We start from the raw sequence: 55866 nt of genomic DNA, 5'->3' as shown, positions 1-55866 counted from the left end.
GCAAAGAGCTGACCCAGCAGCAAAATCCGGCTCTCGACCCACTCCCGCCGGTGGGCATAGCTCTGCCCACTCTGGGCATCGAGACCACACAGATATGCTCGCCTGACACAGCGCGCGACACAGTGGTAGTAAGGCGTATCCGCCAGGCTCACCTGGCTACGACGAGGCAGAGGCATCACACACCTCCCGCTTCAACAAACATTCATCAACTGTAGAGCCGGACTCCCAATAACCCCAAACAATGATGGGTGTCCATGTTAATTCATGTTAATTGTTAATTCATGTTAATTTACCCTTCGCTAATCGACCATACGAGCATCATCAGGACTGATGGAAATAATGAACTCATTAATACTTTTAATAGAAATATTTTTTGCACAAGTGCCTTTAACATGTTTTTCTAACCACCGATCACGATTTTTTGACCATTCATAAATAAATTTCAACTTCAATCTTTCACTAACAAATCTTATTACAATAATGCAATCACTAATTATTATCTTACCTTCACTCAAAAAAACCGTTTTACCAACACTTCTACCAACCCTATCAATTAAAATATCTCCAGTAATTGCGTATTTGAAACCAACCAACTCTCTCTCTATATGAGGATAAATGACGGTTGAAAAATCTTTTATTTCAGAAAAGGTATGATGAAACTGAAAATTGGAATCTCTACATTGCTTACTAGATGTTGAGCCTCTAAAAATGGTAACTCCATCTATTTTTTTTGATTTATCTTCTTTGTATAATGAAGATATATTAAATGTACCTGAATATTGTTCATTACAGCTATTGTACTTTACATAAAATGCTGTTTTATATTCATAGTGAGGTTTTGTTTTTCTAATGTAAAGAATATATGTTTTCGCTTCCGTTTTTTTAAAAACACCATGCTCTAATTCAACTACGCCCTCAAGTTTAAAAGAAGTAAAAAGCTGCTCTCGAAATCCAGATAGCGATGCTGACGAGACGATTAAATCAGGAACAATAATAGCCAGCAATGCATTATCTTTTAATAAGGATATGTTTTTTAAAATAAATAAAACCTCAAGCCTTATTTTCTTACCTTTATAAAAGAATTTCTTAAAATCATCACCTAATATATCTAACGCCCGCTGATCAAGGGCGCCATTTGAAAATGGAGGATTGCACACAGCAAGATCAAAGGATGCATTCTTGACAGAAATGTTTGGATCTAAAGCATCACCACAGATATGTATATCTTCTGGATATTTAACTTCTAATTTTTTTATATTTAAAGGATCTAAATCTACACTTGTAAAAGATACATTCTGACTTTTATCTTTGATTGGTGCAATTAATGCACCCTCACCAGCACTCAACTCTATGCAGCTTCTAACGTCACTCAAATCAAGCATTGATGCTAATAACTTGCTGGTGTCGCCTGATGTGTAATACTGATTTAAATCAACCACGTTCTGTGATAACCTAATGATAATAATAACGTATATTACAACCTAACCGATTAAAGGTAAAGAGATTAATACGATGCATGAACAACTAGAAAGGGATTTGGCATTCTTTGATAGTAGTGAATATGAGGAACGAGCAGACTATTTAAGCGAAGAAGAACTGACAGATTGGACAGCAAACAGTGAGCATTTCGTTAGAGTCCAGAAGAAGCTTATTCAGGTTGGCGCAAAGCTGATAACCGGCCCGCGAGGAACAGGTAAAACACATCAAATGAGATGTGCCTTCAACTATTGCTTAGGAAACAAAAGCTTTCCTTTACCTATATATGTTACTTTCAACCATTATTTGAGGCTTGAATCTTACCTTCATAACAAATCAAATGCCTTGGATATTTTCCATGCTTGGGTATTGTGTAAAATTTCTTATGCCGTAATGCAAGAATATCAAGTAGAATTTGATGCTAAATGCTTAAACATTACGAAAATAAATGAATTCCTTAAAGATGTAGAAAGAAATAGATACGATGAAAGATATAGTGAGATAATAACAACAATAAACATTTCCCTAACACAGGATATTATTTATAGAGCAATTGATAAAACGGGTAGAAAAAGATCAATCCTTTTGCTTGATGATGCAGCATTGACCTTAACACACGACTATATGGTTGAGTTTTTTGACATATTCAGAAGCATAAAGAGCATAAAAATCTCACCTAAAGCTTCTGTATACCCAGGGACAACACAGTATGGACCAAGATTTCATATTGGCCAAGATGCAGAACAGGTGTCAATATGGATGAACGTTCAAGATAGAGATTATACGACCTTCATGCAATCGATTATCGACAGTCGATTTAGCAATAGAATTGATATCGATGACGATATAAATAAGTTATTAATGTTCGCTTCTTTTGGCATCCCGAGATCTTACATTTCATTAATTAGAACGTACATTGAGTCTGAAAAAAACACCACTCAACAAAAAATAAACTATGTTATTCAAGAAAAATGTGAAAATATTATAACTGAATACAATTCAATATCAGAAAAGATAAAGCAGTATGGTAGCTTTATTAAGATTGGCAACGTTTTTCTAGAAAAAATTATAACTCAAATCAAAGAGTACAATTACAAAAACTTTGATGAGAAAGGAATTGAATACAAGAAGACCATCACTGTTGGAATAGAAGATATTGATGAGAAAGCAGAAAGGATGATAAAGTTTTTAATAGAGGCTGGACTTCTGTTTGAAATGCCCACTGTATCTCACGGAACAGACCGAAAGCTCAGACGATTTGTTCCACATCTAGCATTACTAATTAATGAAAAAGCCTTAATAAAAAGTAGAGGTTTTAATGTTAGGAAGCTAGTTGAAACGTTAGAGTCACCATCTGAAAAACACCCATTAAGACGAAAGTTTAATAAAATACTAACCCCGGATATCATATCAAAAATTAAGCTTGATCTTCCCGAATGTAGTAATTGTGGTGCATCACGAATAGCTGATGGGCAAAAATTTTGTCATATATGTGGAAAGGAACTAATCGATAGCTCAATCTTTAAAGAATGTATGACTAAAAAACTATCTGAGTTACCTTTTACAGCCTTTCAACATCGAGTAATAAAAATTTCGAAATTTAAGACGATTGAAGATGTCCTGATCTCAGATAATGCTATTGAGGAGCTTAGGAAAGTAAAGCGTGTAGGCCCTAAATATGCCGAGAAGATTGTAAACAAAATCAACTCATGGACAAACGAGTTCTTATACTAATGGCTAAGAATAAATTTAAATATCCAATCTCAGGTTCAAGAAGCACTACGACTTTACGGTCTCATGAGTTATTTGATACTTCATATGAGGAGCCACAAAGATCTCCCATCGATATCTATCAATCCAGTATTTTAAGTTACAAAAAATTGATGGGCTGCTTTACTCTAGACAACACATCTGGGATATATATTTCATTAGCTGAATCTAGGAATTCAGAATGGGATAGACTAGCAAATTTATTGATTCTTGGTTTCATTTCATCGGTCGAAAGTTATGTAAGATGTCTTATCAGAAAACTACTATTACTTGATAGCGCATCAAGAAAAAAAAGTTACAATAGAGAGCTAACATATGGCGCAGCTATGCATCATAATAAAGAGTTGATGCCAGAAGCATTAATGGAGGGATGTTCATTCCATTCAGCATACAATATTAAAGAAACTATAAAAAATATGACTGGCGTTAATTTATTAAATTTAAACCAAGATCCAGAATTAGACACCGCATTTAAGGATTTTGATTTTATTGCTGAATTGCGCCACTGTGTTGTACATCGCTCTGGATTATTTGGTTCAAATAATGCGCTATCATTAGGCCTTGAAGAATATAAATATTTTTTGGAAAAACCAATAAAGCTGGATGTATTGGTAATACAGCAAGCGGCGAATGCATGTGACACTCTAGTTAAAGAAATAAATGATAAAATGTTCAGCGAAATACTATCTAGAACAGTAAGCGAATATTCATGGAGCGGGGATTTACGAAGTGACAGAAAGTATTTTGATAAGTATTTTTATTTATTTTCACCAGCATCTGAAATTAACTCAAGAACTGATTGCTATAATAAATTTAGAGATGCTTGCAATTTAAAATATAGAAATAAATAGACTGTTAAAAATATAAAACGATTCAATCAAAAATGTTCTCTCAATAAAACCGCAGCCCAAGGGCTGCGGTTTTTTATTGGCTCAACCTGTTGGCACCAGACACCAACAAGGCCAACCGGCCTTAGGCGCGGCGCCAGCTGGTCTGGCCGGCGCTGTCTTCCAGCACGATACCCATCTCGGTCAGACGGTTGCGCGCCGCGTCGGCGGCGGCCCAGTTCTTGTCGACACGGGCCTGATTACGCTCGGCGATCAGGCGCTCGATCTCGGCCACCTCGTCACCGGCGTCATCCCCCTTGAGGAAGGCGTCGGCGTCTTGCTGCAAGATGCCGAGCACGGCGCCGAGCTCACGCAGGCGGGCGCCCAGGGCGGCGGCGACGGCCATGTCTTCACCCTTCTGGCGGTTGATGTCGCGCACCAGATCGAACAGCACAGAGTAGGCCTCCGGGGTGTTGAAGTCGTCGTCCATGGCCGCCTTGAAGCGGGCCACGGCCTCTTCACCACCGGCCGGGGCCACCTGCGGCAGGCCGCGCAGGGCGGTGTAGATGCGCTCGAGCGCCGCGCGCGATTGCTTGAGGTTCTCTTCCGAGTAGTTGAGCTGGCTGCGGTAGTGACCCGACATCAGGAAGTAGCGCACGGTTTCGGCGTCATAGTGGGCCAAGACGTCGCGGATGGTAAAGAAGTTGCCCAGAGACTTGGACATCTTCTCTTTATCCACCATCACCATGCCGCTGTGCATCCAGGTGTTGACATACTCGCCGCCGTGGGCGCAGCAGGACTGGGCAATCTCGTTCTCGTGGTGCGGGAACTGCAGATCCGAGCCGCCGCCGTGGATGTCGAAGTGGTTGCCCAGGTGCTTGGAGTTCATGGCCGAGCACTCGATGTGCCAGCCGGGACGACCCGGACCCCAGGGGCTGTCCCAGGTCGGCTCGCCGGGCTTGGACATCTTCCACAGCACGAAGTCCAGGGGGTTGCGCTTGGCATCGACCACATCGACCCGGGCGCCGGCTTGCAGTTGCTCGAGATCCTGACCCGAGAGGCGACCGTAGTCGGCGTAGGAGTCGACGATGAACATCACATCGCCGTTGTCGGCCACGTAGGCGTGACCGCGATCCAGCAGCAGCTGCACCATGGCGATGATCTCGCCGATGTGGGCGGTGGCGCGCGGCTCGATGTCCGGGCGCAGCATGCCGAGGGCGTCGAAGTCGGCGTGCATGTCGCCGATGAGGCGCTCGGTCAGATCGTCACAGGTGACGCCGGTCTCGGCGGCGCGCTTGATGATCTTGTCGTCCACGTCGGTGATGTTGCGGGCATAGGTGAGCTCGAAGCCTGCGTAACGCAGATAGCGGGCCACCACGTCGAAGGCGACGAAGGTGCGGCCGTGGCCGATGTGACAGTGATCATAGATGGTGACGCCACACACATACATGCCCACCTTGCCCGGGTGGATGGGTTTGAATTCTTCTTTTTGACGAGTGAGTGTGTTGTAGATCTTCAACATCGCGATCGCTGTCCTTCGAGGGAAATGGTCCGACATTCTAACCCCATCGGGGGGATAAAACGAGCCATCTCCCCGCCCCTGCGGCGCCCCGTTGCCCACGCCTTAATCAGTCGACGGTTCAAGCCTTTGCCCGTGGCCTGCCATGGGCTAGAATTGCCGGCACTCGATAACCCATCCCATCAATTCAAAAGGACGCCGTAATGGTCACTTTGCACACCAATTTCGGGGACATCACCCTGACCCTGTTCGCCGACAAGGCCCCGGAGACCGTCGCCAACTTCCTGCAATACTGCCGTGACGGCCACTACGAAGGCACCGTATTCCACCGTGTCATCGACGGCTTCATGATCCAGGGCGGCGGCTATGCCCCGGGCTTCGAAGAGAAAGATACCCGCGCCCCTATCAAGAACGAGGCGGACAACGGCATCTCCAACAAGGTCGGCACCGTTGCCATGGCGCGCACCATGGATCCGCACTCTGCCACCGCCCAGTTCTTCATCAACGTCAACCACAACGACTTCCTGGACTTCAAGTCTGCCACCACCCAGGGCTATGGCTACTGCGTGTTTGGCGAGGTGAGCGAAGGGATGGATGTGGTCAACAAGATCAAGGGCGTCAAGACCGGCAACTACGGCCGCATTCACCAGGACGTACCGGTTGAAGAAGTGCTGATCACCAAGGTGACCGTGAGCGAGTAATGATCGCCACACCCCTCAAGACCGCGGCCTCGGCCGCGGTTTTTCCCTCCGATGCCAACTGGCGTCGCATCGACTACCTCGCACTCGGCAATGCGCGCCAGCAGAGCGCCTTTCGCACCCTCACCCGCTCTGGCTTCTGGCCTGCCCTGCAAGGGTGCGGCGAGTGCGCCTTTATCAGCACGGTGGCCATTGGCCTCGACAGACCCGGCTCGGATCTCGATCTGTTGAGTGGCGCCGATCCCGAGACCCTGGCCCGCGTTCTCGCCCCCTTTGGCCCCCTGACCCTAACACCCCACGCCAGTGGCGCCAGCTTGCTGCACCTCGAGCTGGACGATGGTGAGGGGCACAGCTGGCCCATCGAAGTGTTCGCCACAGCGCAGCCCCTGCCCGAGTGCAATGGCTGGCGCCACCTGGTCATCATGGGACGCCTGCTGCACCTGCTGGGTGAGCCGTTCGCCGCGCAGATCCTGGCGGCCCGCCAGCAAGCCGGGCTCAAGGGTGAGGCCGCCATGGCCCACGCCCTGGGACTCGACGGCGATCCCTATCAGGCCATGCTGACCCTTGAACCTTACTCCGACCCGGCCCTGCTCGCCCTCTGGACCCCATGACGACCCTCTTTATCAGCGATATCCATCTGACGGCCGAGCGCCCCGACATGACCGCCGCCCTGCTTGCCTTCTTGCAAGGGGAGGCCAGGCAGGCCGATGCCCTCTATGTGCTGGGGGATCTGTTCGAATTCTGGATTGGGGACGACGATCCCAACCCGCTTCATCAGGCGCTGGCCGATGCCTTTGCCGCCCTGCCCCGCGCCGGCGTGCCCCTCTATTTTGTGCACGGCAACCGCGACTTTCTGTTAGGCCAGGCCTATGCCCGCCGCGCCGGCATGACCCTGCTTGGCGACCCGACCCTCATCAATCTCTACGGCGAGCGCACCCTGGTGATGCACGGGGACAGCCTGTGCACCCTGGATGCGGCCTATCAACGCTTTCGCCGCATCACCGGCTGGCCCTGGCTGCGCTGGTTGTTCCTGCGCCTGCCGCTGGCCCGGCGCCAGCGCATCGCCAAGAAGCTGCGCGGCAACAGCCAAAAAGAGAGCGCCTACAAGAGCCAGGCCATCATGGATGTGACCCAGGACGCCGTCGAGGCGCTGATGCGCGAGCAGGGCGCGACCCTGCTTATCCACGGCCACACTCACAGGCCCGCCATCCACGACTTTACTCTGGATGGGCAGGCGGTGCGGCGCATCGTGCTGGGGGACTGGTTTGAGCAGGGCTCTGTGCTGGTGTGCCGGCCCGGCGAGGCGCACCTGGAGCGCCGTCCTCTGCCGGGGATCACCTGAGCCAGCGCCGCCGTTAGCGCGCGATAAGGGCCTTGAGCAGGAGCAGCAGCTCCTCTTCGTCGCGCGGCTCACGGGGCAGCTCGAGGCGAGGTGAGGCCCCGCCCATCAGCATATAAACCCGGGTGGTGCAGTGGTCATAGTGGTACCACTTGCCGTCGATGCAGAGATCGGTATAGCAGCGCGGATCGCGTTCGAGTTCCATCTCACTTCTCCCTTTACAATTTGGCAACATCCTCTTCGACCCTAGTGCAGCCTCTGCTGCACCGGTTTGATCCAGATCAAGACCATTCCGAATGGGCCAGCTTTATCCCCGTATGAGTCTACACCTCCCCCTCCCTTCCTCACAAACCTGAGGCGGATCACAAGGCGCCCTCGCCGAGTGCAACAGAGCCCTCACCTGGGAGTACTATCCTCACTAAAATGAGAAGCCTGCCCAAGCAGGCACGAGGAGTCGTCATGAAATGGATTTTTACACCGGCCATCCGACTGGGTAACCGGCTCTCCTTCAAATACAAGTTCCTGCTCTGGTCTTGTCTGATGCTGCTGCCGCTCGCCTACGGCATGATCAATCTGCTCGGCCGGCTGCAGGCCGAGAGCGAGCTGGCCCGCACCGAGCTCTCGGCGGTGGCACGACTCGCCCCCCTGCCCGACATAGAGTCGGCCCTGCTCACCCATCGCAATCTCAATAGCCAGCGCTTCTATGACAAGCCTCCGGTGAGCGGCGATGCGCTCAGCGCCTCGGCCCGCGCCGTGGACGAGGGGCTGGCCCGTTTTGGGGAGCCGGGCAACGGCGCCTTCTCCTCCCTGCAAAAAGGGTGGCAAGCGCTCAAGGAGAGCCTGGCCAACATAGAGCCGCTGCAAAGCGACCTGCGCCACGATCGTCTGTTGGCCGATCTGCGTCGCCTCTACAAGGGCGTGGCCGCAGCAGGCAGCCTTACCCAGGATCCGTCTCTTGGCACCTACTACATGGTGATCTTGAGTACCGATCGCCTGCCCCAGCTGCGCGATCTGCTGGGACAGGTACGCGATCGAGGTGGCGCCATCGCCGACTTTGGCCTGTTCCAGGCCGAAGGCTATGGCAGCCTGCGCTTTCGACTCGATCTGATCCAGGCCACCACTCGCGAGCTCGAAGAGGATCTCGCCCTGCTCTATCAGATGCAGCCTGCCTACCGGGATGCACTGGGTGCCCAGACCGATGCCCTGCTCGGTCAGGTGCACACGGCCCTCGATACCTTCGAGAGCAAGATGATGAAAGATCAACTAATCCAGCTCACCGCCCCTGAGGTGCTCGCCATCGGGGATGGCCTCGACCAGCAGATAGCGGCACTGGAGCAGGCGGTGCGCGAGCGGCTGGCAGAGGATCTGACCCAGCGCCTGGCGGCCAACCAGCGCCTCTTCTGGTGGACCGTCGCCCCCCTGGTGCTGGTGCTGCTGCTCTATCTCTATCTGATGACCGGCGCCTACCTCTCCCTGCGCGAGACGGTCGGCCGGGTACGCGGGGTGGCGGCCCGGGTCAACGCCCAGGATCTCAGCCAGCAGATCCCCGTGGTGGGCAGCGACGAGCTGGCGGCCATCAGCCGCGACTATAACGTCACCCTGGAGACCCTGCGTGCCCTGATGGCCCAGGTGCGCGAGAGCGGCCTGGCGGTGGAGCAGAGCGCCAATGCCATCGAGGAGCAGACCCGCCACTCCCAGCAGGTGATCGCCGCCCAGCAGGGTGAGACCCACCAGGTGGCCACCGCCATCAAGGAGCTGGCGGCCACCTCCTGCGAGATGGCCAACAACGCCCAGCAGGCGGCCCGCATGACCGAAGAGACCCAGCAGGTGGTGGGCCAGGGTGAGAAGATGCTGGGGCGCACCATGGTGAGCATCGAGCAGATCGACAAGGAGGTGGGTCAGGCTGCGGCCACCATCAACGAGCTCGACAACCGCTGCGAACAGATAGGCAGCGTGATCGGGGTGATCCGCGGCATCGCCGATCAGACCAACCTGCTGGCTCTTAACGCCGCCATCGAGGCGGCCCGGGCCGGGGAGCAGGGGCGAGGCTTTGCGGTGGTGGCCGACGAGGTGCGCTCCCTGGCTAACCGCACCCAGGCCTCGACCGTGGAGATCCAGCAGATGATCGAGCAGTTGCAACAGGGGGCCCGCGCCTCTGTCGAGACCATGACGTCGGTCAGCGATCAGGCCGGCAGCGGCGTGGCCCTCACCCGTGAGGTACAGCAAGCCTTCTTGGCCATTACCGGCAAGGTGGACCAGATGGTGGAGAGCAACACCGTCATCGCCAGCGCCATCGAGGAGCAAGGCGCCGTGGTCGGTGAGCTGGAGCGCAACGTGGTGCGCATCTCGGACGGCAGCAACGAGGCCCTGAGTGTGGCCAATGCGGCCCGGGACGGCGCCCGCCACATCCATCATCAGAGCGGCGAACTCAAGGCCATGGTGGAGCGTTTCATCCTCTAGGGCAGGCCATTGTTGGCATATGACAGATTTCCCTGCCAAGAGGGGGCGGTTTCTGCTAAGATCCGCCCCCTTTCATCGACACAGCGCCGGTCAGCCGGCGCCACCACGGGGAGCATCACCATGACCATCGAATCCACTCTGCTTGAGCGCGCCAACGGACAGTGCGAGCTGTGTTGTGCCCAGGAAGGACTGAACCAGTACGCCATTCCCCACTCCCCGGCCCAGGATGCGGATCACAGCCTGGTGCTGTGTGCCACCTGTGAGGGTCAGATCAGTGCCCCCGATACCCTGGAGGTGAACCACTGGCGCTGCCTGGGAGACTCCATGTGGAGCCAGGTACCGGCGGTGCAGGTGATGGCCTGGCGCCAACTTAAGACCCTGGCCGAGCGCGGCGAGGTGTGGGCACGTGACAACCTCGACATGCTCTATCTGGACGACGAGACCCGCGCCTGGGCCGAAGCCGGCCAGCACGAGGCCGACGAGGATCAGGTGCCGACCGTCGACTCCAACGGCACTCGCCTGCAGGAGGGCGACTCGGTCACCCTGATCAAGGATCTCGACGTCAAGGGCGCCGGCTTCACCGCCAAGCGCGGCACCCTGGTCAAGAACATCCACCTCACCCACAACCCCCTGCACATCGAGGGCAAGGTCAACGGCATCCAGATCGTGCTGGTTGCCGCCTACCTGAAGAAGGCGTAATGCCGGGGCGGCTTCGCCGCCCATCTCTGTGCTCCCTTCTATACTTCTAGTCAGGCGCATCGCAGCGGATATTGATGTCCGCTGCGATGCACTTTGTCTTCTTTCAGGGAGGAGAGCAGATGAACCCTTCACTTTCTTTGGCACTGCTACTGGCGATCACCAGTGCAGCCGCCCAGGCCGCCCCCGAGCCACGGGTGCTGGCCGGACTCAAGGCCGGTGTGCCCCATGTGGCCGACGAACTGTTGGTGCAATATCAGACCGGCACCTCAAACAACCGCAAGATGAGCCTGCTCAAGGGGATGGGAGCCAGTCGCCTGGAGACGGTGCGCGCCGCCTCTCTTGGTCAGGGCGAGCTGCAACGGATACGTATCGGTTCGGGGCAGAGCCTGCAAAGCACCCTGACCCGGCTCGCCGCCGATCCCGGGGTCGAGTTTGTCGAGCCCAACTGGATTTATCAGCACAATGATGCCTCAAACGATACCTACTACAAGGGAGGCAATCTGTGGGGCATGTACGGGCCAGCTACCTCTCCGGCCAATCCCTGGGGCAGTCGCGCCGGCGAGGCATGGAATGCAGGCAAGCATGACTGTGGTGATGTAGTGGTCGGGATCATCGACGAGGGATACATGTACACCCACGAGGATCTCGCCGCCAATGCCTACACCAACCCCGGTGAAGTCGCCGGCAATCGCATCGATGACGATGGTAACGGCTATGTGGACGACGTCTATGGCTGGGACTTCGACGGCAACAACAACAGCGTCTTCGATGGCACCAGCGACGATCATGGCACCCACGTGGCCGGCACCATCGGGGGCGTCGGAGGCAATGGCAAGGGCGTCGCCGGGGTGTGCTGGAACGTGCACCTGATGAACGCCAAGTTCCTCGGCAAACGCGGTGGTACCACGGCCAATGCCATCAAGGCGGTCGATTATTTCACCGATCTCAAGATGCGCCACAATCTCAACCTCATCGCCACCAGCAACAGCTGGGGGGGCGGTGGCTACTCCAAGGGGCTACAGGACGCCATCGAGCGGGCCAATAGTGCCGGCATCCTCTTTATTGCCGCCGCCGGCAACAGCACGGTGGACTGCGACAGCGGCTCAAGCTGCTACCCGGCAGAATATCCGAACGACAACCTGATTGCCGTCGCCTCCATCACCAACACCGGCGCCATGAGCTCGTTTTCCAACTTCGGCGCCACCACCATCGACATCTGCGCACCGGGCTCAAGCATCGTCTCCACCGTGCCCAAAAGCGCCAAGCGCCAGGTGGTGTCCGGATATGCCAGTTACAGTGGCACTTCCATGGCCACTCCCCACGTGAGTGGCGCCGCCGCCCTCTACAAGGCACTTCATCCGGGGGCCACTCATCTCGAGGTGAAGGCGGCCCTGCTCGGTAGTGCCACCTGGACCGCCGCCTGTGATGGCAAGGTGAGCAGTCATGGTCGCCTCAACGTCAGCGGCTTCTGACTCGACCCCCGTAACAGAGAGGGCCCCGCACTGCGGGGCCCTCTTTATCAGGTGATGATGCTCATCAGGCCGGATGATTCTCGGCCAGATAGAGCCAGGTGTTGACGACGGTGTCGGGGTTGAGAGAGAGCGAATCTATCCCCTCCTCGAGCAGCCAGGCGGCGAAGTCGGCGTGATCAGAGGGACCCTGACCGCAGATCCCCACGTATTTTCCGCTGCGTCGGGCCGCCTGGATCGCCATGGAGAGCAGCGCCTTGACAGCATCGTTACGCTCGTCGAACAGCTCGGCGATGATCCCCGAATCCCGATCCAGCCCCAGGGTGAGCTGGGTCATGTCGTTCGAGCCGATGGAGAAGCCATCCACGTGCTGAAGGAACTGATCCGCCAGCAGGGCATTGCTCGGGATCTCGCACATCATGATCACCTTGAGACCCCGCTCACCCCGGCGCAGACCGTTCTCGGCCAGGATCTCGTTGACCCTCACTATCTCGCCCACGGTGCGCACGAAGGGGATCATCACCTCGACGTTGGTCAACCCCATCACATCGCGTACCCGCTTGATGGCCTCGCACTCGAGGGCGAAACAGGGACGGAAGCTCTCATCGATGTAGCGCGACGCCCCGCGGAAACCGATCATGGGGTTCTCCTCGTGGGGTTCATACTCGCGCCCCCCCACCAGGTTGGCGTATTCGTTGGACTTGAAATCCGACATCCGCACTATGACCCGCTCCGGCCAGAAGGCGGCGGCCAGGGTGGCAATCCCCTCGGCCAGCTTGGCCACGTAGAACTCGCGCGGGCTCTCGTAGCCGGCCATCATGGGGCGTATGGTCCCCTGCAGCTCGGGGCTCAGGGTATCAAACTCGAGCAGCGCCTTGGGATGTACCCCTATCATCCGGTTGATGATGAACTCCAGACGCGCCAGCCCTACCCCCGCATGGGGCAACTGGGCAAAGTCGAAGGCCCTGTCAGGGTTGCCCACGTTCATCATGATCTTGACCGGCAGTCGCGGCATGTTGCCCACCTGGGTCACCGCCACCTCGAAGTCGAGCTCTCCCTCGTAGATGAAGCCGGTATCCCCTTCGGCGCAAGAGACGGTCACCCGCTGGCCATCCTGAATGCGGGAGGTGGCATCACCACACCCGACCACGGCAGGGATGCCGAGCTCACGGGCGATGATGGCGGCGTGGCAGGTACGCCCACCCCGGTTGGTGACGATGGCCGAGGCCCGCTTCATGATGGGCTCCCAGTCCGGATCGGTCATGTCGGTGACCAGCACGTCCCCGGGTTTGACCTGATCCATGTCGCGAATAGAGCTCACCACCTTGGCCGGACCACGGCCTATCTTGTGACCGATGGCACGCCCTTCGGCGATGACACTGCCCGACTGTTTGAGGGCGAAACGCTCCAGGGTGTTGGCCTCCTGGCGGCTGCGCACCGTCTCGGGACGCGCCTGCACGATGTAAAGCCGGCCATCCACCCCATCCTTGGCCCACTCGATGTCCATGGGACGACCGTAGTGGCGCTCGATGATGAGGGCCTGGCGGGCCAACTCCATCACCTCTTCGTCACTGATGCAGAAGCGGCCGCGCTCCTGCTCATCGGTGTCGAGGGTCTGCACCTGACGACCGTGCCCCTCGTCGGCAGAATAGGTCATCTTGATAAGCTTGGAGCCCAGGGTCTTGCGCACCACGGCGGGACGCCCCCCCTTGAGGGTCGGCTTGTGGACGTAAAACTCATCAGGGTTGACGGCGCCCTGCACCACCATCTCGCCCAGGCCATAGGAGCCGGTGATAAAGACCACGTCCTGGAAACCGGACTCGGTATCCAGGGTAAACATGACGCCGGAGGAGGAGAGATCCGAGCGCACCATGCGCTGCACCCCGGCCGAGAGGGCGACCCCCTTGTGGTCATAGCCCTGATGCACCCGGTAGGAGATGGCCCTGTCGTTAAACAGTGACGCGAAGACATGCTTGATGGCGGTGAGCACCGCATCGATACCGCGCACGTTGAGGAAGGTCTCCTGCTGACCGGCGAACGAGGCATCGGGCATATCCTCGGCAGTGGCCGAAGAGCGCACCGCAAAAGAGGCCTCTCCCGCCGCCAGCTTGAGGTAGGCTTCGCGGATCGCCTGCTCCAGGGCCGGCTGCAGCGGCGCAGCCACCACCCAGTCGCGGATCTGCTGCCCGGCCCTGGCCAGGGCGGCCACATCGTCCACATCCAGGCTGTCGAGCAGCTCATGGATCCTGTGGTTCAGACCGCTCTCCTCGAGAAACTGGTTAAACGCAAACGCCGTGGTGGCAAAGCCCCCGGGCACCGAGACACCCGCCTCCGAGAGGTTGCTGATCATCTCCCCAAGAGATGCGTTCTTGCCGCCGACCCGGTCCACGTCCTGCATACCGAGCTGCTCGTACCAGAGTACGTACTGTTGCACTTGCATGTCTCCACGTTGGAGGGCGAAGAGGAACTTCCCGCCCTGTGAGTTGTTATTGCTGCCAACCACCACAAGAAAACGTTTTCTTGCCCGTTTCAAAAAAATCCCCGTGACGAGGGGATGGTGCTGGCGCAACACTATTTTACAATGGCGCACATGAAATTAACGCTACCGGTTTGCAGCCGGCATCACAAGTTGAACGTGGCAGAGCGGTTGACAATTTGCTTTGGTATCCCACGAAACTTTATTCGTCTCTCATAGAAAGGAGCCTCACCTTGCGCACCGTCTTCTACGTTTCCGACGGCACCGCCATCACGGCCGAAGTCTTCGGCCATGCCGTTTTGAGCCAGTTTCCCCTCCCCTTCGAGCAGGTGACCATCCCCTTCGTCGAGACCCGGGAGAAGGCCCGCCAGGTGCGCCAGCGGATCGACGACTGCTTCGTGCACTCCGGTGTGCGCCCCTTGCTGTTTCACACCATCGTCGACCCCGAGGTGCGCGAAGAGGTGCTGCGTGCCAACGCCAACGCCCACGACTTTCTCAACACCTTTGTCGCCCCTTTGGAGAGCGAGCTCGGGATCAAGGCCCAGCCCAGAGTCCATCGCACCCACGGGGTGGAGAACCGCAAGCACTACGACGATCGCATCGAAGCGGTCAACTTCGCCCTGGCCAACGACGATGGCATCTCCACCCGGGAGTATGACGAGGCCGACATCATCCTCATCGGAGTCTCTCGCTGCGGCAAGACTCCCACCAGCCTCTACCTGGCCCTGCAATTCGGGATCCGGGCCGCCAACTACCCCTTTATCGAGCAGGACATGGGGATGCTCGAGCTGCCCACCGCCCTCAAGGCCAATCGCCACAAGCTCTTCGGTCTGACCATCGACCCCGAGCGGCTCCATGAGATCCGCAACCAGCGTCGGGCCAACAGCCGCTATGCCTCGCTGGATCAATGCCGGCAAGAGCTCTCCCGGGTCGAGCGGCTGTTTCGCCAGGAGGCGATTCACTACCTCGACACCACTTCCCACTCGGTCGAAGAGATCAGCGCCAAGATCCTCGAGACCACGGGGCTGCGTCGTCAACTCTTCTGACACACGGGGGGTGACGCACTCCCCGACCCTGTCAAGCCCGCCAAAGCCAACTGTTCATAACTCACACAAACCACTCCGACCCGCCTGTTTTTCCATCACAACCCACCACCTGGCACCCAAAAAAACACCATTTCATAGCAAAAATGGATGCAAAACCGGCTGCATATCATTATTCTCCAGACTGCACCACCCATCATAAAAATTGCCACACGGCGCAGCGTAACGAAATAAATACGGATTTCGTCACCCTTTCGGAACAAGTGGCAAGCCAACGACGTACACAGATGTAAGGACAGAGTATGGATCTTCAACCACAGGGCCCAGAGCTCAAGCGCGGCCTGAAAAACCGCCATATCCAGCTGATCGCGCTGGGCGGGGCCATCGGCACCGGCCTCTTTCTCGGCATCGCCGACACCATCAAGATGGCAGGGCCGGCCGTGCTGCTGGGCTATGCCATCGGCGGCTTTATCGCCTTTCTCATCATGCGCCAGCTCGGCGAGATGGTGGTGGAAGAGCCGGTTGCCGGCTCCTTTAGCCACTTTGCCTACAAATACTGGGGGGATTTCGCCGGGTTTGCCTCCGGCTGGAACTACTGGGTGCTCTATGTGCTGGTAAGCATGGCCGAGTTGACCGCCGTCGGCATCTATGTGCAGTACTGGTGGCCCGAGATCCCGACCTGGATGTCGGCCGCCTTCTTCTTCGTGCTTATCAACGCCATCAACCTCACCAACGTCAAGGCGTTTGGCGAGATGGAGTTCTGGTTTGCCATCATCAAGGTGGTCGCCATCCTCGGCATGATCGGCTTCGGTGGCTGGATGCTGCTCTCCGGTAGTGGCGGGCCGGACGCCTCGGTGCGCAATCTGTGGGATCAGGGTGGCTTCTTCCCCAACGGCGTCAGCGGTCTGGTGATGGCCATGGCCTTCATCATGTTCTCGTTTGGCGGTCTGGAGCTGGTCGGGATCACTGCCGCCGAGGCCGACAACCCGGAGAAGAGCATTCCCAAGGCCACCAACCAGGTGATCTATCGCATCCTCATCTTCTACATCGGCGCCCTGACCGTGCTGCTCTCCCTCTACCCCTGGGGCAAGGTGAGCGAAGGGGGCAGCCCGTTCGTGATGATCTTCCACGCCCTCGACAGCAACCTGGTGGCCAACGTGCTCAACCTGGTGGTACTGACCGCCGCCCTCTCCGTCTATAACAGCTGCGTCTACTGCAACAGCCGCATGCTCTTTGGCCTGGCCCGCCAGGGGAATGGCCCCAGGGCCCTGCTCAAGACCAACAGGAGCGGCGTCCCGCTGGTGGCCATCAGTGTCTCGGCCGCAGCCACCCTGTTGTGTGTGCTCATCAACTACCTGATGCCGGGTCAGGCCTTTGGTCTGCTGATGGCACTGGTGGTCTCGGCACTGGTGATCAACTGGGCCATGATCAGCCTGGCTCACCTGAAGTTTCGCAAGCAGAAGGCCGCCGAGGGCGTCACCACCCGCTTCCAGGCCCTCTGGTACCCGCTGGGTAACTACCTCTGCCTCGCCTTTATGGCCGGCATCCTGATCATCATGTACCTGACCGACGGTACCCGCATCTCGGTCGAGCTGATCCCTGCCTGGCTGGTGGTACTGGCCGTCGGCTATCAGCTTAAGCGGCGAGGCGCTCGCCATACCCAGGCCGCTCGCGCCTGACACCAAACCGGCCAAATGGCCGGTTTTTTTATGCTCGGGAATAAAAAAACCCGGCCAGGCCGGGTTAAAAGGAGGTCGCTATCGTCAGGAATGGGTACGCAGCACACGATAGGGTTTGAAGAAGAAGAGATAGCGCAGGGCCACATAGCTCACGATGACGAAGGCCACCACCAGCTCGATAACGGCCAGGGAGTGCACCTGGGTCACATAGGCCTCGGCCACCCCCTGGCTTCCCATCAGCTTGGCCAGCTTGAACAAGGCGGTGGCGCCGATCACCATGGGGAAGGTAAAGGCGGCGTACCCCGGGCTGAAGGGCAGGCGCAGCAGGCGAAAGAAGGCCAGCCAGATGATGCCGGTCATCAGCACCGCGATACCAAAGAGCAGGGCGACCAGCACCGGGGACGGCGCATCATAGACGGTCAGGTAACCGGCCAGGGAGAGGCTGGCCGGGGCCGCCAGAATGGCGATGGTCGGCTTGGCGGCGTCGGGCACCTCATGGCTGAAGATGAGACGATAGAGCATCAGGGGCAACATGACCGCATAACAGGCCATACCAAAGCCCTGCAGGGCCTGGGCCAGGGGCAGCATGCGACCATCCGGGCAAGCCACCGCCGCCACTATGATGCCGACCGGGGGGACAAACCAGCTCGGCACCATGTGGTGAAGCTCAAACTCACGGGCACGATGCCAGCAGAACGTGGCCAAAAACAGCAGGTGCAGCACCACGGCGAAGAGCCACAGTCCCTCCCCCAACCCGGGCGCATAAGGCTCGAGCGCCTTGGAGACCACCATGGTCGCCATGGCGTAGGTGGGGGCAACACTGCCCACCACGGGGTGAGCCAGATCCTGCCTGAGCAGACGGGGATGAAGGATAAACTTGACCGTGAGGATGAGCAGCAGCACGGCACCGATGGCGGCACCTCCCAACTGGGCCCACCCCTGGAGCCCCCCTATATTCTCACAACTCCAGCCCAGGCTGGCGATGCCCAGAGCCAACCCGGCCATGGGAGTCGGGGCGGCGGCCAGTTTTTTACGGGTACGCGCTATCATCTGCAACACCTCTTCAATCGAGCAGATCCGCGGAGGATCTTGGAATGGTGCTAGCATAAACCCCGTCTGGTGTTTACGATATCTAAATGGCTTAAACATATCTTTTAGAAAAACTAAATGAATATCACCCTCAGACAGCTGCGCAGCTTCTGCGCCGTGGCCCGTCACGGCAACCTGGGAGCCGCCGCCGAGGCGCTCTTTCTCAGTCGCGGCGCCATCTCCCAGGCCCTGCAAGAGCTTGAACGCCAGCTCGGTACTCCCCTGTTTGATCGGGTCCATCCCAGGTTGCAGCTCAACAGCGAGGGGCGCCTGCTGCATCCCCTGGCCGAGGATCTGCTGGCTCGTCTGCACGACATTGAGGGGCTCTTTGGTCAGGATGGGGCCGAGGCGGGCCTGCTGCGCCTCGGGGCGAGCCAAACTATCGGCAACTATCTGCTGCCGAACCTGCTCGCCCCCCTGCACAGTGAGACGGGACGGCTCGAGGTGGTGATCACCAATACCCACAACCTCTGCCAACAGCTGGCCAACTTCGAGCTGGATCTGGCCCTCATCGAGGGGGAGTGTGTGCACGATGAGCTGGTCACCGAACCCTGGCTGGAGGATGAGATGGTGATCATAGCCCCGCCGGATCACCCCTTGGCTGGCCGACAGGAGCTTGAGCTCGCCGAGCTGAGTGACGAGCGCTGGGTATTGAGAGAGAGCCACTCGGGGAGCCGGGAGCGCTTTGATCAACAGATCCGCCCCCATCTGGTTCGCCCGGTTCAGGGGCTTGAGCTCAATACCCTGGAGGCGGTCATGCTCTCGGTGGAGCGTGGGCTCGGGCTCTCGTTTATCTCCGAGCTGGCAGCCCGGGATCGCCTGCAGAGCGGACGACTGGTCAGGCTCTCTGTCTCGAGGCGCTTTCCCCGCCGCCTCAAGCTGGTGTGGCACCGCCAGAAGTACCTGTCGCGCGCCATGCAGCGTTTCATCACCTTCTGCCAGGCCCAGCGGGAGCAAACCCCGCCATCGGCAAACGACGACACCCTAGGCAAGGGGTGACAGAGCCGCTAAGATCGCGCCAACATCACGGTTAGCGGAGTTCCCATGCCCTCACTCTCACGCCGCCTCCTGGCCCCCACCCTCGCCCTGTTGCTGGGAGCTTGTGCCTCGCTCACCACGACCAGCATCAGCGAGCAGCAGATCAACGACTACCTGGCCAGCAAGGCCGGTTTCGAAAAGAGCCTGGGGATCCCGGGCATCATGTCGGCGCAGATCCGCCTTGGGGATCTCAAGAGCCACATCGGGCGCAGCGCCCCGGACAAGATCGATCTCGACGGCATGGGGGATCTCACCATCACCACGCCGGCCGGACGCCAGGCCATGTCGGTGCGCCTCTCCCTGCGGGCACGTCCCGACTACCAACCCGCACAGGGGGCCATCTACCTTCAGGATCTGGAGTTGAGATCCATCACCACTGAGCCGGCCGATGTGGGCGCCGCCCTCACCCCGCTGCTCCCCATGATCAGCCTCTCCTTGAGCCAGTTCCTCGAGCAGACGCCCGTCTATCGCCTCAACGAGCGCCACGAGAAGGAGGCCCTGGCCAAGGATCACGTGAGCGGGCTCAACGTGCTGCCGGGCCGACTCGAGATCCCGTTCAGCCTGCTCTAGGGAACAGGCACAAAAAGAAGGGGGAGCCAAGGCTCCCCCTCTCTGTTGATGGCGTCATCACTGCACGCTCAGCTCCGGCTCCAGGGTGGGCTGCTCCTCACCGAGGCGCTCCAGCATGTCCCGGGTCACCAGCACTATGCCCTGCTCGGAGCGGTAGAAACGGCGAGCATCCTCGTCGGCATTCTCGCCAACCACCAGCCCCTCGGGCAGCTTGCACCCCTTGTCGACGACCACCCGACGCAGGCGACAACCGGCCCCCACCTCGACACCGGGGAAGATCACCGCCTGATCCAGAGTACAGAAGGAGTGGACGCGCACATTGGTAAAGAGCACAGAGCTCATCACGAAGGAGCCGCTCACTATGGTGCCACCGGCAAACAGGGAGTTGATGGTCATCCCGTGCTGACCGTTACGATCCTGTACAAACTTGGCCGGCGGAGTCATCAGCTGGCTGGTCCAGATGGGCCAGTTTTGATCGTACACATCCAGCTCGGGCACCACGGAGGCGAGATCCATGTTGGCCTCCCAGAACGACTCCACCGTCCCCACATCACGCCAGTAGGGGCGCTTGTCCGGGCAGCAGCCGACGCAAGACATGCTGAAGGGGTGGGCATAGGCGACCCCTTCACCGACCACCCGGGGGATCACGTTCATGCCAAAGTCGTGGTGGGAGCTCTCGTCACGAATGTCCTCTTCGAGCAGCTGATAGAGGAACTCGGCCTCGAAGATGTAGATCCCCATGGAGGCAAGGGCCGTATCGGGCTTGCCCGGCATGGGCGGCGGGTTGGTGGGCTTCTCCACGAAGGCGCTGATCTTGCGCGACTCGTCCACCGCCATCACCCCAAAGGCGGAGGCCTCCTCCCTGGGCACCTCGATGCAGGCCACGGTCACCTTGGCGCCGAGGCGCACATGATCGAGCAGCATGCTGGCGTAGTCCATCTTGTAGACGTGATCCCCGGCCAGCACCACTATGTACTTGGGCCCATGGTCGCGAATGATGTCCAGATTCTGATAGACGGCATCGGCCGTGCCCCGATACCAGTGCACCTCATCCACCCGCTGCTGGGCCGGCAGCAGATCGATAAACTCGTTCATCTGATAGCGCAGAAAGGACCAGCCGGACTGAAGGTGTCGCAGCAGGCTGTGGGACTTGTATTGGGTCACCACGCCGATGCGGCGGATCCCCGAGTTGACACAGTTGGAGAGCACAAAATCGATGATGCGGAACTTGCCGCCGAAGTGAACCGCCGGCTTGGCGCGATTGTCGGTCAACTGCTTGAGGCGGCTTCCCCTCCCCCCAGCAAGGACCAGTGCCATGGTCTGATTCAGTAACTGTCTGGCCTTTGCCGTGTTAACAGGCTCTAACAACATCCAATGTACCCCTTTGTAGCTATTACAGATCCATATTGCCCACTTTACCGGGGCATGAAAGTGTTTTCACTCACATTTATTACCATTTAATGGATGTGGATGATATTTTTATCACTTTAATTTATGGACTCTAACAAGCCCCGTTCAGGGTGTCATTCGTTTCCAGACGTTTTTCCTTTCCCTTTTAGCCTGAGCAAGCCACGGATCACCTCGTTGAGCAGGCGATAACGCTCCAGCTCCCCCTGATCGTAACGGGTGGCAAGCATGGCGGGGTTACTCCTGTGCTTGAGATAACGATTGAGCTGCAAGCGGTTAAAACCGGCCACCTTGTAGAGGTTATTGAGCAAACTGGTGCACTCCTCGTCATCCAGGCCCGCCTCCTGCAAATAGTGGGGAGTATCGGGAGTGAGTGGGCGACTCTTGAGGGAAGCCAACTTGCCCTGCTCACGCAGATACTCCAGCCACTGCTCCACATGCAATGGCTTGCTGCCGGCCAGCAAATTGAAATACCCCACCGCATCACAGCGGCAACCGCTGAGCAGCGTCAGGGCCAGGGTGTCGTCGTTGCACTCCAGGGTGACAGGACCACTTTGAACCCAGTCGAGTGCCTGTACCCGGATCCGGGCGTGGGCACCCTGCTCGTCCGTCACGTCAAACAGGAACATGGTTTGGCTCCACAGCACAAAATCACCATGATGGGCGAGCCCGGCGTCCCTGTAAAGGCAAGTGCCCCAATGGTGACCATAGAGAAGGGGAGGCAATGCCTCCCCTTCTCTCGACCGTCAGGATCAGACCTTCTCGGGTCGCCGTGCCAGCTCCTGACGCAGCGCCCGTGTCGCAGCCACCATCACCTTCAATGCCGCCTGCGTCTCCTCCCAACCCCGGGTCTTGAGGCCACAGTCCGGATTGACCCAGAGCCGCTCGACCGGGATCTTGCGAGCCGCCTTGCGCAGCAGACCCTCAATCCACTCCTGACTCGGCACGTTGGGCGAGTGAATGTCATAGACACCCGGCCCAATTTCGTTGGGGTAGTTGAAGCGCTCGAACGCCTCCAGCAGCTGCATCTGGCTGCGGCTGGTCTCGATGGTGATGACATCTGCATCGAGCGCCGCCACCGCCTCGATGATGAGGTTGAAGTCGCTATAGCACATGTGGGTGTGGATCTGGGTGCTGTCCGCCACCGGGCTGGCGCTCAGGCGGAAACTGCGCACCGCCCAGTCGAGATAGGCCTGGTGATCCCCGGCGCGCAGGGGCAGCCCCTCGCGAATGGCAGGCTCGTCGATCTGGATGATCTTGATACCGGCCGCTTCCAGATCCGCCACCTCGTCGCGAATGGCCAGGGCGATCTGCAGGGCAGACTGCTCGCGGCTCACGTCTTCGCGGGGGAAGGACCAGCAGAGGATGGTCACGGGCCCGGTCAACATCCCCTTGACCGGCTTGTCGGTCAGGCTCTGGGCAAAGCGGGCCCACTCCAGCGTCATGGGGGTCGGACGGTCGATATCCCCGGTGATCACCGGCGGCTTGACGCAGCGCGAGCCGTAGCTCTGCACCCAGCCGAAACGGGTGATGGCAAAGCCGTCCAGCAGTTCACCGAAGTACTCGACCATGTCGTTACGTTCGGCCTCCCCGTGTACCAGCACATCCAGCCCGATCGTCTCCTGGCGCAGGATGGCATCCTTGATCTGGGCGCAGATCCCCGCCTGGTAGGTGGCGTCGTCGACACGACCGGCACGCCACTCCTGGCGCAGGGCACGGATTTCGCCGGTCTGCGGGAAGGAGCCGATGGTGGTGGTGGGCAGCAGGGGCAGACGCAAGATCTCCCGCTGACGCCGGGCGCGCACCGGGTAGGCGCCGGTGCGGTGGAATGCCTGCTCGGTCAGGGCCGCCAGACGCGACTGCACGGCGCTCTTGTGCACCTTGCCATCGCCGGCCCTATCGATGATGGGCTGGCTGTAGGCGGCCACCCGCGACGGCTCGCCACCATCGAGGTAATCGGCCAGCAGCCCCAGCTCGTAGCACTTCTGCTGGGCAAAGGCGAACCAGCTTTTCACCTGGGGGGCCAGCTCATGCTCCAGGGTGAGATCCACCGGACTGTGCAGCAGGGAGCAGGAGGAGCCGACCCACAGGCGCTCGCCGAGGCGCGCCTTGAGCCCCTTGAGGCGCTCACCCACTGCCAGCAGGTTGGCCCGCCACACGTTGCGGCCGTTGATGACCCCGGCCGAGACAACCCAGTGGGCAGGCAGCTTGGGGATGAGGCTCTCGGCCTGCTCGGGGGCCGCCACCAGATCCAGGTGCAGACCGTCGACCTTCAGGCTGGTGATGAGATCGCGCTGGTGCGCCACCGAGCCAAAGTAGGTGGTCAGCAATAGCTTGCAGGGACCGGCCAGGCGCTCATAGGCCTTGAGGTAAGCCAGTCGCCACTCCTCGGGCAGATCCAGGGTCAGGGCCGGCTCGTCAACCTGTACCCACTCCACTCCCAGGGACGAGAGCCTCCCCAGGATCTCCTGATAGACGACAAGCAGCCGGTCGAGCAGCTCGAGACGGGAGAAGCCGCTCTCTTTCTCCTTGCCGAGCCAGAGGTAGGTGACGGGGCCGAGCAGAACCGCCTTGATGGGAAGGCCCAATGCCTTGGCCTCCTCGACCTCGTCAAACAGTTGGGACCAGCCGAGGCGAAAGCGCTGATCCTGATGAAATTCGGGCACCAGGTAGTGATAGTTGGTGTTGAACCACTTGGTCATCTCGGCCGCAGCTGCGGGCTGACCGGTGGGGGCTCGGCCCCGGGCGACCCGGAACAGGGTATCGAGGGTGGTCTCGCCGTCCCGGTGGCGCGCCGGCACCGCATCCACCAGCAGGCTGGTGCCGAGCACCTGATCGTACCAGGCGAAGTCGCCCACCGGCAGCAGGCTCACGCCAGCCTGACGCTGGGCCTGCCAGTGGCGCTCACGCAGGCTCTTGCCCACCGCCAGCAGTTCGGCCTGCGGGATCTCGCCGCGCCAGTAGGCCTCGAGGGCAAATTTCAGTTCGCGCTTGGCGCCGATGCGGGGGAATCCCAGGGTGTGTGCTTGAGTCATCGCCTTCTCTCTCATCGTTGATCCGAATATGGCTGGATTCGACCAATTTAGCCGTCCAGATGTTTACACATCCAGAATGACGAGATAAGGTGAGCCTGACTATTGAATACTCTTCAAGTGGCTCTCAAGGATCTCTCAAGCAGGAGCAAGGATGGAGATTAAACACTTAAGGACGGTGGCCGCCCTGGCCGAGCAGGGCTCCCTCGCCGCCGCCGCCGCCGCATTGAACCTGACCCAGTCAGCCCTCTCTCACCAGCTCAAGGAGCTGGAGGGCCGCCTGGGCCTCGAGCTCTACCTGCGAAAGAGCCGGCCACTTGCCTTCACCCCGGCCGGCGAGCTGGTGCTTGGCCTGGCCCGCAGCGTCCTGCCCCAGATAGGGCAGGCCGAAAAACAGCTCGCTGCCCTGCAAAGCGGTCAACAGGGTCGCCTGCACCTGGCCCTGGACTGCCACAGCTGCATCCATTGGCTGCTGCCCCTGCTGCCCGCCTTTCGCCAGCGCTGGGGCGGCGTCGAGCTGGAAGTGGAGTCACTGCCCGGCTTCGATGCGGTGGCCGCCCTGCTCGGCGGACGGCTCGATCTCTTGCTCACCTCGGATGTGCAGACCCGGGGCGATCTCCACTTCGAGCCCCTGTTTGACTTCTCCCTCACCCTGGTGATGGCGCCGGATCATCCGTTGGCGAGCAAGGAGTGGATTGCACCGACCGATCTCGCCGGCGAGGTGCTGCTCACCTATCCGGTAGAGCGCGCCCGGATGGACATCTTCGGCCGCTTCTTGCTCCCCGCAGGGGTCGAGCCGGGCCGCTGCAAGGTGGTCGACAACACCTCTGTGATGTTGCAGATGGCGGCGGCCGGACTCGGCCTTGCCGCCCTGCCCGACTGGGCCAGCAGCGAATTCGTGCGCCAGGGGCTGCTGCTGGCCCGCCCCCTCGGTGATGGGATTAGGCGCCACATGTATGGTGCGGTGCGGGTTGCAGAGCGCCATCAGGGCCCATTACAAGGGCTCTTCGCCCTGATCCGGGAGCGGCACGCCCAGGCAACGATAACGCTTCCCGCTCGCTAGCCTTCAAGCGGAAACACCATAGAAACAATCAAACTCAGAGTTACTCACCAAACCCATACAATTCAGTTGAATATCCTGTTGCCGATATCTATTGTGGAGCCCTCAACCAAGGGAGGGTGAACGAGATGGATATTGTGGTGCTGGGAGGAGGCGTGATCGGTGTCAGTACGGCCTGGTATCTGGCAAAGGCAGGCCACAGGGTGACCCTGCTCGAGCGACGCAGCGAAGTGGCAATGGAGACCAGTCACGCCAATGCAGGACAGATCTCCCCCGGCTATGCGGCCCCCTGGGCGGCCCCCGGCATCCCCTTCAAGGCCGCCAAGTGGATGCTCGAGCGCCACGCGCCGCTGGCCATCCGCCCCACCTCGGACCCTTTCCAGCTGCGCTGGATGCTCAAGATGCTGGCCAATTGCAACGAGGCCTCCTACGCCCGCAACAAGGGGCGCATGGTGCGCCTGGCCGAGTTCAGCCGCGACTGCATGATCCGTCTGCGCCATGAGACCGGCATCGACTACGAAGGGCGCCAACTCGGCACCCTGCAACTGTTTCGAAGCCGCGCCCAGATCGAGGCGAGCAAGCGGGACATGGAGGTACTCGCCGCCGCTGGCGTGCCGTTCGAGGCGCTCGACGCCACCGGCTGCGAGACCGCCGAGCCGGCGCTGGCCCGGGTGCGCGGCGTTATCAAGGGGGGCTTGCGCCTGCCCGGCGACGAGACCGGTGACTGCCTGCGTTTCACCCGCGCCCTGGCCGGGGAGGCGCAAAGACTCGGCGTCACCTTCGTCTTCGATTGCGCCGTCGACAGCCTGATCCAAATCGCCGGCAAGGTGGTCGGGGTTCGCGCCGGCGAGCAGCGCTGGCGTGCCGACGCCGTGGTGTGCGCCTTTGGCAGCTACAGCACCGGCTTCTTGCGCCAGTACGATCTCGACTTGCCCGTCTACCCGGTCAAGGGCTACTCCCTCACCCTGCCTATCACGGATGCCGGCGGAGCCCCCCGGAGCACTGTGCTCGACGAGACCTACAAGGTGGCGCTCACCCGTTTCGACCAGCGTATTCGGGTCGGCGGTATGGCCGAGCTGGCGGGTTTCGATCTGCGGCTTAACCCGAGACGACGGGAGACCCTCGCCATGGTGGTGGGCGATCTCTTTCCGCAGGGGGGCGATCTCGCCCGCGCCGAATTCTGGACCGGGCTGCGCCCCATGACCCCGGATGGCACGCCCCTGGTGGGCCCGAGCCCCATTCCGGGACTGTGGCTCAACACAGGCCACGGCACCCTGGGCTGGACCATGGCGGCGGGATCGGCACAACTGCTCTGTGACTGGATAAGTGGGGAGCGCCCCCCCATCGACACGGAAGGACTCACACTGGCTCGCTACGCCGCCTGAGCCTTGAGATAGCAAAAACGCGCCAAAGGGCGCGTTTTTCTTGTTCAGGTCCGCGCCGCGGCTCTGGCCCGCACCGCCCCCATCACCATGGGCAACAAGGAGATGCCGATGATGCCGAAGATGAGCAGGGTGAAGTTGTGGCGCACCACCGGCAGGTTGCCAAAGAAGTGGCCGGCGTAGACGAAGCTCGCCACCCACAGCAATCCCCCCACCAGGTTAAAGGCGAGGAAACGCGGATAGGTCATGGCCCCCATGCCCGCCACGAAGGGGGCAAAGGTGCGCACGATCGGCAGGAAACGGGTGATGATGATGGTCTTTCCCCCGTGACGGGCGTAGAAGGCGTGGGTCTTGTCCAGATAGTCGCGACGGAAGATCTTCGAATCCGGGCGCCGAAACAGCTGCTCACCGAAGAAGTGACCAATGGTGTAGTTGACCACGTTGCCCAGTACGGCGGCGGCCACCAGCACCCCGGCCAGCACGTTGACATCGAGGGCGCTACCCACGGTCAGGGCGCCGGCGGCGAAGAGCAGGGAGTCGCCGGGCAGGAAGGGGGTCACCACCAGGCCGGTCTCGCAGAAGATGATGAGAAAGAGGATGGCGTAAACCCAGACGCCATAGTTGTCAAACAACTCCTTCAGGTGCACATCGACGTGCAGGATGAAGTCAATCAGAAACAGGAGCAGATCCATAACGTGGCTCTCGAAGAAAAAACGGCGATGAGTCTACTCCTGCACCACAGCCCCTGCAAACGGGACGGCTCCCCTCCGTCAACATCACCTGTCATATCTGACAGGTGATCCCTCCTCCCGGGTTAGGCATCGTATGAGACTAATTCTCGGAGGAGACGTGTCATGTTCCGCTTCGAAGTGTTCAACCAGGATGGACAGAGCTGGGCCCACGACATCAACGCACTGCGCCATCAGGTCATGGCACGGGAGGGCGAGGTGATGGTGCGTTATATCAACCTGCTGGGCCAGTCCTGTACCCTCTTTCTGCTGGTCGAGGGCGGGCGAGTCTATCAGCGCTTCAAGCATGGCCAGCCGGAGCTCGACTGGCACTGGCTGGCCCGCGCCATGCACGATGAACTGCGCCCCATCCATCGCCATATGATGCAACATATCTGACACAGCCCCTCAGTGCCCACCACTTCTCTGCCGGCAGCAAGGGGGGATCGCCCCTGCGGTCAGGCCAAATGCAGTGCCACCCAGATGGCCAACGGAATCACCAGCACCGAGAGGGCATTGCCCCCCAATACGATGCTCGCCACCTTGTGTGGCTGACAGTCGTATTGTTCGCACAGCATGTAGTTAAGCACGGCCGGCGGCAGGGCCACCGTCACCAGCAGCAGTGGCAACCACTCGCTCTTGAGGGGCAACAGCCACCATACCAGGCACAAAGAGAGGGCCCCCGCCAGCAGGTAGAGGAGGTTTATCCCAAGCGCCATGCCCAAGTCCTCCCACTCCCCGTCCAGCAGCCGGATCCCGAGGGCAAACAGCATCAGGGGTACCGAGATCTGTCCAAGCAGGGAAGCCGAGGTCACCACGAACGCCGGCAACGTGACGCCGAGGTTGGCGCACAGCAGCCCCGCCGCCGCCGCCCACAACATGGGACTGCGCAGCCAGAGCCAGCGCGCACCCTTGTCACGGCCACCGAGGATAGCCAGCCCCACCGAGAAGTGAAGCAGGTTGGAGAGCACGAAGAGGATGACGATGGCGCCGAGCTGGCGCTCCCCGAAGGCGAGCAGCATCAGCGGAATGCCGAGGTTGCCTGTGTTGCGAAACATGGCGGGCAGCACCCGGGCCGGGCGCGACAGCCCCCGGATCGGGCACAGGGCCAGCATGAGCCCGGGCAGCAAGATCACCAGGGCGCCGGCGAGCAGCAGAGGCAGATGTTCACCCAGGGCCAGGGGATATTTCACCAGGGCCGAGAAGACCAGTGCCGGGGTGAAGAGTTCGATATTGGCCCGGTTGACGAAAGCCAGCTCCGCCCCCGGCCGGCGACTGCCGTAGAGGGCGCCCAGCGCCACCACGGCAAACACGGGCACCACGATATCGAGCAGGGCGGACAACATATCAGGCGTTGCTGTGCTGGCTCATCAGGGGGATGGGATCCAGTGTCACCTCGGCGGATCCGTTGCTCATCCACAGCTGCCCTTCGCTGACGGTGCAGGTGAGCTGCATGGTGCGCTCGGCCAGGGCCGCCAGAGCCTGGGTCTGGCTGTCGGCCAGCTCGATCACCGTCAGGTTATCGTGCTGGGACAACTTGCCCTGGTTTTGCTTCCACCAGACGCTGACGCCCCGTCCGCCGTAGGCATAGAGGATCACCTCGCGGGAGCGGTTGCACGCCTTCTTGAGGCGGCGCTCGTCGGGCAACCCCAGCTCGACCCACAGCTCGATCTCGTCGCTGTAGTTCTTGATCCAGAGCTCGGGCTCGTCGTCGGCACACAGCCCCTTGGTAAATTCGAGTCGCTCGGCCGCGTGCCAGGCAAAGGCGGCGAGACGGATCATCATCCGCTCGTCGGTCTCTGAGGGGTGACGGGCCAGGGTGAGAGAGAAATCCTGATAGAGGCCCCTGTCCATGTCGGAGAGGGAGAGATGGGCCTTGAATACGGTTGCCTTGAGGGCCATAGCGCACCTTGTCTGTTGATACGCCGGGCAGTGTACTCCATTGCGGCGGCGGTGACGATGCACCGCCGGCAAATAGCACCCTTTAGCGCTTGGCGGGCTCCACCCCGAAGGTGTTGAGCAGCCAGCAGCTGACCACGGCAACGGCCACGAAGCCGCTGAGGAAGATGAAGGGCATCACGCTGTAGCCCAGCACGGTCCAGATGGTATGTTCCAATGCGCTCATGTTCGACACTCCTTGAAGAATTACCCCGTTATTTGACCCTAGCCCTCCTTCTCCTGCCATGCCACCAAAGGAGTAAACACCATGTCATTTTGAGCTGGATCAAAGGGATGAGACGAAAAAAGCGGCCCGAAGGCCGCCGACTCAATAGGCAGTTGAGAAATCAGTAGAAACGCAGGCCTTCGGCCGCCATCGCCTGAAGGCGCGCGCTCGGGGCGAAACGATCCCCGTAGCGCTTCTGGTAGTGCTCGAGGCGTCCCACCAGGTGGTCGATGCCGACCCTGTCCATGTAGCGGAACGGGCCGCCGAGGAAGGGGGGAAAGCCGATGCCGAAGATGGCGCCAATATCCCCGTCGCGGGGTGAGGCAATCACTCCGGCGTCCAGGGCGATGGCCGCCTCGTTGAGCATCATCAGCATGCAGCGCTCGGCGATCTCCGCCTTGGGCAGCTTGGCCACCGGCTTGAGACCAAGCAGGTCGTAGACGCTCTCGTCCACCTGCTTCTTGCCCTTCTTGGCCGCCTTGCCGTAGAGGTAGAAGCCCTTGCCGTTCTTGCGCCCCTTGCGATCGGCCTGGAGCAGCTTGTCAAACGCCGCCGGCGCCTGGAAGCGCTCTCCACCGAGCTCTTTTTCGAGGATCGGGGAGATCTTGGCCCCCACGTCGATCCCTACCTCGTCGAGCAGTGTGATGGGGCCAACCGGGAAGCCGGCGTCGAGCAGGGCGCTGTCGAGCACCTCGATGGGCTCACCCTCAAGCAGGATGCGCGCCGCCTCGTTCATATAGGGGGCGAGGATACGGTTGACATAGAAGCCCGCCTCATCCTTGACCACGATGGGGGTCTTGCCCTGGGCACGGGCGAAGGCCAACGTGGTGGCCACCGTCTCTGGGCTGGTGCCGGCGTGGGGGATGATCTCGGCCAGCGGCATCTTGTCCACCGGGCTGAAGTAGTGCAGCCCCACGACCAGCTCGGGACGAGCCGCCTGCGCCGCAATCTGGCCGATCGGCAGTGACGAGGTGTTGGAGGCGAAGATGGCGTGGCCCTGGGCCTCGCGTTCCACGTCTGCCACCATCTTCTGCTTGAGGCCGAGATCCTCGAACACCGCCTCGATCACCAGATCGACCCGGTGGAAGCCCGAGTAATCCAGGGTACCGGAGAGCATGCTCATCTGCTTCTCCAGCTCGCTGCGCAGGATATGGCGACGCTTGAGCTTCTTGGCCAGCAGGTCATAGCTGTAGCGCAGGGCGTTGCCGATCCCGCTCTGGCTGACGTCCTTGATCCGTACCGGGCGCCCCGCCTTGGTGGCAGTGACGTAGGCGATGCCGCCCCCCATCAGGCCGCCGCCCAGCACCCCCACATGGCCCACCTTGCGCGGCTCGGCACCCTGGTAACTCACCTCTTTCTTCATCTCTGTGGTGGCGAAGAAAATGGAGCGCAGGGCCGCCGATTCGGGGGTCATCACCAGCTCGCCGAAGTGGCGCGCCTCGGCGGCCAGGCCGGCCTGCATCCCCTCCTCCACACCGATGCGGATCACCTCGAGGATGCGCTCCGGTGCCGGATAGTTGCCACGGGTTTTGCTCATCACCCCTTTACGGGCCTGATCGAACAACACCTTGCGCCCCAGCTTGTTGGTCTCGAGCAGCTTGCCCTGCAGATCGCGCTTGAGCTCGTGCCTCGGCTTACCCTGCTTGACCAGCTTGATGGCGGCCTCGAGCAGTATGCTCGGGGGCACCAGATCGTCGATCAGGCCGAGTTTCTTGGCCTGCTTGCCGCGTACCTGCTTGCCGGTGAGGATGAGATCGAGAGCCTTGGCCACGCCGATGAGGCGCGGCAGACGCTGGGTACCGCCGGAGCCCGGCAGCAGGCCGAGTTGTACCTCGGGCAGACCCAGCACCGTCTTGCCGTGATCGGTGGCGACCCGGCCGTGGCAGGCGAGCGCCAGCTCCAGCCCACCACCGAGGCAGGGGCCATGGATGGCGGCGATCACCGGGATGGGCAGCGCCTCGATCTCGGCAAACAGGGTCTGGCCATCGCGGGCCAGCTTCTCGGCGTCGGCCGCACTCTGACAGGCGGCCAGCATGCCGATGTCGGCGCCGGCGATGAAGGAGTCCTTCTTGCCGGAGCGGATCACCAGGCCGATCAGATCCTTGTTCTCGCGGATCCGGGTCAGCACGGCGCGCACTTCGTCGACGAAGGCCGCCTTGAGGGTGTTCATGGTCTCGCCCGGCACGTCCATGGTGAGCAGGCCGATGCCGTCTTTGCGGATCTCGAGGGTAAAGCTGTTCTGTTCCATCTGTTCGGTTCTCCTGCCCTTATTCCACTTCCAGCACCATGGCGGCACCCAGTCCACCCGCCGCACAGGCGGTGTTGAGGGCGACCCCGCCACCGCGGCGACGCAACTCGTTGAGGGTCTGGGTGATCATGCGCGCACCGGTGGCGGCGAAGGGGTGGCCATAGGCCAGCGACCCGCCCAGCACGTTGAACTTGTCCATGTCCACCTCACCGATGGCCTGGTCACGGCCCAGCTTGTCACGGGCAAACTCTTTGCTCGCAAACATCTTGAGGTTGGCCAGGGTCTGGGCGGCAAACGCCTCGTGCATGTCGATGAGGGTGAGATCGCTCAAGGTGATGCCGGCGCGATCCAGAGCGATCGGGGTGGCGTAGGAGGGGCCCATCAACATATCCTGCCAGACATCGATGGCCGAGAAGGCGAAACTGCGAATATAGCCGAGCGGCTCGAAGCCGAGCTCGCGGGCACGCCCCTCACGCATCAGCATGACGGCGGCGGCGCCATCGGTGAGCGGGGTGGCGTTGGCGGCGGTCACCGATCCATGCACCCGATCAAACACGGGCTTGAGCTTGGCATAGCTCGCCAGATCAGAGCTCTCGCGGATGTTGTTGTCGCGCTCGAGGGCCGCCCGATAGGGGGGGACGTGGGCGGCAAACACCTCACCGGAGAGCTTGCTCTCGGCCCAGGCCTGGGCGGCCAGGGTGTGGGAGCGGTGAGCCAGCTCATCCTGGGCGGCGCGGCTGATGCTGTGGCTCTTGGCCATCTGCTCGGCGGTCTGGCCCATGGAGAGACCGGTGGAGTACTCGGCCACCGCGGGCGGTACCGGCAACAGATCTTTCAGACGCAGGCGACGCAGAATATTGAAACGCTGCTGCAGGTTGCGAGCCTTGTTGAGATCGACCAGGGCGCGCGCCAGGCTCTTGCTCACCCCGATGGGAAGCACAGAGGAGGAGTCGGCCCCGCCGGCGATGCCGATGTCGATGGTACCAGCCATGATGGACTCGGTCACGTTGGCCACCGCCTGGAAGCTGGTGGCGCAGGCGCGGGAAACGCTATAGGCATCGGTCGAGACACTCATGCCGGTGCCGAGCACGATCTCGCGGGCGATGTTGGGGGCTTCGGGCATCTGCACCACCTGGCCAAACACCACCTGATCGATGAGGGCGGGATCGAGCTCCATGCGGGCGAGCATCTCGCCCACCACCAGCTTGCCGAGATCCACCGCCGGCACGCCGTGATAGGCGGTTGCCTGCTTCGCGAAGGGGGTACGCAACCCCGCCACGACGGCAATCCGTTCGCCCTGGCGGGTGGTCAGTTTCAATGGCTTGTTCATCCTGGCTCCTTGTTGGAAGAGGTCTGACCTCACGGCTCGCATCTTAACAATCCAATCACAAGTTTCATACAGCTGATTGAAACTATTTTCTCCATCTGGCACCGGCTGCTCACCGGCGGGGTGGAGAAGCGCCCTCCCCTGGAGTATAAAAAGAGCAACATCGATAAAAAACAACGAGTTCCCCTCATGTCCCAGGCCCAGTTCCAACAGTTAAAGAGCGCCCTCAACGAGCAAGTACTGGGGCAACCCGAGTTGATCGAAGGGCTGATTATTGCCCTGCTCTGTGAGGGACACGTCCTCATCGAGGGGGCGCCGGGGCTGGCCAAGACCCGGGCGGTCAAGGCCCTCGGCGGCGCCGTCGAGGGACGTTTTGCCCGCATCCAGTTCACCCCGGACCTGCTGCCGGCGGATCTCACCGGTTCCGAGGTATTCCACCCCCAGGATGGCAGCTTCGCCTTTCAGCCCGGTCCCCTCTTTAACCACCTGATCCTGGCCGACGAGATCAACCGGGCCCCGGCCAAGGTTCAATCGGCCCTGCTCGAGGCCATGGCCGAGCAGCAGATCACCGTCGGCAAGAAGAGCTGGAAGCTGCCCCCCCTCTTCATGGTGGTGGCGACCCAGAACCCCATCGAGCAGGAGGGGACCTACCCCCTGCCGGAGGCCCAGCTCGACCGCTTCCTCTTCAAGCTCAAGGTGGAATATCCGAGCCCGGCGCTGGAGCTCGCCATCTTGCAACTGCATCGCAAGGGGGAGTCCCCCACCGGCAGCCAGCCCCTGCTCACCCAGAGCGAGGTTCAGGCGGGGCGCGAGGCCCTCTTGGCAGTGGAGATGCAGCCACGCCTCGAGCACTATATCGTTCAGCTGGTGTGTGCCAGCCGTCAGGACCCCGAGGGGCTGATTGCCATCGGCGCCAGCCCCCGCGCCACCCTGGGGCTGGCCCGCGCCGCCCGTGCCCGCGCCTGGCTGGAGGGGCGCGATTATGTGGTGCCTGAAGACATAGAGCGCCTGGCCCCCGCCGTGCTGCGTCACCGCCTGCTCCCCAGCTATCAGGCCCTGGCCCGGGATCTGGACGGGGAGAAGCTGGTGGCCCTGCTGCTCGATCGGGTGCCAGCCCCGTGATCGATCACCCCATGCTGGCGCTCCCCCTGGCGCGGCTGTTGGCCACCCGGGCCCTGCCCCCCCTGCCCCAGGAGCGGCGCGCCCCCCTGCACCACGGTCGGCTCGGCCGCCAGCCCGGTCTCACCTTTCGGGAGCTGCGTCTCTATCAGGCCGGCGACGAGGTGCGCCATATCGACTGGCGAGTCACCGCCCGCCTCGGTCGCCCCCACACCCGCCTCTATCAGGAGGAGCGCGAGGAGGCCCGCGCCCTGGTGGTGAATCTGGGCGAAGGGATGCGCTTTGGCTCGACCCTGCAACTAAAAGGCAGGCTCGCCTGCGAACTCGCCTCGGCCCTGCTCTGGCAAGGGGCCGGCAAGCCACTCTGGCTCAAGGTTGGCGATGGTCCCCCCCAACGCTCGCCACGCCATCCCGAGCCCCTGATCGGCCGCCTCTGCGAGGCCTATGGGCACTGGCTGAGCGAGCGGCAAGATGCCGCCCCCCTGGGCGAGCAGCTGGCACACCTGCCCCTGCCCCACGGGGCGACGCTCCACCTCATCACGGATCACCGGGAGCCGGACACCCGGCTCTGCCAGCAGCTCGCCCGGCTCAAGGGGCGCTGTCATCTGCACCTGTGGCAGATTGTCGACCCGCTCGAGCTCACTCTGCCTCCCCATGCCCTGATGGCGGCGCGCACGCGAGCGGGGGGGGGCTGGCTCGACGGCGAGCGGGCCCATGCCTATGAAAAGGCGGCCACCTTGCAACAGGAGCGGGTCACCCGGGCCCTGCTCCCCCTGGTGCACCGCCTCTACCGGCTCGACAATGGCCGCCCCCTGGCCGAGCAGTGGCGGGAGGGCCCATGGCGGCTGATCTGAGCTGGCTCTCGGCCCTGCGCGACATTCATCCCGGGACCCTGCCCGACACCGAGCAGAGCCGGCTATGGGCTCTCTCGCTGCTTTTGCTGCTATTGCCAGCCCTGCTGCTGCTGGTCTTTGCCCTGCGTCAACGCTGGCGGCGCCAGCGCTGGTGGCAGCAGCACGGCAAGGATGAGCTGCCTGCGCTGCACCACGCTCTGCGCCGCCTCACGCGCCACCGCTGGCCCGAGCTGTCCCGCCAACCCACCCGCCCCTGGCTGGCCACCCTCGATGAGCGAAGTGGCACTCATCTGCACCAGTGGCAGGAGGAGTGGGAGTCCTGGGTCTATGGCCGTCACCCTCTCTCGCTGTTACAGCGCAAACGGCTCGATGCAGAGATCAAACGCCTGCTCGCCGCCTGCTATCCGCTGCTGCCACGGAGGCGCCCATGAGCGGCTCCCTCTCCCTGGCCTGGCCCTGGGCCCTGCTGGCCCTGGCGTTGCCCCTGCTCATTCGCTTCGGGCTCCCCCCCCTGCGGCCGGCCCGAGCCCTCAGCCACGAGGGGTTTGCCAGACTCTTCGTTACCCCCAGGCGCGGCGAGTGGCGAGCCGCCCTCGTCTGGGGTGCCTTCATCCTGGCCCTGTGTCGCCCCCTGTGGCGTGATCCTCCCTCCATCGCCTGGCAGCCGAGTCGGGATCTGCTGGTCGCCATCGATCTTTCCGACAGCATGCGCGCCGAGGACATGCTCGACGAAGGCCGTCAGATGAGCCGCCTCGCCGCCGTCAAGCAGCGCCTCGCCCGGCTCATCCAGGCGCGGCCCGGGGATCGCATCGCCCTTATCGTCTTCGCCGATCACGCCTACCTGCTCTCCCCCCTGACCCGGGATCACCAGGCTCTGCTGGCCTTCGGCGAGGAGCTCGACTTCGATCTGGTCGGCCGCACCACGGCCCTGGGGGAGGCCATCGCCCTGGCCCGCGCTCATCAGGACGGTGCCCATCCCGGGGCCCTGCTGCTGATCACCGACGGGCGCAACACCTCGGGTGACGCGCAGCCGCAGGAGCAGGCCCGCCTGGCCGCCGCCGAGGGGATGGTGCTCTACACCCTGGGGGTGGGGGCCGACCCCGACACCCCGCTGCTGCCGGCCAACCAGCGCGATCCCAGTGCCGAGCTCGACGAGCCCCTGCTGCGCGAGATCGCCCGGCTCGGCCATGGCCACTATTTTCGCGTGCGCTCCATGGCCGATCTGGCCGAGATGCAAGCAGCGCTCGACCGGCTCGAGCCCACCGCCCGTCCCCTGCACCGGATGAGCGCCGAGCGCGAACTCTACCCCTGGCCTCTGGCGCTGGCCCTGCTGCTGCTCGCGTGGCCGAGGCGGAGATCCTCATGAGTGAGCTCACCCTGCTAAGACCCGCCTGGCTATTGGCACTCATCCCCTGGCTGCTCTGGTGGTGGCGGGGGCGTCGCCATCAGCCCCTGCTGGCGCCTCCCCTGGCCCACTACCTCTACGGAGCCCAACCGGCCCCCCGCCCCTGGCGCCCCCTGGCGGCGCTCCTGATGATCGCCGCCTTGAGCGGCCCCGCCCTGCCCCGGGGTGAGTTGCCGATGAGCGGTCCCCCGCTGGACGTTTGGCTGCTCGATCTCTCCGCCTCCATGCTGGCCACCGATCCGGCGCCGGATCGGGCCACCCGGGCTCGCCTGCTGCTGCAAGACCTGCTGGCCGTGGAAGATGGCCGGCGCATCGCCCTCGTCCTCTTTGCCGCCGATGCCTACCTGGCCATGCCGCCCACCCAGGACAGAGAGGCCCTGAGCCGCCTGCTGCCGGATCTGAGGCCCGCTGTGATGCCCATCCAGGGGAGTGCACCACAGCGGGCGGTCCAGCTGGCCCTCGATCGCCTCGGCCAGGAGCACCCGACACGACTTTTGCTGATCACCGATCAGATCACCCGGGATCAGCAAACCGCGATCAGCCAGCGCTGGCCCTGCCGACGCAGCCTGCTCGCCCCCCGTTGTGAGGCGCCGCGCCTCGATATTCTGCTGCTCGCCGGTGACAAGGTGGCCCACCTCCCCCCCGATCAGGGACGACTCACCCTGCCCCCGCCAGATCGGGCGGCCATCGCCGGGCTGGCCGACAGCACTGGAGGCCGGCTGATGAGCTCGGATCGCGACCCGGTGCTGCTCACCCCCCTGGGCGAAGGGGCCGGCCACCAGCTGCGCACCGGCTGGCTCGAACTCGGCCCTTACCTGCTGCTACTGCTGCTCCCTTTTTCCCTGCTGGCGCGCAGGGGCGTACTGTGGAGCCTGCTGCTGCTCCCCCTGCTGCTGCCCCCCCTTCATGCGGAGCCCTCCCGCTCGGCCCTGCGCCTCTATGAGGAGGGGAAGTATGCAAGCGCGGCCCAGGCCTTCGACGACCCGATCTGGCGCGGCAATGCCTGGTATCGGGCCAAGGAGTATCGCCGCGCCGCCGAGGCCTATGCCGAAGCGGCGAGCGCCACCGCCCACTACAACCGGGGCAATGCCTTGGCCCATCTGGGGGAGCTGGAGGAGGCAAAAGCCGCCTATGAGTCGGCCCTTGCCCTGGAGCCCGATCACGCGGATGCCAACTACAACCTGGCCCTGCTGCGCCGCCAGCCGAAGAGCGACCCCAATGGGCAGGCTCAGGCCCCGGATCGGCCCCCTCCCGCCTCGGCGGCCCCCCCGGTGGGGGCCAGTGCCCCCCCGGTGATCCTGCTCAAGGAGCGGCTGCGCAAATTGGCCGAGCGCGCCCCGACGCCACCTGCGGGGGAGCCATGGTAAGAGGCTGGCTCCTGATGCTGCTCACAACCGGCGCCCTGGCGGCACCTCGGGTCGAGGTCCTGGCCGGCCTATCGGGCTGGACCCTGCACATTGAGCAGGAGGGGATCGCTCAACCGGATGCGCTGGATGTCACCCCACTGCTGCGCCACTTTGTGGTCGGTCGCATCACCCAGGCTCGCCTGAGCACCCCGAGGCACGAGTTGACCCGCTGGACCATCCCCTTAAGCCTCAAGCCCCATCATCAGGGGGCCCTGCCCCCGGTGCCTCCCCTGCGGATCGGTGATGAGCAGAGCGCCTCCCTGACCCTGCCCCCGCTGGACCAGGCCGCAGCACGCCCCCTGCAGGATCTCTTTATCGAGCAGCAGGCGAGCCTAGAGGGGGACGGGCGCTACTGGGTCGGCCAACCCTTTGTCTACCGCCTCACTCTCTGGCTGCCCGAAGAGGTGCAATCCCCCGGTCTCGAGGAGCCCCAGGCCGATGGCTTTCGGGTTCGCCGCCTGGGCGAGGATAGCTGGACGCCGCCGGCCACTCCGGGTGGCCCGGGCCGCCTCGAGCGGCGCTGGTTGCTACAGGCTCGCAAGAGCGGTGCCAGCTGGCTGGAAGCCCCCCGCTTCACCGCCACCCTGCCCCTGCCCGGTGGAGGCGGAGTCCTGCCTCTCTCGGGACGGGCCAACCCGGTGCGCCTGCTGGTCTCGGATCCCCCCCAACCGGCCGCCCGGCTCCTTCGCCTGAGCCAGAGCCTGCAGACCCCCACCCCCCTGCGGGTCGGGGAGCCCCTGGTGCGTACCCTCTTGCTGGAGTGGGAAGATGGTGAGCTCGGCCACCTCCCCCTGCCCCTTCCCGAGTTGGCAGGCCTCAAGAGTCAGCCGGACGGGGAGCAGTTTCGTGAGCGCTATCTGGAGCGCGGCCACCTGCTCGGCCAGCGCACCGTACGCCAGGCCATCACGCCGGAGCACGCCGGTGAATTCACCCTCCCACCCGTGGAGCTGCACTGGTTCAATACCCTGACCGAGCGTGAAGAGCTGGCCCGACTCCCCCCGCTGCACCTCAAGGTGCTGCCTGCCCGGGCACCTGTGACCACGTCAGCACCGACCCAGCTCGATCTGCTGCTGCTCCTCATGCTGATCCCGCTTCTCAGGCGCCGCCTTCCTCCCCTGCTGCGCGCCCTGTACCTGGGCGCCACCCTGAGGGGCGAGCCGGATGCACTGCGACAACGCTGGTGTGACTGGCTGCGCCGAAGCGGGTATCCTAGGCACGCCCTGCCCCCCGGCCTGCGGGATGCCACCTCCCGGCTCGAGCACGCCTGCTTCGGCGGCCCCCGGTCGGGCAGCGCACAACAGTTCAGGCGGGCCCTCTGGCGTCACTGGCGCTGGTTATTGGCCCCAACCCCATCACACAACAAGGAAGAGCCATGACTCTTTTCACACGCTGGTTCGGAAAGAAAAGCGGCGATCCCCCGGTCTATGGGGATATGGCAGACAAACAGACACGATACGAGGCCTTGGTGAAGGCCCTGCATGGGGACATCTACCGCTATGCCTACTGGCTGTGCCGGGATCCCCATGTCGCCGAGGATCTGGTGCAAGAGACCTTCCTGCGTGCCTGGCGCAGCCTCGATTCACTGCACGACGAGAAGGCGGCCAAGGCCTGGCTTATCACCATCGTCCGACGCGAGAACGCCCGTCGCTTCGAGCGGGTCTCACCCGAGTTGGTGGATCTCGATAGCGTGGCATTGGCCGATCCCACCCCCGCCGGGGAGCGGGAGCAAGAGGGAGAGTGGCTCAGACGCCAAATCGAGAAGCTGCCCGAGGAGTATCGGGAGCCCTTGGTGATGCAGGTCATGCTCGGCATGAGCGGTGACGAGATCGCCGAGCAGCTCGGCATCAACAAGAACACGGTCAACACCCGGCTGTTTCGTGCCCGCAACCAGTTGCGCGAGGCACTCAGCCAGAGCAAAGAGCAGAGAGGTCAAGGCAATGGATGAACTCGAATTCCGGCGCCAGGCTCTGGCCAACCCCTATGAGAGCAACCCGGCGTTTCTCGCCGCGCTGCAGGAGTCACCGGCCCGCCGCAAGTGGGTGGAAGAGCTCAAGGCAGGCGAGCAGGAGCTGGTGCAGGCGCTCAAGGTGCCCCTGCCCGAAGGGCTGGCGGAGCGCATCCTGTTGCGCCAGGCCCTGGATCGCAGTGACGAAGAGGCTGCCGCCCGCGTGGTCCCCCTGAGGGCACAACCCGCCCCGGCAAGGGTCTGGCGTCAGGTCGCCGTGGCCGCCTCGGTCGCCTTCCTGCTCGGGCTCTCCACCCGCTGGTTGCCCCTCGATAGCGAGCACCCGGATCTCTCCTCGGTCGCCCTGGCCCATGTCTATGGGGAGCAGTCCTTTACCCATGGGGTCGATGAACGGGTCAGCCTCGAGACCATCAATGCCAAGATGGAGAAGTATGGCGCCCGCCTGACGTCCATGGCAGGGCTCGGGCACATCACCTATGTGAACCACTGCTCCTTCTACCAGGGACCGGCGCTACACATGGAGATCCAGGGTAGCAAGGGTCCCATCACCCTGTTCCTGGTGCCGCGGCACGTACCGCTCAAGATAGGGCGGGATGACTTCTCCGACGGTCGCCTGCAAGGGGAGATCATGGAGCTTAAAGGCGCCAACATGGTACTGATTGGCCCCATGGGCGAGCCCCTGAAACCCCTCGCCGACCAGTTGCAAAAAGAGATGCACTGGAACATCTAAGCAAGAGGCCCCGGCATCGCCGGGGCCTCTTCTTTACAGCAGACCGCGCACCAGGATGCCGGCTATCAGCAGCGGCGCCACCAGCCGCCAGCACCAGAGCAGGGAGAGGCGCAGCACCGGGGAGAGTCCGTCCGGCACCATGCGCTCCCCGAGACGCCACCCCAGCAGCAGGGTCAGCACCAGGCCAAACAGGGGCATCATCAGGTTGGAGGTGAGGTAGTCAAGCAGGTCAAAAATGGTCTTGCCTGCCAGGGTGTACTCGGCCCAGGGGCCAAACGAGAGGCTCACCGGGATGCCGCACCCCATGATGAGCAAGGTGATGGCCCGGCAGGCGCCGCGTCGGCTCCAGCCCCACTCCTCGGTGGCGAAACGCACCAGGTGCTCGAGCATGGAGATGGAGGAGGAGAGCGCCGCCACCAGCAAGAGCAGGAAGAAGAGCACCGCCAGCCCCTGGCCAAACGGCAGATGATTGAACACTGCCGGCATGGTCATAAAGGTCAGCCCGGGACCGGCAGCCGGATCGATGCCGGTAGAGGCCAGCACCGGGAAAATCATCAAGCCCGCCAGCACCGAGATGAGGCTCGCCAGGGTCACTACCCAGACGCCGGAGCGCAGCACACCGTCACTGTTTGGCAGGTAAGCGCCATAGGTGGTGTGGACCCCAAGCCCGATGGAGAGGGAGAAGAAGGCCAGTCCCAGGGCATCGAGCACCCCCTGACCGGTGAGCTGACTGAAATCGGGCAGCAAGAACTGGCGTACCCCGGCCATGGCGCCGGGCATGGAGAGACCGGTCACCACCAGCAGCAGCATCATCACAAACAGGGCCGGCATCATCCAGCGCAGCGCCCGCTCCACCCCCTTTTGCAGGCCCCCCTGTACGAACCACCAGGTGAGGCCGGCAAAGACCAGATGGGTCAATACGGGCCAGAAGGGGTGGCTCACGTAACCGCCAAAGAGGGCCGTCAACTCACTCGCCTCAGCGAGGTTGAGCTTTCCTCCCACGGCCAGGGCCGCATAGCCCACGGTCCAGCCCCCCACCACGCTGTAGAAGCTGTAGATGAAGAAGCCGCACAGGATCCCCATGTACCCCATCCAGCGCCAGTTTGGCCCGGCCAGGGTACGAAAGGCCCCCAGCACCCCGCGCCGGCTATGGCTGCCAAGCAGGGTCTCCCCTACCTGGACCGCCACCCCAAGGGTGAAACTGAACAGCAGGAACACCAGCAGGAAGGCACCACCGCCATTGGTGGCGGTCACATAGGGGAACTTCCAGATAGCCCCCAAACCGATGGCCGAGCCGGCCGCCGCCAACACATGCCCGACACGGGAAGACCACTGCACCTGGCTCATACAACCTCCGGGGAACACTTCATCACATCGACTCCAATAAAAAGGGCCGCCCTCGGCGACCCTGTTTGCTCCACATGCTGCGTATGCGTCAGGTCACCGCGACAAGGCGGTTAAAAAATCGACCAAATGACAATACCCACAGCGACATGACAGCACTCCTGACTAGATGGAGCATCAGACTAAACCATGGAAAGAATGATTGACACATTTTTCTTTGCTTTTTTCCTGACGCAGCTTGAATAACGAAAAACATCAAAATATGCAGCATTTTCATCCAGCCCCACGCCCTCGCCCCTGTGATCCGTCCCCCAGCTTGCCAGCGCGCCCCTTGGGTTGAGCCGATCCTGTCGGTATGCTGGGCCAAAGCATCCCTGGAGAGTGTCATGAGAGTACTGATCGTCTATGCCCATCCCGAACCCCAGAGCTTCAACGGCGCCCTGTTCGAGACCGCCATAGAGACGCTGGAGGCCGCCGGCCACACCGTCATGACCAGCGATCTCTATGCCATGGGGTTTGAGCCGGTCTCCGACAGGCGTAATTTCCAACTCGCCAGGGACCCGGACTTTCTCAAGCTCCAGCAGGAGGAGCTCTACGCCACCGAGCGCGACAGCTTCTCCCCCGAACTCGATGCGGAGATGGCCAAGCTGGAGGAGGCCGAGCTTCTCATCTTCCTGTTTCCCCTCTGGTGGTTTGGCCTGCCCGCCATCCTCAAAGGCTGGGTCGACCGGGTCTTTGCCATGGGACGTATCTATGGCCAAGGCCACCTTTACGAGAGCGGTCGTTTCGCCGGGCGCCGCGCCCTGCTCTGCCTCACCACGGGGGGAGCGGCCGACGCCTATGATCCCGAGGGACTCAACGGCTCCATCGAGGCCATTTTGCGCCCCATCTCGCGCGGGATCCTGCAGTTTGTCGGCTATCAGGTGCTGGCCCCGGCCATCTTCTACGCTCCGGCCCGTGCCGAGCAGGTCGCCCGCGAGCACTGGCTCGACGAGTGGGCGGCCCGCCTCACCACCATAGAGAGCGAAGCCCCCGTCGAGGTGGGCCGCTACTGAGTCATCAAAAGAGACGAGCGGCCAGGCCGCTCGTCACCGTTATCCCTCTTGTGTGCCTGGCTCATCCCGCCTCTGTGCCCCGATGGCACGGGCAATCCAGTAATCGAGGCTCACATAGCGCCCTCCTCCGTAGACCAGCAGCACCAGCAACATCACGAAGTAGGTGGCGGCAAACTCCATTCCGTTATTGAGCATCACGGGATCCCCCAACTCGGTGATGTAGTTGTAGCGGCCCGGGAAATTGGCGGCCAGCCACTCGATAAAGCCGTTGAGGCGCAAGGTGGCCTCCATGCTGCCGGTGGCGATAGCATCCCAACCGTGCTTCCAGTGGACCATGGCACTGGCCACGCTCATCAGAAAGATGGTCGGAATGGCCATGACACGGGTGAAAAGGCCCAGGGCGATACAGATACACCCCACTACCTCGGTCCCCGCCGCCAAAAAGGCGAGCAGGGTCGGGAATGGCAGGTTGAGCCCCCCTTCCGCTGCCGGCGCGCCAAACCAGGCCACAGTGCCGGCAAACCCCACCACCTTGGAGTGGGCGCCCACATAGATGACGGGGATCAGATAGAGGCGAATGGCCAACAGGGCCAGAAAATCGAGCCGCTTGCACCGGGCGACGGCCCCCTGATACCACTGAATGAGGGTGTTGTTCATGGGAATATTCCTTGGATCTTGTCAATTGATGTGGCCTGCATATCGAGACCGGTATAAAGCGGCGGCGCCGTCAGGATCCCGAGCCGTTGGAAACGACGAGCCCACAGGGTCAGTTCCGCCCCGCCGAGATAAGGCCCCACCCGCCTGGCGAACCCGCTTAAGGTCATCCCCTCCGACTGACCAATCCGCTGGAGAAGCGCGGTGTCCATGGTGCCAAGCGGCTGGGTGATCACCTGATGATCGACGGTGCGAAACAGCGCGTGGTAGTGTGGCCCCGATCGGCTCGCCACCACGGCGCCAGGGCGCACGACGAAGGGAAGGGCGAGCAGTCTCAGGGTGGGATTGAGCCACAGCGCCTCTTCGAGCCTCGTCATGGCAACGGGAGGCACCTGGGCCTCATCAAGCTCGACCTCGAGGCAGGCCCACTCATACTCCAGCAGTGCCAGCCGCTCCCAAGGCCACTCCAACCGCTCTGCCCCATCACAACAGGCGCCCCGCTCGAGACGCCCCTGCAGATAGCGGACAAACTCGGTGGCGATGTGGTGAAAGGCTGGCTCCTGGGCGCCGTGGTGCGCCACAAACCCCTCAACCAGCGCCTCCCGCTCAGCGGGTGCCAGCTGCTCGAGGGTCATTGCAAAACAGCTCTCAAGCACCGAGGTCACGCTGGCCCGAATGCTCTGCACATAGGGGCGAGCCACCCCCCCTTGCGGATTGCGAATTCGCCTGGCCAGCCACTCGGTCTGCAACTGCAGCCGCAAGGGGGGGTGGCACACCGGCTCGCGCTGCGACCCTCTATCCATGACAGGCCTCCCGTCCCTTCTCGTGCCACCACTGGGGATCGACCGCCTCCCGGCATGCCCGATGAACCCGGGAGAGCTCGGCCTCCAGCTCGGCAAGTGGCGGCAGATGATGATCCCGCTCCAGCAGCAGGGGGCGCATGCCATGGGTGGATACCGTGAAGCGAGCCAGATCCAGCACGCCCTCACAGACCGGCATCCCATGGGTATCGAGCAGTAGGCCCCCCTCTTCCTCCCGGTGGCCCGCCACGTGGAAGTAACGAATGGCCCTCCCTGGCAGATCGGCAATCATCTGCTTCGGGCAGTAGCCGTGATTGCGGCTGTTCACATAGACATTGTTGATATCGAGCAGGAGCTCACAGCCGCTTTGCGCCACCAGCTCGGACAGGAATGCCGCCTCGGGCACCTCTCCCTCGTAGGTGTGGTAGTAAGAGATATTCTCCAGTACCAGAGGCCGAGCCAGCGCATCCTGGACCCGGGCGATGCGGTCCGCCAGATAGGGGATGTTCTCCCATCGCCGCGGCACCGGCAGCAGCTCGTAGAGATAGCCCTGTCCGTCGCGGGAGAAGCTCAGGTGTTCGCTGTAGATATCGATGGCGAACTCGTCGAGAAACGCCCGGATCCCGGCGATCAGTTGACGGTTAAGGGGCCGGCACTCGCCGATGGAGAGGCTGAGCCCATGGGCCACCAGTGGGTAGCGCTCGGCGATCCGGTAGAGTTGATCCCGTTTGGCGCCCCCCATCGCCATCCAGTTCTCCGGGGCCAGCTCGACAAAGTCGATACCGGGTCGCGCCGGCTCCTCACAGAGCTGCGCCAGGTGCTCCGGCCGCACGCCGATCCCCCGGCAAAAGGGACTCAGTTCCCGCATACTCCCTCCGTCATCTTGCTGTCTCCTTTCGTCCCCTTGAGCCCCTCCCCCGACACTCCACACAGGCCGTCACGGGCCCGGACCAGACGATCCTGAGGATCCTGCGCCAGCTGCTGCTTTTCGAAGCGCTTCTCGGTACCGCATTTACCGGCCGCGCACTGGCCGCCGGTCGCAACCACCACTGGCGCCTCCTCCCCTGTGGTTGCGTGGAGCACGCCGGGCGTCAGGGCGATAAGGCCGGTCATGGCGATGGAGAGGGTCAAGGTGCAACTCGTTTTGTTACTCATGGGTGGACTCCTTGAGAGCCGAGAGGGGATAACTGGAGAGATCGCGGGCGGCCACCACCTGGCCTTTGAAGGTGCGCTGAACGATGGCCATCGCCTCCTTCTTGTGATTGAGACCAACCCCCATCCAGTGGTTGAGCACCAGCAGTCCGGGATTGATCTCGGCGGCGATGCTGGCCACCACTGAGGGCCGGGCATGGAGCGAGGCAGAGAGGGGATCGGCCCCTTCGTGAATGGCAAGGGGCATCACCAGAATGTCGGCCCCCTTGGCAAAGTCGACAAAGGCGGGATTGCTGCCGTTCTGATCCGCCGAGATGACGATGACGCCCTCTCGACTCTCGATGCGATAGGCCAGACAGGGCACATCCCCGTGGGGAATGCCGAGGGCCGTGACCGTGAGGCCATCTTGCTGGTAGACCCGCTGGGCGACCGGCTGGTCATAAGCCACGTCGTGCAGGGTGACGGGAAAGAGGCCGTCACTGCCATCCTTGAAGCCGCCGAGATAGGCATAAGCCCCCTTCTTGCGATCGAAGAGCGCGTTGAAATAGCCGCTCATACCGGGAAACGCCGATCCCGCCTCGGGCCCGGCCAGATCGAGAGGATCCTGGCGCTTGAAGAAGTAGGCCCCCTTGAGCAGGGCAGGCAGATCGGTCACATGGTCGGTGTGAAAGTGGGTAATGCCGATAAAATCGACCTCCTCGAGCCTGGCCTCGGCCTGGCCGAAGCGCAGATAGACGCTGCCACCGGCATCGATCAGGAGGCGGGACTTCCCTTTCCACCAGATCACCGCACTGGAGGAGGCTCGCTGATCATCGGAGATGGGGCCACCGCTGCCGAGTATCTGCAGCGTGAAACGCTTGTCCCTGGGGGTGAGATCAACCTGATCGGCACTCGCAGGCATGGCCATCAGGGCACATCCGATGGCCATGGCCACGGCTTTTAATGTCAGTTTCATCTTGGTTACCTGTGGTTGTTCAACAGTCACTGACTGTCGTTGAGGGGGCCGGACCGCCCGCCGGTAACGGTCCGGCCGTTCTAACGGGCTCAGCCCTGCTCACGGTCGGCCGCCTCCTCCCAGCGCGCCTCCAGCCAAAGCAGGTTGCAAAGCCCGAGCAGCAGGGCAAAACCGAGCCCCAGCATCCAGGTGAAGTACCACATGAGGTTCTCCTTACAGGGTTAGTAGAGTTGATGGCCGTGGCGGCGAATATGGTCCCGATCGAGCCGCCCTCGCACCACCCGGTAGACCCAGACGGTGTAGCCGAGGTTGACGGGCAGCAGGATCATCGAGACCCCCAGCATGATGGCCAGGGTTCGGTAGCTGGAGGTGCCATCCCACAGGGTCAGGCTGCTGGCAGGATCGAGGCTCGAGGGGAGCACGAAGGGAAACAGGGCGATGGCCACCGAGCCAAGCATGGCGACGCAACTGAATGCACTGGCCAGTACGCCCAGGCGGGGACGGATGAACCAGGCGGCCAGACTGCTGACAAGCGGAAGCAGCAGCCCGCCCAGGGGCACCAGCCACAGCAAGGGGTGGCTCAGGTAGTTGGCGAGCCAGCCATCGGGAGCCGGCACGACCAGCTTGTCGGCGGGGGTGAGCACCATATGGGTGTCCAGAGCTGTGCCCAGGGCGTAACCGGGGATCCCCAGCAGCAGCCAGCCACAGAGCAGGTAGAGCAGGCTCGAGAGCGGTCCCAGCAAGATGGCGGCACCACGGGCTCGCCGGGCCGGCACTCCCGTCACCTTCCCTTGCTAGAAGCTGGCTCCGTGCAAGAGCAGCGTCAGCAGCACACACCCCATTACGGCGGCGATGAAGGCGCCGTGCAGGGCGAAGGGGCCATAGTGCAGGCGCAAGGCGCTGTCGAAGCGAAACGGCAGCCCCTGCATCACCAGGGCCAGGGTCGCCCCGAGCACCAGGGTCGGCAGCAGGCCGCCGACTACCAGGGCACGATCCCACCAGCGACGCCACACGGGATCCGCCAGCTTGCTGCGATAGTCGAATCCGACCGGTCGCAGGAAGAGGCCCAGCAGCAGCACGACCATGGGCACATAGAGCACCGAAAAGGCGGCGGCATAGACCAGGGGCCAGGCGGCAAACAGGGCGCCGGCAGCGGCGATGAGCCACACCTGGTTGCCCTCCCACACCGGGCCGACGCTGTTGATCACCAGACGCCGGTCCTCATCATCCTTCGACACCAGGGGCAGCAGCATGGCCACCCCCAGATCGACACCATCGAGCACCACGAAGCCAAGCAGCAACAGCAGCAGCAGGGCCCACCAGATCAGTTTGAGCGTTGTGTAATCCATCAGGCGCTCCTCGCCAGGGCAGGTTGTTGGTCGTCACCGTGACGGGGACGCAGTATGGCGGGTCCCTTGCGAACCACATGGCACAGCAGGTAGAGCTCCACCACCAGCAAGAGGGTATAGAGAGTGCAAATAGCGATCAGGCTGAACCAGAGCTGCCCCGCCGTCAGCAATGAGGCCGCCGCCGAGACCGGTAGCAGGTCACTGATGGCCCAGGGCTGACGACCGAACTCGGCGACAAACCAGCCCGCCTCGATGGCAATCCAGGGGAGCGGCATGCTCCAGAGCAGGAGCTTGAGCAGCCGCGGCGAGCTCTCCAGCCGGTTACGGCAGAGCTGCACGAAGCTCACGACCATCAGCCCCACCATCAGGCGAAAGCCCACAAACAGCGGTGCTACCTGCGGGATGGAGTCCTCGACTGCCCTGGCGATGGCCGCCTCGTCGGCGCTGACGATGGGGTCGGCATAAGGGGTAAGCAACAGGCCATAGCCGAGATCGGCCCGATGACGCTCGAAGCGCGCCCGGGTTGCCTCACTCCGATCCCCGGCGCGGATCTGCTCGAGCGCCCCCACCGCCACCATGCCGCTGCGGATGCGGCGCTCGTGCTCACGCTTGAGGCTCTTGATGCCGGTGACCGGCTCATCGAGGGAGCGGGTGGCGACGAGCCCCATCAGATAGGGGATCTTGATGGCGGCGTGGGTGGTCTGGGCAACCTGATCCGGGAAACCGAACAGAGTGAAGGCCGCCGGGGCAGGCTCTGTCTCCCACTCGGCCTCGATGGCGGCGAGCTTGACCTTTTGCACCTCGCCGGTGCGATACCCCGACTCGTCGCCGAGCACGATCACCGACAAGATGGCGGCCAGGCCAAAGCCCGAAGCGATGGCGAACGAACGCAGGGCGAAAGGGACTTCGCGCCGGCGCAGCAGGTACCAGCTGCTTACCCCCATGACGAACATAGAAGCGGCCACATAGCCCGCCGCTACCGTGTGGACAAACTTGACCTGGGCCACAGGGTTGAGCAGCACGGCGGCCACATCGGTCAACTCCATGCGCTGGGTCAGCAGGTTGAACTCGGCGCCCACCGGGTTTTGCATCCAGCCGTTGCCGATGAGGATCCAGAGCGCCGAGAGGTTGGAGCCGAGGGCCACCAGCATGGTCACCAACAGGTGTTGCCCCGGGCGCAGCCGCTCCCAGCCGAAGAAGAAGAGCCCCACCAGCGTGGACTCGAGGAAGAAGGCCATCAGCCCTTCGATGGCGAGCGGGGTGCCGAAGATGTCCCCCACATACTGGGAGTAGTAAGCCCAGTTGGTACCGAACTGAAACTCCATGGTGATCCCGGTGGTGACCCCCATGACGAAGTTGATGCCAAAGAGCTTGCCCCAGAAGCGGGTGATCTCCTGATAAATCGGCTTACCGGTCATCACATAGGCCGACTCGGCGATCACCAATATCCAGGAGAGCCCCAGGGTGAGGGGAACAAACAGGAAGTGGAACAGGGCGGTGGCGCCAAACTGCAGGCGCGACAGGCTGACCACGTCATCCGGATTGATCATGTGTCACTCTCTTTTGTTGTATTTGCCTTGCACGTTTTTGTGCGCGGCCAGTACAACATGGGCGTGACAGCTATAACAGATGCAGTTAGAGTGAATAACACCTATAACAGTTTGAGATCCCCATGCCCCGTTATCGCGATCTCGCCGACCGGCTGCGCCAGCAGATCGATGCCGGGCTGTGGCACCCCGGTGAGCGCATTCCCTCCATTCGCCAAAGCTGCAAGACCCACCACCTGAGCCCCATGACGGTACTGCAGGCCTATCAGCTGCTCGAAAGCCAGGGGATCATCCAGGCTCGCCCCCAGTCCGGTTATTACGTGAAGGACACCTCTCCAAAGCCGGGCATTCCCCCCGGCGAGACCCACTACACGGACAGCGTCGATATCAACAACCTGGTGTTTGATGTATTGCAGGCCGGCAAGTCACGCGCCCTGGTGCCTCTGGGCATGGCGGTGGCCGACCCCCATCTCTTCCCCCTGCCTCGCCTCGGCCGCCTGCTGGCCAGCGTCATGCGAACCATGGATCCGTTCAGTACGGTGAGCGATCTCCCCCCCGGTAACGAGGCCCTGCGCCGTGCCATTGCCCGCCGTTATGCCATGCGAGGATTGACGGTGGATCCCCAGGAGATAGTGATCACCACAGGCGCCATGGAGGCTCTCTCCTTAAGCCTGCAGGTCCTCACCGAACCCGGCGATTGGGTGGTCGTCGAGTCCCCCACCTTCTACGGAGCCCTGCAGGCCATAGAGCGATTGCGACTGCGGGCCGTGGAGATCCCGGTGATCAGCGGTGTGGGGATCGACCTGATCCAGCTCGAAAGCGCCCTGAAAGAGCGCCCCATCAAGGCGTGCTGGCTGATGGCCAACGTGCAGCATCCCCTCGGACATACCCAAAGTGACGAGCACAAGGCCGCCCTGATGGCGCTGCTGGCCCGTTATGAGGTGCCGGTCGTAGAAGACGACGTCTATGGTGAACTCCATTTTGGGCGCGACCCGCTTCGTCCCCTCAAGTACTGGGATAGGGAGGGAACGAGCCTGCTCTGCTCCTCCTTCTCGAAGTGTCTGGCGCCGGGGTTTCGGGTCGGCTGGGTCGTGGCGGGAAGCCATGCGCCCCGTGTGCAACGCCGTCAGCTTATCTCCACCCTGGCCACCAATGTGCCAAGCCAGCTGGCCCTGGCCCGCTTCCTGGAAGAGGGGGGATACGATGCCCATCTGCGGCGTCTGCGTCACACCCTTTCGATACGCATGCACAGGCTAAGAGCCGAGCTGCAGACCCGCCTCCCCTCGGTGGGGATCAGTCAGCCCGGTGGCGGCTTCTTCCTCTGGCTCACCCTGCCAAGGGGAGTCGACACCCGACAGATCTATCGCCGGGCGCTCGAGGCGGGCTTCTCTTTGGCCCCGGGGGCCCTGTTTGGCGGGGCCGGCCAGCACGATCACTGCCTGCGTCTTAACGCCTCTCACCCCTGGGGGCCCGAGCTGGAGCCGGCGCTGGACCAGCTGGCCCGCTGGCTCCCGGTTCCGGTGGCCGAGCCATAAAAAATGAAGACACTGCATCCATTGGCCCCTGGTGAGCGTCTCTCTGGTGAGACCCCAACCAGGAGCAACAATGAAATTCACTTCACCTTCTCTGGCGCTACTTTGCGCCCTGCTGTGGCAGATGCCCGCACAGGCGGCCCATCAGGCCAATGACGACGTGCTTCACCTCTATGGGCCCGGCGGGCCGGATAGCGCACTCAAGAGAGCGGCCGACGCCTTCGCTCGCAAGAGCAATGTACCTGTGGTGGTAACCGCCGGCCCCGAGTCCGGCTGGAGCCAGCAGGCGAGTCAGGATGCCGACCTCATCTTTGCCGGGGCGGAGCAATCCATGTCCGCCTTTCTCGAGCGCTACCCCTTTCTCGATCCCCAAAGCGCCCGCCCCTACTACCTGAGGCGAGCGGTGATTGCCGTGCAAAAGGGCAATCCTTCCCGGATAAACGGCATCGATGACCTGCTCAGGCACCCCTTGAGGGTGGTGGTCACCGAGGGGCGTGGCAGCTATAACACCTCGGGCACCGGTCTGTGGGAGGATGTGGCCGGCCGGCTCGGCTCCCTGGCGGATCTGCAGGCGCTGCGCCGCAACATTGTGGCCTATGAGCAGGGGAGCGGCGCCAGCTATCGCGCCTTTACCCGACTCAAGGCCGACGCCTGGATCACCTGGGTACACTGGCCCCTGAACCAGTCCGACAAGGTGGACTATGTAGAGATAGAGCCACAGCGACGGATCTTTCGCGGCCTCTCCATCGCACAGGCACACACGGCTGACCCGATCACCCGCCGCTTTTTGGCCTTTATCGAGAGCCCCGAGGGTGAAACCTATTTCGCCCAAGATGGCTGGACCCGTTAACGAGGAGCACACACCATGAAATTGATGATCACCGCCGCCCTCCTCCTGCCCCTGGGCAGTGCCTGGGCCATCGAGACAAGCCCCCTGGAGCATCTTCCCCTGACGCGCGTCGTCCTGGGTCAGGAAGGCTATCTGGCCGATCAGCGGGGGCTTAGCCTCTACACCTTCGACAAGGATCCGGTCGGCCAATCGGTCTGCTACGACGAGTGTGCCCGCAAGTGGCCCCCGGCGCTGGCCGCACGAGAGGCGCTCAAACCGGAGGCGGTCAAGGCTGGATTCGGTCTCGTCGAACGCAAGGATGGGGGCTACCAGTGGAGTTATCGGGGCAAGCCCCTCTATCGGTGGTTTAAGGACACGGCGCCGGGACAGAGCAGTGGAGACGGTGTGCTGCAGGTGTGGCACCGGGTTCCCCTATGAGGGCAGGCATCGACAACCGGCAGCTTTCGTTGTTGCTGACCCGCAGCCGGAATGGAGATAAGGCCTCTTTCGAGGCCTTATACCGGCTCACCGGCCAGCCTCTCTACGCCCTCATCTTTCATCTGGTCAAGGATGAGCAGTGGGCCGCCGACCTGCTGCAAGAGGGATTTATCAAACTCTGGCAGGATCGCTCTTCCTACCCGATAGACTACCCCTGGGCCTGGCTCTGCCAATGCATGCGTAACCTGACCCTGGATGCCCTGCGCAGCCGCCACCGCCGACAGGAAGCCCCCTGGGATGCGGCATTCGCCCCCCTGGTGACCCCGGAAGAAAGGCTGCCACTGGATCCCTGTCTGCACCGTCTGGCCCCCGAGAAACGCAACGCCATCGTGCTCGCCTATCGCCATGGCCTGAGTCATCAGGAGATAGTTCTTCACACCAGAACCCCCCTTGGCACCGTCAAGTCGTGGATCCGGCGAGGACTGGAGGAGCTGAAACAATGTCTGACCCAATGACCCCCAACCGTTATCAGCGCGATCACCTGCGAGAGCGACTGGCCAGCGAGTATGTTCTGGGAACCCTCACCGCCAGGACGCAGCGCCGCCTCGAGCAGTTGATGGCGCGTGATCCCTCCTGGTGGCAGTGGATCGATCTGTGGCAACAGCGCCTTGCCCCGGTGCAACCCGACCAGGCCCCGCCCCTCCCCGAGCGGGTGTGGTCACGCCTGGCCGGGGCGCTCTTTGCCAGACGCGTCAGGCCTTGGTGGCCCATGGCCATGGCAGCCAGCCTGCTGCTCGGCCTCTGGCTGCGCCCCCTGCTGCCCGGCACCGAGCCTCTCATCACACCGGTACGCTATCTGGCGGTCATGAGCACTGCTGAGCAACCCGAACCCTTTGCCCTGCTCGCCTATCAGGGCAAACGGCCGGGACAGTCGAAGATCCAGCTCCAGCAGGGGCTGACCGCGCCCGCCCTGCCCGATGATGCGGAGCTCTGGATGCGCGATCGCGCCTCGGGACGCCTCACCAGGCTGGCACCACTGATCGAGATGCGTCAGGCTCGCCCCATGAGCCCCGAGGAGTGGCAACGCCTGAAGGAGAGCAGTGAGCTGCTTGTCATGAGCGGTCAACGCCTGCTCTATCGGGGCCACTGCATCGAGCTGCTCGACCCGAGATAATGTACTGAGCCCGTGCCCCGCCAGCCAGGCGGGGCCACGGCGAAATTCGATACAATCGCGCCCGCTCCTGATAGCGGCCGGCCCGACCCCACAATGGCCGACCTTGTGAGTTCAGGTCTATAACGATGAAAAAAATGCCATTTGTCATGATGCTATCGCTGCTGCTCTGCGCTTGCGGTGGCAGCGACTCCCCAAGCCAATCCGCCACGCCGGCCCAGGCAGCTCCCACAGTGCCGGCAGCCCAACCGGCCAGCCCGATTACTCCACCCGTTACACCGGCCACCCCGGTTGTCCCGCCTGTGACCACAAGCGTCCAACCGATCCCCCCCGCCGCTCCCCGGGTGATCCGCTCCGACTTCACCCTGGCGCAGGCCTGCGCCGACGCCAAGGGGCTCACCTGCGGCTTTCTGGAGGTTCCCCTCGATTACCATCACCCCGAGGGTACTCGTATCGAGATCCTCTACGGGGTACACAAGGCCGAGGATCCTGCACGCAGGATCGGCACCCTGATGTTCAACTACGGGGGGCCGGGCGGGGCCGGAGTCTCGAGATTGAGTGACACTCTCGACGAGATCCCCCTCGAGATCCGCCAACGTTTCGACCTGGTCAGTTTCGATCCCCGCGGTACCGGCTTTAGCGCCCTGGGCGTCGCGCTGCGTACCTGCCAGCTGACCGAACGGCCACAGGATGTCAGTGAAGAGGGGGTCGGTGAAGCCCTCTATGCACAGGCCGAGCAGTGGCTGGGTAAGATGACCGGCGCCTTTACCCGGGAGGCACGCGCCAGCCATCGTCTGCCCCAGCTGGAGATTGTCCGGCGCTGCGCACCTGTGCTGGATGCCTATGCCCCTTATCTGGGTAGCAACAGCGTGGTTCAGGACATGGAGCTGCTGCGCCAGCACTTGGGCGAGCAGACCCTCAACTTCGTGGGTTATTCGTACGGCACCCGCCTCGGCGCCCTCTATGCCGAACGCTACCCCCAGCAGCTGCGCGCCCTGATCCTCGATTCGGCCATTAACCCCAGCCAACCCGATATCGATCGTGTACTGCTCGGCCAATCCACCGGCTGGCAGATCATATTGGCGCAGCGACAGCCGGAGGCGACACGGCAACAGCTGGCCAGAATTGGCGAGACTGTGCTCTCCCAGGGGGTCTATGTGGCCAACGACGGGGCCCGTGTCGACACTCGGGTTTGGGTACCCATGCTGGAGCAGTTGATCACCGATGAACGCGGCGCAGAGCGGTTGCGACCCATGCTCGATAAGCTGCTACAGCAAGATCTCGGTGCCGAACTGGTGGCCTATATGCAAAGCGATCGGGCCAATCGCAGCGCCTATGGATCCGCGCTGGAGGATGTGATGCTCTATCCCCTCCAGGCGGCAGTCATGTGTAGCGATCAGGGGCGTGATTTCACCCTGGCCGAGATTGATGCCCTGGGCAACGACTTCGAGCAGAGCTCCATCGCCGGCGCCAAGCTGCACGCCATGTCCTATCTCTGCGCAGACTGGCAGCGCCGCCGCGACCCTATCCCCCTGCTGGCCAATCTGGATCAGCAGCTCACGGCGCAGCAGAAGGTGCTGATCATCGGCGGCAGTCTGGATTTCGCCACACCGCTGGCCTGGAGCCGGCAGATGAAGGCCGCCTTCGGAGCGCGCGCCCACCTGGTCGAGCAGCAAGGGGCAGTGGATCACGGCTTTAGCCTGGGTGAGGATTATCCCTGCGTCACCCGGATCGCCGTCGACTACCTGCTCGAGCCGACCAGCCTGCAAAGTGAGAGCGTCTGCCCGGCCCCCTGACAACAAGACCCGCCAGGGCGGGTCTTCTCAAAACCGGCTCAGAGCGCCGCCACCTGCGCCTCGATGCGCTGCCTGAGGGTCTCATCGAGATGCAGGGCTCGCGCCAGCTCGTCGAGATAGCCACGCTCCATGAAGTGATCCACCTCGATGGCCAGCAGGGAGGCAAAATAGAGCTCGGTGGCCTGCTCCATGTCGGTCACCTCCCGCGCCAGGGCGTGAGGGTCGAGGGGGCGGGCCAGCTCCCGGTCGATATAGCGGGCCGCG

At 61.9% G+C, this 55866-nt stretch carries 53 protein-coding genes and 1 pseudogene (1 of these 54 cut by a window edge); 30 read left to right on the top strand and 24 right to left on the bottom strand.

The window, feature by feature from the left end; all coding sequences use genetic code 11:
• Positions 1-299: 299 nt before the first annotated feature.
• Positions 300-1439 carry an N-6 DNA methylase gene (locus AB5Y48_RS20565; RefSeq protein ID WP_368165591.1) on the bottom strand — a complete coding sequence of 380 codons (1140 nt, stop codon included), beginning with the start codon at positions 1437-1439 and terminating at the stop codon, positions 300-302.
• Between the two features lie 73 nt (positions 1440-1512).
• Between AB5Y48_RS20565 and AB5Y48_RS20560 the strand changes: the two genes are divergently transcribed.
• Complete coding sequence (locus tag AB5Y48_RS20560; protein ID WP_227094787.1) at positions 1513-3210, top strand: zinc ribbon domain-containing protein; 1698 nt, start codon at positions 1513-1515, stop codon at positions 3208-3210.
• Positions 3210-4097 carry a hypothetical protein gene (locus tag AB5Y48_RS20555; protein ID WP_368165590.1) on the top strand — a complete coding sequence of 296 codons (888 nt, stop codon included), beginning with the start codon at positions 3210-3212 and terminating at the stop codon, positions 4095-4097. Before AB5Y48_RS20560 ends, AB5Y48_RS20555 begins: the two co-directional genes overlap by 1 nt.
• A 121-nt stretch (positions 4098-4218) precedes the next feature.
• Here the strand turns inward: AB5Y48_RS20555 and cysS are convergent, their stop codons facing one another.
• Positions 4219-5595 (bottom strand): cysteine--tRNA ligase, encoded by a 1377-nt coding sequence (gene cysS / locus AB5Y48_RS20550; protein WP_368165589.1) that lies wholly within the window; start codon positions 5593-5595, stop codon positions 4219-4221.
• Between the two features lie 200 nt (positions 5596-5795).
• On the opposite strand from cysS, the gene AB5Y48_RS20545 reads away from it, so the two are divergent.
• Genes AB5Y48_RS20545 through lpxH form a run of 3 tightly spaced genes read left to right on the top strand, consistent with a single transcriptional unit; the run spans position 5796 to position 7632 of the window.
• Entirely contained in the window at positions 5796-6293 is a 498-nt protein-coding gene (locus AB5Y48_RS20545) for a peptidylprolyl isomerase (RefSeq protein ID WP_005353568.1), read from the top strand.
• Positions 6293-6901 carry a DUF4269 domain-containing protein gene (locus AB5Y48_RS20540; RefSeq protein WP_368165588.1) on the top strand — a complete coding sequence of 203 codons (609 nt, stop codon included), beginning with the start codon at positions 6293-6295 and terminating at the stop codon, positions 6899-6901. Before AB5Y48_RS20545 ends, AB5Y48_RS20540 begins: the two co-directional genes overlap by 1 nt.
• Entirely contained in the window at positions 6898-7632 is a 735-nt protein-coding gene (gene lpxH / locus AB5Y48_RS20535; RefSeq protein WP_368165587.1) for a UDP-2,3-diacylglucosamine diphosphatase, read from the top strand. The genes AB5Y48_RS20540 and lpxH overlap by 4 nt, the downstream gene beginning before the upstream one ends.
• A gap of 13 nt (positions 7633-7645) precedes the next feature.
• Here the strand turns inward: lpxH and AB5Y48_RS20530 are convergent, their stop codons facing one another.
• On the bottom strand, positions 7646-7834 hold the full coding sequence (locus AB5Y48_RS20530) for a hypothetical protein (protein ID WP_050666753.1): 189 nt from the start codon (positions 7832-7834) through the stop codon (positions 7646-7648).
• 254 nt (positions 7835-8088) lie between these two features.
• On the opposite strand from AB5Y48_RS20530, the gene AB5Y48_RS20525 reads away from it, so the two are divergent.
• From AB5Y48_RS20525 to AB5Y48_RS20515, 3 genes are all read left to right on the top strand, one after another.
• Positions 8089-10089 (top strand): methyl-accepting chemotaxis protein, encoded by a 2001-nt coding sequence (locus AB5Y48_RS20525; RefSeq protein ID WP_368165586.1) that lies wholly within the window; start codon positions 8089-8091, stop codon positions 10087-10089.
• A 120-nt stretch (positions 10090-10209) separates the two neighbouring features.
• Positions 10210-10788 carry an alkylphosphonate utilization protein gene (locus AB5Y48_RS20520; RefSeq protein ID WP_050666755.1) on the top strand — a complete coding sequence of 193 codons (579 nt, stop codon included), beginning with the start codon at positions 10210-10212 and terminating at the stop codon, positions 10786-10788.
• Positions 10789-10907: 119 nt separating this feature from the next.
• Positions 10908-12260 (top strand): S8 family peptidase, encoded by a 1353-nt coding sequence (locus AB5Y48_RS20515; RefSeq protein ID WP_368165585.1) that lies wholly within the window; start codon positions 10908-10910, stop codon positions 12258-12260.
• 64 nt (positions 12261-12324) lie between these two features.
• Here the strand turns inward: AB5Y48_RS20515 and ppsA are convergent, their stop codons facing one another.
• Positions 12325-14697: a phosphoenolpyruvate synthase gene (gene ppsA, locus AB5Y48_RS20510; RefSeq protein WP_368165584.1), complete on the bottom strand. Its 2373-nt coding sequence runs from the start codon at positions 14695-14697 to the stop codon at positions 12325-12327.
• 269 nt (positions 14698-14966) lie between these two features.
• Between ppsA and AB5Y48_RS20505 the strand changes: the two genes are divergently transcribed.
• On the top strand, positions 14967-15779 hold the full coding sequence (locus tag AB5Y48_RS20505; protein ID WP_136613437.1) for a pyruvate, water dikinase regulatory protein: 813 nt from the start codon (positions 14967-14969) through the stop codon (positions 15777-15779).
• 299 nt (positions 15780-16078) lie between these two features.
• Positions 16079-17455 carry an amino acid permease gene (locus AB5Y48_RS20500; RefSeq protein WP_368165583.1) on the top strand — a complete coding sequence of 459 codons (1377 nt, stop codon included), beginning with the start codon at positions 16079-16081 and terminating at the stop codon, positions 17453-17455.
• An 84-nt stretch (positions 17456-17539) separates the two neighbouring features.
• Here the strand turns inward: AB5Y48_RS20500 and AB5Y48_RS20495 are convergent, their stop codons facing one another.
• Entirely contained in the window at positions 17540-18505 is a 966-nt protein-coding gene (locus AB5Y48_RS20495; RefSeq protein ID WP_224163300.1) for a TDT family transporter, read from the bottom strand.
• A gap of 117 nt (positions 18506-18622) precedes the next feature.
• On the opposite strand from AB5Y48_RS20495, the gene AB5Y48_RS20490 reads away from it, so the two are divergent.
• Entirely contained in the window at positions 18623-19543 is a 921-nt protein-coding gene (locus AB5Y48_RS20490; RefSeq protein WP_050666760.1) for a LysR substrate-binding domain-containing protein, read from the top strand.
• A 45-nt stretch (positions 19544-19588) separates the two neighbouring features.
• Positions 19589-20152 carry a lipoprotein gene (locus tag AB5Y48_RS20485; RefSeq protein ID WP_136613433.1) on the top strand — a complete coding sequence of 188 codons (564 nt, stop codon included), beginning with the start codon at positions 19589-19591 and terminating at the stop codon, positions 20150-20152.
• A gap of 57 nt (positions 20153-20209) precedes the next feature.
• Here the strand turns inward: AB5Y48_RS20485 and glgC are convergent, their stop codons facing one another.
• From glgC to metE, 3 genes are all read right to left on the bottom strand, one after another.
• Positions 20210-21523, bottom strand: coding sequence for a glucose-1-phosphate adenylyltransferase (glgC, locus tag AB5Y48_RS20480; RefSeq protein ID WP_136613432.1), 1314 nt, complete (start codon positions 21521-21523; stop codon positions 20210-20212).
• A gap of 152 nt (positions 21524-21675) precedes the next feature.
• The gene (locus AB5Y48_RS20475) at positions 21676-22188 is read right to left on the bottom strand and encodes a hypothetical protein (RefSeq protein WP_050666763.1); all 513 of its coding nucleotides are present in this window, start codon (positions 22186-22188) and stop codon (positions 21676-21678) included.
• 123 nt (positions 22189-22311) lie between these two features.
• On the bottom strand, positions 22312-24594 hold the full coding sequence (gene metE, locus AB5Y48_RS20470; RefSeq protein ID WP_224161267.1) for a 5-methyltetrahydropteroyltriglutamate--homocysteine S-methyltransferase: 2283 nt from the start codon (positions 24592-24594) through the stop codon (positions 22312-22314).
• A gap of 151 nt (positions 24595-24745) precedes the next feature.
• On the opposite strand from metE, the gene AB5Y48_RS20465 reads away from it, so the two are divergent.
• Entirely contained in the window at positions 24746-25654 is a 909-nt protein-coding gene (locus AB5Y48_RS20465; RefSeq protein ID WP_050666765.1) for a LysR substrate-binding domain-containing protein, read from the top strand.
• Between the two features lie 86 nt (positions 25655-25740).
• Positions 25741-27036 carry a D-amino acid dehydrogenase gene (locus AB5Y48_RS20460; protein ID WP_368165593.1) on the top strand — a complete coding sequence of 432 codons (1296 nt, stop codon included), beginning with the start codon at positions 25741-25743 and terminating at the stop codon, positions 27034-27036.
• Positions 27037-27080: 44 nt separating this feature from the next.
• Here the strand turns inward: AB5Y48_RS20460 and AB5Y48_RS20455 are convergent, their stop codons facing one another.
• Positions 27081-27725, bottom strand: coding sequence for a DedA family protein (locus AB5Y48_RS20455; RefSeq protein ID WP_050666767.1), 645 nt, complete (start codon positions 27723-27725; stop codon positions 27081-27083).
• Between the two features lie 162 nt (positions 27726-27887).
• On the opposite strand from AB5Y48_RS20455, the gene AB5Y48_RS20450 reads away from it, so the two are divergent.
• Entirely contained in the window at positions 27888-28160 is a 273-nt protein-coding gene (locus tag AB5Y48_RS20450) for a hypothetical protein (protein WP_050666768.1), read from the top strand.
• A 59-nt stretch (positions 28161-28219) separates the two neighbouring features.
• Here AB5Y48_RS20450 and AB5Y48_RS20445 read toward each other — a convergent pair whose 3' ends face one another.
• The 5 genes from AB5Y48_RS20445 to fadI form a co-directional block, all read right to left on the bottom strand.
• Positions 28220-29107, bottom strand: a complete 888-nt coding sequence (locus AB5Y48_RS20445; RefSeq protein WP_136613428.1) for an AEC family transporter — start codon at positions 29105-29107, stop codon at positions 28220-28222.
• Between the two features lies 1 nt (position 29108).
• Positions 29109-29663 (bottom strand): YaeQ family protein, encoded by a 555-nt coding sequence (locus tag AB5Y48_RS20440; protein WP_136613427.1) that lies wholly within the window; start codon positions 29661-29663, stop codon positions 29109-29111.
• 82 nt (positions 29664-29745) lie between these two features.
• Complete coding sequence (locus AB5Y48_RS20435; RefSeq protein ID WP_082177998.1) at positions 29746-29886, bottom strand: TIGR02808 family protein; 141 nt, start codon at positions 29884-29886, stop codon at positions 29746-29748.
• A 160-nt stretch (positions 29887-30046) separates the two neighbouring features.
• Entirely contained in the window at positions 30047-32173 is a 2127-nt protein-coding gene (gene fadJ, locus AB5Y48_RS20430) for a fatty acid oxidation complex subunit alpha FadJ (protein WP_224163304.1), read from the bottom strand.
• 19 nt (positions 32174-32192) lie between these two features.
• Positions 32193-33503 (bottom strand): acetyl-CoA C-acyltransferase FadI, encoded by a 1311-nt coding sequence (gene fadI / locus AB5Y48_RS20425; protein WP_368165582.1) that lies wholly within the window; start codon positions 33501-33503, stop codon positions 32193-32195.
• Between the two features lie 186 nt (positions 33504-33689).
• On the opposite strand from fadI, the gene AB5Y48_RS20420 reads away from it, so the two are divergent.
• The 8 genes from AB5Y48_RS20420 to AB5Y48_RS20385 are packed head-to-tail and all read left to right on the top strand — an operon-like array spanning position 33690 to position 40980.
• The gene (locus AB5Y48_RS20420; RefSeq protein ID WP_050666773.1) at positions 33690-34622 is read left to right on the top strand and encodes a MoxR family ATPase; all 933 of its coding nucleotides are present in this window, start codon (positions 33690-33692) and stop codon (positions 34620-34622) included.
• Between the two features lie 11 nt (positions 34623-34633).
• Complete coding sequence (locus tag AB5Y48_RS20415) at positions 34634-35473, top strand: DUF58 domain-containing protein (protein ID WP_136614628.1); 840 nt, start codon at positions 34634-34636, stop codon at positions 35471-35473.
• On the top strand, positions 35458-35904 hold the full coding sequence (locus AB5Y48_RS20410) for a hypothetical protein (protein WP_058628293.1): 447 nt from the start codon (positions 35458-35460) through the stop codon (positions 35902-35904). Before AB5Y48_RS20415 ends, AB5Y48_RS20410 begins: the two co-directional genes overlap by 16 nt.
• Complete coding sequence (locus AB5Y48_RS20405; protein WP_368165581.1) at positions 35901-36839, top strand: VWA domain-containing protein; 939 nt, start codon at positions 35901-35903, stop codon at positions 36837-36839. Before AB5Y48_RS20410 ends, AB5Y48_RS20405 begins: the two co-directional genes overlap by 4 nt.
• The gene (locus AB5Y48_RS20400) at positions 36836-38245 is read left to right on the top strand and encodes a VWA domain-containing protein (protein WP_368165580.1); all 1410 of its coding nucleotides are present in this window, start codon (positions 36836-36838) and stop codon (positions 38243-38245) included. The genes AB5Y48_RS20405 and AB5Y48_RS20400 overlap by 4 nt, the downstream gene beginning before the upstream one ends.
• Positions 38246-38259: 14 nt before the next feature.
• Complete coding sequence (locus tag AB5Y48_RS20395; protein ID WP_368165579.1) at positions 38260-39660, top strand: hypothetical protein; 1401 nt, start codon at positions 38260-38262, stop codon at positions 39658-39660.
• 56 nt (positions 39661-39716) lie between these two features.
• On the top strand, positions 39717-40229 hold the full coding sequence (locus AB5Y48_RS20390; RefSeq protein WP_231686243.1) for a sigma-70 family RNA polymerase sigma factor: 513 nt from the start codon (positions 39717-39719) through the stop codon (positions 40227-40229).
• Positions 40222-40980 carry a DUF3379 family protein gene (locus AB5Y48_RS20385; protein ID WP_050665656.1) on the top strand — a complete coding sequence of 253 codons (759 nt, stop codon included), beginning with the start codon at positions 40222-40224 and terminating at the stop codon, positions 40978-40980. Before AB5Y48_RS20390 ends, AB5Y48_RS20385 begins: the two co-directional genes overlap by 8 nt.
• 33 nt (positions 40981-41013) lie before the next feature.
• Here the strand turns inward: AB5Y48_RS20385 and AB5Y48_RS20380 are convergent, their stop codons facing one another.
• Complete coding sequence (locus AB5Y48_RS20380; protein ID WP_050665657.1) at positions 41014-42327, bottom strand: sodium-dependent transporter; 1314 nt, start codon at positions 42325-42327, stop codon at positions 41014-41016.
• Positions 42328-42710: 383 nt separating this feature from the next.
• On the opposite strand from AB5Y48_RS20380, the gene AB5Y48_RS20375 reads away from it, so the two are divergent.
• The gene (locus tag AB5Y48_RS20375) at positions 42711-43379 is read left to right on the top strand and encodes an NAD(P)H-dependent oxidoreductase (RefSeq protein WP_050665659.1); all 669 of its coding nucleotides are present in this window, start codon (positions 42711-42713) and stop codon (positions 43377-43379) included.
• A 39-nt stretch (positions 43380-43418) separates the two neighbouring features.
• Here AB5Y48_RS20375 and AB5Y48_RS20370 read toward each other — a convergent pair whose 3' ends face one another.
• From AB5Y48_RS20370 to AB5Y48_RS20335, 8 genes and pseudogenes are all read right to left on the bottom strand, one after another.
• The gene (locus tag AB5Y48_RS20370; protein ID WP_050665660.1) at positions 43419-44036 is read right to left on the bottom strand and encodes a DoxX family protein; all 618 of its coding nucleotides are present in this window, start codon (positions 44034-44036) and stop codon (positions 43419-43421) included.
• Positions 44033-44836 (bottom strand): putative DNA-binding domain-containing protein, encoded by an 804-nt coding sequence (locus tag AB5Y48_RS20365; protein ID WP_368165578.1) that lies wholly within the window; start codon positions 44834-44836, stop codon positions 44033-44035. Before AB5Y48_RS20365 ends, AB5Y48_RS20370 begins: the two co-directional genes overlap by 4 nt.
• Entirely contained in the window at positions 44829-45701 is an 873-nt protein-coding gene (locus AB5Y48_RS20360) for a DUF692 domain-containing protein (protein ID WP_050665662.1), read from the bottom strand. Before AB5Y48_RS20360 ends, AB5Y48_RS20365 begins: the two co-directional genes overlap by 8 nt.
• On the bottom strand, positions 45689-45988 hold the full coding sequence (locus AB5Y48_RS20355; protein WP_368165577.1) for a hypothetical protein: 300 nt from the start codon (positions 45986-45988) through the stop codon (positions 45689-45691). Before AB5Y48_RS20355 ends, AB5Y48_RS20360 begins: the two co-directional genes overlap by 13 nt.
• Positions 45981-46940: an MBL fold metallo-hydrolase gene (locus AB5Y48_RS20350; protein WP_368165576.1), complete on the bottom strand. Its 960-nt coding sequence runs from the start codon at positions 46938-46940 to the stop codon at positions 45981-45983. Before AB5Y48_RS20350 ends, AB5Y48_RS20355 begins: the two co-directional genes overlap by 8 nt.
• A gap of 89 nt (positions 46941-47029) precedes the next feature.
• Positions 47030-47143, bottom strand: a complete 114-nt coding sequence (locus AB5Y48_RS20345; protein ID WP_050665665.1) for a cytochrome bd oxidase small subunit, CydX/CbdX family — start codon at positions 47141-47143, stop codon at positions 47030-47032.
• A gap of 18 nt (positions 47144-47161) precedes the next feature.
• Positions 47162-48289 (bottom strand): annotated as a pseudogene (gene cydB, locus AB5Y48_RS20340) (cytochrome d ubiquinol oxidase subunit II).
• On the bottom strand, positions 48289-49839 hold the full coding sequence (locus AB5Y48_RS20335; RefSeq protein ID WP_368165575.1) for a cytochrome ubiquinol oxidase subunit I: 1551 nt from the start codon (positions 49837-49839) through the stop codon (positions 48289-48291). The pseudogene cydB and the gene AB5Y48_RS20335 overlap by 1 nt, the downstream one beginning before the upstream one ends.
• A gap of 122 nt (positions 49840-49961) precedes the next feature.
• On the opposite strand from AB5Y48_RS20335, the gene AB5Y48_RS20330 reads away from it, so the two are divergent.
• The 6 genes from AB5Y48_RS20330 (at position 49962) to AB5Y48_RS20305 (ending at position 55602) form a co-directional block, all read left to right on the top strand.
• Positions 49962-51371: a PLP-dependent aminotransferase family protein gene (locus tag AB5Y48_RS20330; RefSeq protein ID WP_368165574.1), complete on the top strand. Its 1410-nt coding sequence runs from the start codon at positions 49962-49964 to the stop codon at positions 51369-51371.
• 70 nt (positions 51372-51441) lie between these two features.
• Complete coding sequence (locus AB5Y48_RS20325) at positions 51442-52218, top strand: substrate-binding domain-containing protein (protein ID WP_368165573.1); 777 nt, start codon at positions 51442-51444, stop codon at positions 52216-52218.
• A gap of 15 nt (positions 52219-52233) precedes the next feature.
• Entirely contained in the window at positions 52234-52635 is a 402-nt protein-coding gene (locus AB5Y48_RS20320; protein WP_368165572.1) for a hypothetical protein, read from the top strand.
• Positions 52632-53150 carry an RNA polymerase sigma factor gene (locus AB5Y48_RS20315; protein WP_368165571.1) on the top strand — a complete coding sequence of 173 codons (519 nt, stop codon included), beginning with the start codon at positions 52632-52634 and terminating at the stop codon, positions 53148-53150. The genes AB5Y48_RS20320 and AB5Y48_RS20315 overlap by 4 nt, the downstream gene beginning before the upstream one ends.
• On the top strand, positions 53135-53809 hold the full coding sequence (locus tag AB5Y48_RS20310; protein WP_144431363.1) for a hypothetical protein: 675 nt from the start codon (positions 53135-53137) through the stop codon (positions 53807-53809). Before AB5Y48_RS20315 ends, AB5Y48_RS20310 begins: the two co-directional genes overlap by 16 nt.
• Before the next feature lie 299 nt (positions 53810-54108).
• Positions 54109-55602 carry an alpha/beta fold hydrolase gene (locus tag AB5Y48_RS20305; protein WP_368165570.1) on the top strand — a complete coding sequence of 498 codons (1494 nt, stop codon included), beginning with the start codon at positions 54109-54111 and terminating at the stop codon, positions 55600-55602.
• A gap of 38 nt (positions 55603-55640) precedes the next feature.
• On the opposite strand, the gene AB5Y48_RS20300 is transcribed toward AB5Y48_RS20305, so the two are convergent.
• Positions 55641-55866 carry the 3' portion of a tellurite resistance TerB family protein gene (locus AB5Y48_RS20300; RefSeq protein WP_368165569.1) on the bottom strand. 410 nt of this gene lie beyond the right edge of the window, so the window shows 226 of its 636 coding nt (coding positions 411-636); its start codon lies beyond the right edge, outside the window; the stop codon is at positions 55641-55643.

Origin of the sequence: Aeromonas sp. R6-2, assembly GCF_040908155.1 — a bacterium.
GTDB classification, from domain to species: domain Bacteria; phylum Pseudomonadota; class Gammaproteobacteria; order Enterobacterales; family Aeromonadaceae; genus Aeromonas; species Aeromonas schubertii.
This window is presented reverse-complemented; position numbering and strand designations above follow the sequence as displayed.

Excerpts from the sequence above, each read along its gene's own strand:
- AB5Y48_RS20520 (WP_050666755.1), top strand. The coding sequence starts at position 10,210 with ATGACCATCGAATCCACTCTGCTTGAGCGCGCCAACGGACAGTGCGAG.
- AB5Y48_RS20490 (WP_050666760.1), top strand. The coding sequence starts at position 18,623 with ATGAATATCACCCTCAGACAGCTGCGCAGCTTCTGCGCCGTGGCCCGT.
- cysS (WP_368165589.1), bottom strand. The coding sequence starts at position 5,595 with ATGTTGAAGATCTACAACACACTCACTCGTCAAAAAGAAGAATTCAAA.
- AB5Y48_RS20440 (WP_136613427.1), bottom strand. The coding sequence starts at position 29,663 with ATGGCCCTCAAGGCAACCGTATTCAAGGCCCATCTCTCCCTCTCCGAC.
- fadI (WP_368165582.1), bottom strand. The coding sequence starts at position 33,503 with ATGAACAAGCCATTGAAACTGACCACCCGCCAGGGCGAACGGATTGCC.
- AB5Y48_RS20370 (WP_050665660.1), bottom strand. The coding sequence starts at position 44,036 with ATGAACAACACCCTCATTCAGTGGTATCAGGGGGCCGTCGCCCGGTGC.
- lpxH (WP_368165587.1), top strand. The coding sequence starts at position 6,898 with ATGACGACCCTCTTTATCAGCGATATCCATCTGACGGCCGAGCGCCCC.
- AB5Y48_RS20375 (WP_050665659.1), top strand. The coding sequence starts at position 42,711 with ATGAGAGTACTGATCGTCTATGCCCATCCCGAACCCCAGAGCTTCAAC.
- AB5Y48_RS20540 (WP_368165588.1), top strand. The coding sequence starts at position 6,293 with ATGATCGCCACACCCCTCAAGACCGCGGCCTCGGCCGCGGTTTTTCCC.
- AB5Y48_RS20410 (WP_058628293.1), top strand. The coding sequence starts at position 35,458 with ATGGCGGCTGATCTGAGCTGGCTCTCGGCCCTGCGCGACATTCATCCC.
- AB5Y48_RS20350 (WP_368165576.1), bottom strand. The coding sequence starts at position 46,940 with ATGAAACTGACATTAAAAGCCGTGGCCATGGCCATCGGATGTGCCCTG.
- metE (WP_224161267.1), bottom strand. The coding sequence starts at position 24,594 with ATGACTCAAGCACACACCCTGGGATTCCCCCGCATCGGCGCCAAGCGC.
- AB5Y48_RS20475 (WP_050666763.1), bottom strand. The coding sequence starts at position 22,188 with ATGTTCCTGTTTGACGTGACGGACGAGCAGGGTGCCCACGCCCGGATC.
- AB5Y48_RS20530 (WP_050666753.1), bottom strand. The coding sequence starts at position 7,834 with ATGGAACTCGAACGCGATCCGCGCTGCTATACCGATCTCTGCATCGAC.
- AB5Y48_RS20545 (WP_005353568.1), top strand. The coding sequence starts at position 5,796 with ATGGTCACTTTGCACACCAATTTCGGGGACATCACCCTGACCCTGTTC.
- AB5Y48_RS20515 (WP_368165585.1), top strand. The coding sequence starts at position 10,908 with ATGAACCCTTCACTTTCTTTGGCACTGCTACTGGCGATCACCAGTGCA.
- AB5Y48_RS20465 (WP_050666765.1), top strand. The coding sequence starts at position 24,746 with ATGGAGATTAAACACTTAAGGACGGTGGCCGCCCTGGCCGAGCAGGGC.
- AB5Y48_RS20555 (WP_368165590.1), top strand. The coding sequence starts at position 3,210 with ATGGCTAAGAATAAATTTAAATATCCAATCTCAGGTTCAAGAAGCACT.
- AB5Y48_RS20405 (WP_368165581.1), top strand. The coding sequence starts at position 35,901 with ATGAGCGGCTCCCTCTCCCTGGCCTGGCCCTGGGCCCTGCTGGCCCTG.
- AB5Y48_RS20445 (WP_136613428.1), bottom strand. The coding sequence starts at position 29,107 with ATGTTGTCCGCCCTGCTCGATATCGTGGTGCCCGTGTTTGCCGTGGTG.
- AB5Y48_RS20455 (WP_050666767.1), bottom strand. The coding sequence starts at position 27,725 with ATGGATCTGCTCCTGTTTCTGATTGACTTCATCCTGCACGTCGATGTG.
- AB5Y48_RS20400 (WP_368165580.1), top strand. The coding sequence starts at position 36,836 with ATGAGTGAGCTCACCCTGCTAAGACCCGCCTGGCTATTGGCACTCATC.
- AB5Y48_RS20385 (WP_050665656.1), top strand. The coding sequence starts at position 40,222 with ATGGATGAACTCGAATTCCGGCGCCAGGCTCTGGCCAACCCCTATGAG.
- AB5Y48_RS20495 (WP_224163300.1), bottom strand. The coding sequence starts at position 18,505 with ATGATAGCGCGTACCCGTAAAAAACTGGCCGCCGCCCCGACTCCCATG.
- AB5Y48_RS20330 (WP_368165574.1), top strand. The coding sequence starts at position 49,962 with ATGCCCCGTTATCGCGATCTCGCCGACCGGCTGCGCCAGCAGATCGAT.
- AB5Y48_RS20380 (WP_050665657.1), bottom strand. The coding sequence starts at position 42,327 with ATGAGCCAGGTGCAGTGGTCTTCCCGTGTCGGGCATGTGTTGGCGGCG.
- AB5Y48_RS20395 (WP_368165579.1), top strand. The coding sequence starts at position 38,260 with ATGCTGCTCACAACCGGCGCCCTGGCGGCACCTCGGGTCGAGGTCCTG.
- AB5Y48_RS20310 (WP_144431363.1), top strand. The coding sequence starts at position 53,135 with ATGTCTGACCCAATGACCCCCAACCGTTATCAGCGCGATCACCTGCGA.
- AB5Y48_RS20525 (WP_368165586.1), top strand. The coding sequence starts at position 8,089 with ATGAAATGGATTTTTACACCGGCCATCCGACTGGGTAACCGGCTCTCC.
- glgC (WP_136613432.1), bottom strand. The coding sequence starts at position 21,523 with ATGTTGTTAGAGCCTGTTAACACGGCAAAGGCCAGACAGTTACTGAAT.
- AB5Y48_RS20420 (WP_050666773.1), top strand. The coding sequence starts at position 33,690 with ATGTCCCAGGCCCAGTTCCAACAGTTAAAGAGCGCCCTCAACGAGCAA.
- AB5Y48_RS20325 (WP_368165573.1), top strand. The coding sequence starts at position 51,442 with ATGAAATTCACTTCACCTTCTCTGGCGCTACTTTGCGCCCTGCTGTGG.
- AB5Y48_RS20345 (WP_050665665.1), bottom strand. The coding sequence starts at position 47,143 with ATGTGGTACTTCACCTGGATGCTGGGGCTCGGTTTTGCCCTGCTGCTC.
- AB5Y48_RS20450 (WP_050666768.1), top strand. The coding sequence starts at position 27,888 with ATGTTCCGCTTCGAAGTGTTCAACCAGGATGGACAGAGCTGGGCCCAC.
- ppsA (WP_368165584.1), bottom strand. The coding sequence starts at position 14,697 with ATGCAAGTGCAACAGTACGTACTCTGGTACGAGCAGCTCGGTATGCAG.
- AB5Y48_RS20365 (WP_368165578.1), bottom strand. The coding sequence starts at position 44,836 with ATGGATAGAGGGTCGCAGCGCGAGCCGGTGTGCCACCCCCCCTTGCGG.
- AB5Y48_RS20315 (WP_368165571.1), top strand. The coding sequence starts at position 52,632 with ATGAGGGCAGGCATCGACAACCGGCAGCTTTCGTTGTTGCTGACCCGC.
- AB5Y48_RS20435 (WP_082177998.1), bottom strand. The coding sequence starts at position 29,886 with ATGAGCGCATTGGAACATACCATCTGGACCGTGCTGGGCTACAGCGTG.
- AB5Y48_RS20335 (WP_368165575.1), bottom strand. The coding sequence starts at position 49,839 with ATGATCAATCCGGATGACGTGGTCAGCCTGTCGCGCCTGCAGTTTGGC.
- AB5Y48_RS20360 (WP_050665662.1), bottom strand. The coding sequence starts at position 45,701 with ATGCGGGAACTGAGTCCCTTTTGCCGGGGGATCGGCGTGCGGCCGGAG.
- AB5Y48_RS20355 (WP_368165577.1), bottom strand. The coding sequence starts at position 45,988 with ATGAGTAACAAAACGAGTTGCACCTTGACCCTCTCCATCGCCATGACC.
- AB5Y48_RS20390 (WP_231686243.1), top strand. The coding sequence starts at position 39,717 with ATGGCAGACAAACAGACACGATACGAGGCCTTGGTGAAGGCCCTGCAT.
- fadJ (WP_224163304.1), bottom strand. The coding sequence starts at position 32,173 with ATGGAACAGAACAGCTTTACCCTCGAGATCCGCAAAGACGGCATCGGC.
- AB5Y48_RS20560 (WP_227094787.1), top strand. The coding sequence starts at position 1,513 with ATGCATGAACAACTAGAAAGGGATTTGGCATTCTTTGATAGTAGTGAA.
- AB5Y48_RS20320 (WP_368165572.1), top strand. The coding sequence starts at position 52,234 with ATGAAATTGATGATCACCGCCGCCCTCCTCCTGCCCCTGGGCAGTGCC.
- AB5Y48_RS20500 (WP_368165583.1), top strand. The coding sequence starts at position 16,079 with ATGGATCTTCAACCACAGGGCCCAGAGCTCAAGCGCGGCCTGAAAAAC.
- AB5Y48_RS20485 (WP_136613433.1), top strand. The coding sequence starts at position 19,589 with ATGCCCTCACTCTCACGCCGCCTCCTGGCCCCCACCCTCGCCCTGTTG.
- AB5Y48_RS20415 (WP_136614628.1), top strand. The coding sequence starts at position 34,634 with ATGCTGGCGCTCCCCCTGGCGCGGCTGTTGGCCACCCGGGCCCTGCCC.